42 protein-coding genes, 1 tRNA gene, 1 other RNA gene and 7 pseudogenes (1 of these 51 running past the window's edge) are annotated in these 57,671 nt (G+C 71.6%); 36 read left to right on the top strand and 15 right to left on the bottom strand.

Annotation, left to right across the window (positions count from 1 at the left end; genetic code table 11):
- Positions 1 to 299, bottom strand: a pseudogene (locus ENC19_RS27235) (hypothetical protein); the annotation flags it as partial.
- A 208-nt stretch (positions 300 to 507) separates the two neighbouring features.
- On the opposite strand from ENC19_RS27235, the gene mtrA reads away from it, so the two are divergent.
- The 5 genes and pseudogenes from mtrA to hpf all read left to right on the top strand — a co-directional run bounded on the left by mtrA (position 508) and on the right by hpf (position 6,376).
- Positions 508 to 1,197, top strand: a complete 690-nt coding sequence (gene mtrA / locus ENC19_RS27240; RefSeq protein ID WP_164449927.1) for an MtrAB system response regulator MtrA — start codon at positions 508 to 510, stop codon at positions 1,195 to 1,197.
- A 13-nt stretch (positions 1,198 to 1,210) separates the two neighbouring features.
- On the top strand, positions 1,211 to 2,980 hold the full coding sequence (gene mtrB, locus ENC19_RS27245; RefSeq protein ID WP_328824395.1) for an MtrAB system histidine kinase MtrB: 1,770 nt from the start codon (positions 1,211 to 1,213) through the stop codon (positions 2,978 to 2,980).
- Complete coding sequence (locus ENC19_RS27250; protein WP_164449928.1) at positions 2,977 to 4,776, top strand: LpqB family beta-propeller domain-containing protein; 1,800 nt, start codon at positions 2,977 to 2,979, stop codon at positions 4,774 to 4,776. Before mtrB ends, ENC19_RS27250 begins: the two co-directional genes overlap by 4 nt.
- 41 nt (positions 4,777 to 4,817) lie before the next feature.
- Positions 4,818 to 5,479 (top strand): annotated as a pseudogene (locus ENC19_RS27255) (ComF family protein).
- Positions 5,480 to 5,727: 248 nt separating this feature from the next.
- Positions 5,728 to 6,376: pseudogene (gene hpf / locus ENC19_RS27260) on the top strand (ribosome hibernation-promoting factor, HPF/YfiA family).
- 87 nt (positions 6,377 to 6,463) lie between these two features.
- On the opposite strand, the pseudogene ENC19_RS27265 reads toward hpf, so the two are convergent.
- Both ENC19_RS27265 and ENC19_RS27270 read right to left on the bottom strand, forming a co-directional pair.
- Positions 6,464 to 7,605: pseudogene (locus ENC19_RS27265) on the bottom strand (GNAT family N-acetyltransferase).
- A gap of 23 nt (positions 7,606 to 7,628) precedes the next feature.
- Positions 7,629 to 8,774, bottom strand: coding sequence for a GNAT family N-acetyltransferase (locus ENC19_RS27270; protein ID WP_164449929.1), 1,146 nt, complete (start codon positions 8,772 to 8,774; stop codon positions 7,629 to 7,631).
- Between the two features lie 169 nt (positions 8,775 to 8,943).
- Here ENC19_RS27270 and secA point away from each other — a divergent pair, with 169 nt between their 5' ends.
- Entirely contained in the window at positions 8,944 to 11,871 is a 2,928-nt protein-coding gene (gene secA / locus ENC19_RS27275; RefSeq protein WP_164449930.1) for a preprotein translocase subunit SecA, read from the top strand.
- A 142-nt stretch (positions 11,872 to 12,013) separates the two neighbouring features.
- Here secA and ENC19_RS31610 read toward each other — a convergent pair.
- Positions 12,014 to 12,456, bottom strand: a pseudogene (locus tag ENC19_RS31610) (Rv3235 family protein).
- Positions 12,457 to 12,794: 338 nt separating this feature from the next.
- Positions 12,795 to 13,028: a helix-turn-helix domain-containing protein gene (locus tag ENC19_RS27285; protein WP_099847443.1), complete on the bottom strand. Its 234-nt coding sequence runs from the start codon at positions 13,026 to 13,028 to the stop codon at positions 12,795 to 12,797.
- A 210-nt stretch (positions 13,029 to 13,238) separates the two neighbouring features.
- Between ENC19_RS27285 and ENC19_RS27290 the strand changes: the two genes are divergently transcribed.
- Positions 13,239 to 13,757 (top strand): DUF6912 family protein, encoded by a 519-nt coding sequence (locus ENC19_RS27290; RefSeq protein WP_164449931.1) that lies wholly within the window; start codon positions 13,239 to 13,241, stop codon positions 13,755 to 13,757.
- 26 nt (positions 13,758 to 13,783) lie between these two features.
- On the opposite strand, the gene ENC19_RS27295 is transcribed toward ENC19_RS27290, so the two are convergent.
- The gene (locus ENC19_RS27295) at positions 13,784 to 14,833 is read right to left on the bottom strand and encodes a hypothetical protein (RefSeq protein ID WP_164449932.1); all 1,050 of its coding nucleotides are present in this window, start codon (positions 14,831 to 14,833) and stop codon (positions 13,784 to 13,786) included.
- 286 nt (positions 14,834 to 15,119) lie between these two features.
- On the opposite strand from ENC19_RS27295, the gene pruA reads away from it, so the two are divergent.
- From pruA to ENC19_RS27335, 8 genes are all read left to right on the top strand, one after another.
- Positions 15,120 to 16,751 carry an L-glutamate gamma-semialdehyde dehydrogenase gene (gene pruA, locus ENC19_RS27300; protein ID WP_164449933.1) on the top strand — a complete coding sequence of 544 codons (1,632 nt, stop codon included), beginning with the start codon at positions 15,120 to 15,122 and terminating at the stop codon, positions 16,749 to 16,751.
- A gap of 211 nt (positions 16,752 to 16,962) precedes the next feature.
- Positions 16,963 to 17,478, top strand: a complete 516-nt coding sequence (locus ENC19_RS27305; RefSeq protein ID WP_164449934.1) for a PadR family transcriptional regulator — start codon at positions 16,963 to 16,965, stop codon at positions 17,476 to 17,478.
- A 204-nt stretch (positions 17,479 to 17,682) separates the two neighbouring features.
- Positions 17,683 to 18,804, top strand: coding sequence for a peptide chain release factor 2 (prfB, locus tag ENC19_RS27310; protein WP_164449935.1), 1,122 nt, complete (start codon positions 17,683 to 17,685; stop codon positions 18,802 to 18,804).
- 118 nt (positions 18,805 to 18,922) lie between these two features.
- Positions 18,923 to 19,603, top strand: a complete 681-nt coding sequence (ftsE, locus tag ENC19_RS27315; RefSeq protein WP_093406596.1) for a cell division ATP-binding protein FtsE — start codon at positions 18,923 to 18,925, stop codon at positions 19,601 to 19,603.
- 67 nt (positions 19,604 to 19,670) lie between these two features.
- The gene (gene ftsX / locus ENC19_RS27320) at positions 19,671 to 20,546 is read left to right on the top strand and encodes a permease-like cell division protein FtsX (RefSeq protein ID WP_164449936.1); all 876 of its coding nucleotides are present in this window, start codon (positions 19,671 to 19,673) and stop codon (positions 20,544 to 20,546) included.
- 131 nt (positions 20,547 to 20,677) lie between these two features.
- On the top strand, positions 20,678 to 21,157 hold the full coding sequence (gene smpB / locus ENC19_RS27325) for an SsrA-binding protein SmpB (protein WP_164449937.1): 480 nt from the start codon (positions 20,678 to 20,680) through the stop codon (positions 21,155 to 21,157).
- Positions 21,158 to 21,262: 105 nt separating this feature from the next.
- Positions 21,263 to 21,638: a transfer-messenger RNA gene (gene ssrA / locus ENC19_RS27330) on the top strand.
- 90 nt (positions 21,639 to 21,728) lie between these two features.
- Positions 21,729 to 22,676: a hypothetical protein gene (locus ENC19_RS27335; RefSeq protein WP_164450059.1), complete on the top strand. Its 948-nt coding sequence runs from the start codon at positions 21,729 to 21,731 to the stop codon at positions 22,674 to 22,676.
- Positions 22,677 to 22,748: 72 nt separating this feature from the next.
- Here ENC19_RS27335 and mdlC read toward each other — a convergent pair whose 3' ends face one another.
- The gene (gene mdlC, locus ENC19_RS27340) at positions 22,749 to 24,344 is read right to left on the bottom strand and encodes a benzoylformate decarboxylase (protein WP_164449938.1); all 1,596 of its coding nucleotides are present in this window, start codon (positions 24,342 to 24,344) and stop codon (positions 22,749 to 22,751) included.
- Between the two features lie 224 nt (positions 24,345 to 24,568).
- On the opposite strand from mdlC, the gene ENC19_RS27345 reads away from it, so the two are divergent.
- Together ENC19_RS27345 and ENC19_RS27350 are read left to right on the top strand one after the other, a co-directional pair.
- Positions 24,569 to 25,159 carry a YqgE/AlgH family protein gene (locus tag ENC19_RS27345; protein ID WP_164449939.1) on the top strand — a complete coding sequence of 197 codons (591 nt, stop codon included), beginning with the start codon at positions 24,569 to 24,571 and terminating at the stop codon, positions 25,157 to 25,159.
- A 90-nt stretch (positions 25,160 to 25,249) separates the two neighbouring features.
- A tRNA-Ala gene (locus tag ENC19_RS27350) sits at positions 25,250 to 25,322 on the top strand.
- 93 nt (positions 25,323 to 25,415) lie between these two features.
- On the opposite strand, the gene ENC19_RS27355 is transcribed toward ENC19_RS27350, so the two are convergent.
- The 5 genes from ENC19_RS27355 to mgrA form a co-directional block, all read right to left on the bottom strand.
- Positions 25,416 to 29,345, bottom strand: coding sequence for a ThuA domain-containing protein (locus ENC19_RS27355; protein WP_164449940.1), 3,930 nt, complete (start codon positions 29,343 to 29,345; stop codon positions 25,416 to 25,418).
- Between the two features lie 229 nt (positions 29,346 to 29,574).
- Positions 29,575 to 29,973, bottom strand: a complete 399-nt coding sequence (locus tag ENC19_RS27360) for a carboxypeptidase-like regulatory domain-containing protein (protein WP_164449941.1) — start codon at positions 29,971 to 29,973, stop codon at positions 29,575 to 29,577.
- A gap of 111 nt (positions 29,974 to 30,084) precedes the next feature.
- Entirely contained in the window at positions 30,085 to 31,140 is a 1,056-nt protein-coding gene (locus ENC19_RS27365; protein ID WP_164449942.1) for a trypsin-like serine peptidase, read from the bottom strand.
- 195 nt (positions 31,141 to 31,335) lie between these two features.
- Positions 31,336 to 32,337: a 2-hydroxyacid dehydrogenase gene (locus ENC19_RS27370; protein ID WP_164449943.1), complete on the bottom strand. Its 1,002-nt coding sequence runs from the start codon at positions 32,335 to 32,337 to the stop codon at positions 31,336 to 31,338.
- Between the two features lie 61 nt (positions 32,338 to 32,398).
- Positions 32,399 to 33,394, bottom strand: a complete 996-nt coding sequence (gene mgrA / locus ENC19_RS27375; RefSeq protein WP_164449944.1) for an L-glyceraldehyde 3-phosphate reductase — start codon at positions 33,392 to 33,394, stop codon at positions 32,399 to 32,401.
- 71 nt (positions 33,395 to 33,465) lie between these two features.
- Here mgrA and ENC19_RS27380 point away from each other — a divergent pair, with 71 nt between their 5' ends.
- The 4 genes from ENC19_RS27380 (at position 33,466) to ENC19_RS27395 (ending at position 37,529) form a co-directional block, all read left to right on the top strand.
- A complete protein-coding gene (locus ENC19_RS27380) occupies positions 33,466 to 34,434 on the top strand; it encodes an aldo/keto reductase (RefSeq protein WP_164449945.1) in 969 nt (322 codons plus the stop codon).
- A gap of 58 nt (positions 34,435 to 34,492) precedes the next feature.
- Complete coding sequence (locus ENC19_RS27385) at positions 34,493 to 35,740, top strand: sensor histidine kinase (RefSeq protein ID WP_164449946.1); 1,248 nt, start codon at positions 34,493 to 34,495, stop codon at positions 35,738 to 35,740.
- Positions 35,737 to 36,387, top strand: a complete 651-nt coding sequence (locus tag ENC19_RS27390; RefSeq protein WP_164449947.1) for a response regulator transcription factor — start codon at positions 35,737 to 35,739, stop codon at positions 36,385 to 36,387. The genes ENC19_RS27385 and ENC19_RS27390 overlap by 4 nt, the downstream gene beginning before the upstream one ends.
- 179 nt (positions 36,388 to 36,566) lie before the next feature.
- Positions 36,567 to 37,529: a hypothetical protein gene (locus ENC19_RS27395; protein ID WP_328824396.1), complete on the top strand. Its 963-nt coding sequence runs from the start codon at positions 36,567 to 36,569 to the stop codon at positions 37,527 to 37,529.
- Between the two features lie 51 nt (positions 37,530 to 37,580).
- Here ENC19_RS27395 and ENC19_RS27400 read toward each other — a convergent pair whose 3' ends face one another.
- Positions 37,581 to 38,036 carry a GNAT family N-acetyltransferase gene (locus tag ENC19_RS27400; protein WP_164449948.1) on the bottom strand — a complete coding sequence of 152 codons (456 nt, stop codon included), beginning with the start codon at positions 38,034 to 38,036 and terminating at the stop codon, positions 37,581 to 37,583.
- A gap of 74 nt (positions 38,037 to 38,110) precedes the next feature.
- Here ENC19_RS27400 and ENC19_RS27405 point away from each other — a divergent pair, with 74 nt between their 5' ends.
- The 4 genes from ENC19_RS27405 (at position 38,111) to ENC19_RS27420 (ending at position 42,661) form a co-directional block, all read left to right on the top strand.
- The gene (locus ENC19_RS27405; RefSeq protein WP_164449949.1) at positions 38,111 to 38,701 is read left to right on the top strand and encodes a TetR/AcrR family transcriptional regulator; all 591 of its coding nucleotides are present in this window, start codon (positions 38,111 to 38,113) and stop codon (positions 38,699 to 38,701) included.
- A gap of 81 nt (positions 38,702 to 38,782) precedes the next feature.
- Positions 38,783 to 40,228 (top strand): sigma 54-interacting transcriptional regulator, encoded by a 1,446-nt coding sequence (locus ENC19_RS27410; protein WP_164449950.1) that lies wholly within the window; start codon positions 38,783 to 38,785, stop codon positions 40,226 to 40,228.
- 2 nt (positions 40,229 to 40,230) lie between these two features.
- Positions 40,231 to 42,183: a vWA domain-containing protein gene (locus ENC19_RS27415; RefSeq protein ID WP_164449951.1), complete on the top strand. Its 1,953-nt coding sequence runs from the start codon at positions 40,231 to 40,233 to the stop codon at positions 42,181 to 42,183.
- Positions 42,184 to 42,193: 10 nt separating this feature from the next.
- Positions 42,194 to 42,661 (top strand): DinB family protein, encoded by a 468-nt coding sequence (locus tag ENC19_RS27420; protein ID WP_164449952.1) that lies wholly within the window; start codon positions 42,194 to 42,196, stop codon positions 42,659 to 42,661.
- A 127-nt stretch (positions 42,662 to 42,788) separates the two neighbouring features.
- Here ENC19_RS27420 and ENC19_RS27425 read toward each other — a convergent pair.
- Positions 42,789 to 43,385, bottom strand: a pseudogene (locus tag ENC19_RS27425) (RICIN domain-containing protein); the annotation flags it as partial.
- Positions 43,386 to 43,510: 125 nt separating this feature from the next.
- Between ENC19_RS27425 and ENC19_RS27430 the strand changes: the two are divergent.
- From ENC19_RS27430 to ENC19_RS27475, 10 genes and pseudogenes are all read left to right on the top strand, one after another.
- The gene (locus ENC19_RS27430) at positions 43,511 to 44,890 is read left to right on the top strand and encodes an FAD-binding oxidoreductase (protein WP_164449953.1); all 1,380 of its coding nucleotides are present in this window, start codon (positions 43,511 to 43,513) and stop codon (positions 44,888 to 44,890) included.
- Between the two features lie 22 nt (positions 44,891 to 44,912).
- On the top strand, positions 44,913 to 46,253 hold the full coding sequence (locus tag ENC19_RS27435; RefSeq protein ID WP_164449954.1) for a class I SAM-dependent methyltransferase: 1,341 nt from the start codon (positions 44,913 to 44,915) through the stop codon (positions 46,251 to 46,253).
- A 103-nt stretch (positions 46,254 to 46,356) separates the two neighbouring features.
- Positions 46,357 to 46,914, top strand: coding sequence for a winged helix-turn-helix domain-containing protein (locus ENC19_RS27440; RefSeq protein WP_164449955.1), 558 nt, complete (start codon positions 46,357 to 46,359; stop codon positions 46,912 to 46,914).
- The gene (locus ENC19_RS27445; RefSeq protein ID WP_164449956.1) at positions 46,907 to 47,764 is read left to right on the top strand and encodes an SRPBCC family protein; all 858 of its coding nucleotides are present in this window, start codon (positions 46,907 to 46,909) and stop codon (positions 47,762 to 47,764) included. Before ENC19_RS27440 ends, ENC19_RS27445 begins: the two co-directional genes overlap by 8 nt.
- 127 nt (positions 47,765 to 47,891) lie before the next feature.
- Entirely contained in the window at positions 47,892 to 49,034 is a 1,143-nt protein-coding gene (locus ENC19_RS27450) for a hypothetical protein (RefSeq protein ID WP_164449957.1), read from the top strand.
- A gap of 67 nt (positions 49,035 to 49,101) precedes the next feature.
- Positions 49,102 to 50,592: a hypothetical protein gene (locus tag ENC19_RS27455; RefSeq protein ID WP_164449958.1), complete on the top strand. Its 1,491-nt coding sequence runs from the start codon at positions 49,102 to 49,104 to the stop codon at positions 50,590 to 50,592.
- Between the two features lie 586 nt (positions 50,593 to 51,178).
- The gene (locus ENC19_RS27460; protein ID WP_281602072.1) at positions 51,179 to 53,503 is read left to right on the top strand and encodes a putative bifunctional diguanylate cyclase/phosphodiesterase; all 2,325 of its coding nucleotides are present in this window, start codon (positions 51,179 to 51,181) and stop codon (positions 53,501 to 53,503) included.
- Between the two features lie 37 nt (positions 53,504 to 53,540).
- The gene (locus tag ENC19_RS27465) at positions 53,541 to 54,299 is read left to right on the top strand and encodes a MerR family transcriptional regulator (protein ID WP_164449959.1); all 759 of its coding nucleotides are present in this window, start codon (positions 53,541 to 53,543) and stop codon (positions 54,297 to 54,299) included.
- A gap of 71 nt (positions 54,300 to 54,370) precedes the next feature.
- On the top strand, positions 54,371 to 54,655 hold the full coding sequence (locus tag ENC19_RS27470) for a putative quinol monooxygenase (protein ID WP_164449960.1): 285 nt from the start codon (positions 54,371 to 54,373) through the stop codon (positions 54,653 to 54,655).
- 403 nt (positions 54,656 to 55,058) lie between these two features.
- A pseudogene (locus tag ENC19_RS27475) lies at positions 55,059 to 56,219 on the top strand (hypothetical protein).
- Positions 56,220 to 56,401: 182 nt separating this feature from the next.
- Here ENC19_RS27475 and ENC19_RS27480 read toward each other — a convergent pair.
- Positions 56,402 to 56,761: a winged helix-turn-helix transcriptional regulator gene (locus ENC19_RS27480; RefSeq protein WP_444968375.1), complete on the bottom strand. Its 360-nt coding sequence runs from the start codon at positions 56,759 to 56,761 to the stop codon at positions 56,402 to 56,404.
- Positions 56,762 to 56,906: 145 nt separating this feature from the next.
- On the opposite strand from ENC19_RS27480, the gene ENC19_RS27485 reads away from it, so the two are divergent.
- A protein-coding gene (locus ENC19_RS27485; protein ID WP_164449962.1) for an NAD(P)-dependent oxidoreductase crosses the window boundary here: on the top strand, positions 56,907 to 57,671 show its 5' portion. 135 nt of this gene lie beyond the right edge of the window; 765 of the gene's 900 nt are visible here — the first part of the coding sequence; its start codon is at positions 56,907 to 56,909; its stop codon lies beyond the right edge, outside the window.

Here is a 57,671-nt window from a genome sequence, read left to right on the forward strand (position 1 = left end):
GCGCGGGCGGCCGGGTTGCCGAGCAGCAGAATGATCATCGCTTCGGTCGCCGCGCCCAGGGTGAGCAGGAACCAGAAGGTGTCGAGCTCGTTCGTGTCGGACACCCACCACAGCGGCGCGGTGGCACCCACGGCGGTCCGCAGGGGCAGCAGCACGAGCTGTTCGGCGGCGGCCAGCACGGCGGCGACGGGAAGCAGGACCGGCGCCTGGCCGCGGAGCAGCAGCACCGCGGAGTCGAGCAGCTCGCCGGTGGTCAGCGGGCGGCCGGGGAGTACGACGGTCGGGCCTGTGTCGGGCACGCGTACTCCTGGGAGGCGGTGATGGTGGCGCGCTGCGGCGCACCCGGGGATCATGTTGACACGCGCGGTCGCCCTGGGTGCAGACCCGCCCCCGGGGTGGCACGTGCGGGCGGTACAACCGAGCGGTGCTGGGCACGGGCCACCTGACGGCAGTAGCGTGCGGGTGACGCCGAGCCCACCGAACTGACGGGATGGAACCATTAACCCCATGAGAGCCCGGGTACTGGTGGTCGACGACGACCCCGCGCTCGCCGAGATGCTCGGCATCGTGCTGCGCAGCGAAGGCTTCATGCCCTCGTTCGTGGCGGACGGGGAACGGGCATTGGCCGCGTTCCGTGACAGTCGGCCCGATATCGTCCTGCTTGACCTGATGCTGCCCGGAATGAGCGGTATCGACGTGGCGCGGGCGATCCGGGGCGAGTCCGGAGTGCCGATCGTGATGTTGACCGCCAAAAGCGACACGGTCGACGTCGTCCTCGGTCTGGAGTCCGGTGCCGACGACTACGTGGTCAAGCCGTTCAAGCCGAAGGAGCTGGTGGCCCGCATGCGGGCGCGGCTGCGCCGGGGCGAGGACGCCGCGCCGGAGCTGCTTACCATCGGCCCGCCCGGCAACCAGATCGCCATCGACGTGCCGGCGCACACCGTCAGCCGCAACGGCGAGGAGGTGAAGCTGACGCCGCTGGAGTTCGACCTGCTGGTCGCGCTCGCCCGCAAACCGCGTCAGGTCTTCACCCGGGAGGTGCTGCTGGAGCAGGTCTGGGGCTACCGGCACGCGGCGGACACCCGGCTGGTCAACGTGCACGTGCAGCGACTACGTGCCAAGATCGAGCCGGATCCGGAGCGACCCGAAATCATCCTCACCGTTCGCGGCGTGGGCTACAAGGCGGGTACCGGATAGCCTTGGTCGCACTGTGGCCACCTCCCCGATCCCCGATCTCGATCCGACCTCCCGCCGGCAGGGCGCCGGGTGGGAGTTGTGGCGTGGGGTGAGGGGCCGACTGGCCCGATCACTGGCGCGGCTGCACCAGACCTGGCGCCGCTCGTTGCAGGTGCGGGTGGTGACCATAACGTTGGTGACGTCCAGCCTGCTGGTCGGGGGCTTCGCCTACCTGATCGCTGACAAGATCACAAGCATTCTGCTGGACAACGCCAAGACCGACGTCCAGTTGCGGCTGCTCAACGGCGCGGAGTACGCGGCCAAGCAGTTCAGCCTCTACAGCCAGCCCCAGGAGGCTCAGCTCCAGGAGACGATCGACGGCACGGTCAACTACCTGGCCGGTGGCGACCCCCAGCAGAACAGCGGCGTGGTGGTGGCCCTCACCGCGGACAACTGGCCCGGTGTGATCGAGCCGCGCACCTCACCGTCGGCGAACGTCCGGCCGCTGATCAGCCCCGAGCTGCGCGCCGCGGTGGCCGACGGCAACGTGGCCAACCAGATCCGTACCGGCCGGCTCACCGGTGACGCCGAGACGAAGTACCTCGTCTACGGCTCGCCGGTGCCGACCCGGTTCGGTCAGGTGGAGCTGTACTACTTCGTGCCGCTGACCCTGCAGGACACCACCGCCGCACAGGCGCGGGCCACCGTGGTGGCCACCGGAGTCGCCCTGGTGCTGCTGCTCGGCCTGCTCGCCGCGCTGGTGACCCGCCTGGTGGTGATCCCGGTACGGGTCGCCGCCCGGACCGCCCAGCGACTCTCGGCCGGCCTGCTCGACCAGCGGATGGCCGTCAACGGTGAGGACGACCTGGCGCTGCTCGCGGCCTCGTTCAACCAGATGGCCACCAACCTGCAACGGCAGATCCTGCGGCTGGAGGAGATGTCCCGACTGCAACGCCGGTTCACCTCCGACGTGTCGCACGAACTGCGGACCCCGCTGACCACGGTACGGATGGCCGCTGACCTGATCTTCGCCGAACGCGACGAGTTCGATCCGGCGGTGGCGCGCAGCGCCGAGCTGCTCCAGGCCGAGCTGGACCGCTTCGAGGAACTGCTGACCGACCTGCTGGAGATCAGCCGGTTCGACGCGGGTTTCGCGGTGCTCGACGCCGAGCCGACCGACCTGGTGCCGGTGGTCCACCGGGTGGCCGACCGGCTGACCGGGCTGGCCGAGCGGGTAGGGGTGGCCATCGAACTGGACGTCCCGGCCGCCCCGGTGATCGCCGAGATCGACCCGCGACGGGTCGAGCGGGTGCTGCGCAACCTGGTCGGCAACGCTGTCGAGCACGGCGAGGGCCGGCCGGTGCGGATCACGCTGGGCGTGGACGACACAGCCGTCGCACTGACCGTGCGTGACCACGGTGTCGGGCTCAAGCCGGGCGAGGAGAAGCTGGTCTTCAACCGGTTCTGGCGGGCCGACCCGTCGCGGGCGCGGCAGACCGGGGGGACCGGCCTGGGCCTGTCGATCAGCCTGGAGGACGCCCGACTGCACGGCGGTTGGCTGGAGGCGTGGGGCGCACCGGGACAGGGCGCCCAGTTCCGGCTCACCCTGCCGGCGCGTGCCGGTGACCGGCTGACCACCTCGCCGCTGCGGCTGGTACCGGCCGACGCCACGCTGCCGTTCGGCGGCGCGCCCGCAGGTGGACTGCTGGCCATCGGGCCGGGCCCGGCCGGCACGCTGGCCATCGGCCCGGCACCCGACGCGTCGCCGTCGGCCGGGCAGCGGCGCGCGGAGGTGGGCTCGTGAGGCGACGGTTGCTGACCGGGGCCCTCGGTGGCGTCCTGGTGCTGGGCGTTGCCGCCGGCTGCGGAATCCCGGACCGCAGCGCGGTACAGATCGAGCAGCGTGGGCCGGCCGCGGAGACGAACTGGTCGCTGGGCCGCGGCACCGAACCGCCGACGCGGGAGGCCAGCGGTAGCGACGCCGAGGCGTTCGTGCGCAACTTCCTGGCCGCGGCGGCCGGCGAGCCCGACCGGGCGTACGAGCGGGTCACGCGGTTCATCGCGACTTCCGAACGCGACGGGCTGCCGGACAAGCAGGGCAGCGAGGTGGCGCTGTCGGTGGTACGGCTCACCGACGATCCGGTGATCGAACCGGACGTGGACAGCATGAAGGTGACCATCAGCGTGCAGCAGGTCGGCCTGCTGCGGGCCAACGGGATGCTGGTGCCGCCGGTGGCCACCGAGTCGACGTACGAGTTCCGGCTGGTGAGCGCCGGTCCGACCGGAGAGGACGACGCCGGGTACTACGTCAGTGACCCGCCGAACGTGCTGCTGCTCAGCGACGACGCGCTGCGCCGGTACTACCAGGCGGAGGCGATCTACTTCTGGAACTCCGGCCGCACCCAGCTCGTGCCCGACCAGCGGTACCTCTCCTCGGCCGTGCCGCCGGAGCGGCGGGTGAGCGAGGTCATCCGGTGGTTGACCGCCGGCCCCTCGGACTGGCTGCGGATCGGTGTCGCCGGCCTGCCCGACCGTACCGAAATGATCAACAATGCCACCGGCTCGGACGGCCGGTGGGAGGTCAACCTCGACATGCCGGGCGCCGACGAGCAGCGACTGGAGCAGCTCGCCACCCAGTTGGCGTGGTCCCTGCGGGAGTTGCACGGAACCGTCGAGGTGAAGATCCTCAACCAGTCCCGCAAGGTCGTCGACCTCGCGGAGCAGCGCAGGCTGAATCCACTGGACCCGGTCGAGGTCAACGCCCGGCGGTACTGCGTCTACGAGGGGGCCATCCACTCGCTGACCGTGGCCGGCGAGGCCGCCGGCTCGGTGCCGCTGGCACCCGAGGTGAACCACGACATCGTCTCCGCCGGGCTGCGTCGCATCGACAACGACGTCCTGGTCGCCGCGGTGGTGGCCGGTGCGGACGGGCGGCAGCGACTGGCCGTCGGCCGCGGTGGTGGCGTGGTGGAGACCCTCACCACCGGCACCAGCAGGTACGCCGCCATGAGCCGCCCGGTCTGGATCCGCAGCGACGGTGCCCGGCCGGCCGGCCTGGTGGTGGCCGACGGCCGGCTCTACCGCTTCGACAACCAGGCGACGACACGGCAGGTCCAGCTCGGCCTGCCGGGCCGGGTCACCGCGGTGGCGGCCGCCCTGGACGGGCACCGGCTCGCGCTGATCGTCGACGGCACGCTGCACGTCGCCGCGATCAACTGGGAGGGTGGGGTGCCCACCGTGGGCCCGGCCCGGCGGTTGGTCAGCTCGCTGAGCGACGCCACCGCGGTGGACTGGTCGGCGGCGAACCTCCTGCTGGTGGCCGGCTCGGCCGGGCGTCCGGCGATCTACGACGTGAGCGTGGACGGCGCCCTGGAGACCCCGCTGCGGGAGGACACCGGCAGCCAGGTCGATCACCTCGCCGCGTACCCCGCAATCGCCGAGCGCTCCCCGCTGGCCGGCTCGTTCATGTACGAGGCGAACGGGGTCGCGTACCGCAGCAACCCGTTCGACCGGATCAACCGGGACCAGGTCCAGGACGTGACCCCGCCGCCGGCCGGTGTGCGTCCGGGCAACCCGACCGCACCCGTCTTCCTGTACTGAGTGCCGTGACCGGAGGGCTCTGGGCTGACCTGGCCGACCTGGTGCTGCCCACCGAGTGCGCCGGCTGCCGGCAACGCCGACCGGGGCTGCGACAGGGGGTCTGCCCGGACTGCGTCACCGCGCTGCGGGCGCTGCGCCCGGCTCCGGTGCGGCCGGTCCCGGCCCCGCCGGATCTGCCGCCCTGCCATGCCCTGGGCGAGTACGGCGGGCCGCTGCGGAGACGCTGCTGGCGTACAAGGATCACGGCCGGCACGGTCTGGCCCGGCCACTCGGTGCGCTGCTCGCCGAGGTCGTCGCCGCGGCGGTCGGTGCGGTGGGCCCGGTGCTGCTGGTGCCGGTGCCGGACACCCCGACGGCGGCCCGGGCCCGCTACGGAGATCACCTCAGCCGGTTGACCCGGCACTGCGCCCGCCGGTTGCGGGCCGCGGGCTGGCCGGTGCGGGTGCACCACGCGGTACGCGCCGGACCCCGACCGGACTCGGTCACGCTGGACAGCGCCGGGCGCGCGGCGGCGGCCACGTCGGCCTTCCGGGCCCGCTCGGGCCGCGGTCCGGCGGTTGCCGGGTCGGCAGTGGTTCTGCTGGACGACATCGTCACCACCGGAGCGACCCTCGCGGCGGTCAGTCGGGTGCTGACTGTGCGCGGGCTGTCGCCGTACGGCGCGGCGGTGCTGGCCGCGACACGGAAAAGGCACCAACAGTGACCGATCGTGTTTCCGTTTCACCCCTTCGTGTACGAGGTGTGGAAATTCTCGGGCCGGTCTTGGCGACCGGGGGTGACTGTCGGGCTAACAGGAGTTAGCGTTTGGCTGTCGGGGGTAGGAAGGCCATCCCACCCGCCCCCGGCGGTGAGAGGAGGCGTAGCCGCATTGACCGGTCGACGCCGAATGGGGCCGTCCCCCGGGCGCGACCGGATTTCCGGATCGAAGACCGTCCGAACGAGGGAGGTCACGTGGACATCGTGGTCAAGGGCCGTAACGTCGAAGTGCCGGACCATTACCGGGTGCACGTAGCAGACAAGCTTGCGAAGATCGAACGCTACGACCACAAGCTCATTCGTGTCGATGTCGAACTGTTCCACGAGCGCAATCCGCGCCAGGCCGATCACTGCCAGCGGGTGGAGATCACCTGCTATTCCCGTGGCCCGGTGATCCGGGCCGAGGCCTGCACCAGCGACTTCTACAGCGCGCTGGACTCGGCGATCGCCAAGCTCGACTCCCGGCTGCGGCGCGCGGCCGACCGGCGTCGGGTACACCGTGGCCGGCACGCGCCGCTCTCGGTCGCCGCCGCGACCGCCGGCCTGCCGGTGACCGACCTCCCGCGCTGTCCGCCCCGTGGAGACCAGCAGCGCCGCCGCGCAGACCAGCAGCGCCACCGCGGTGGCCGAGCGGCCCGAGGAGGAGTACGCCGACGACCAGCCGTGGCACATCGCCCGGGAGAAGGTGCACCCCGCCGAGCCGATGACCATCGACGACGCCCTGTTCCAGATGGAACTGGTGGGCCACGACTTCTATCTCTTCCAGGACAAGGAATCCGGCCGGCCGAGTGTGGTCTACCGGCGGCACGCCTACGACTACGGCATCATCTCGCTGGACATCTGACCGTCACGGCGGCCCGGGTCGGCATCACCGACCCGGGCGGCCGGCGCGGTGTCGGCCTGGGCCGCCCGCCCGCACCACCGGCCCTCGTCAGCCGATCGGATCCGTCGGTAGCAGGCCGTAGACCGTGGAGTCGACCCGGCTGCCGGCCGCGCCGGGCAGTCGGCCGCGCAGCAGCCCCTCCCGCCGGAAGCCAGCCTTGTCCAGTACCCGCTGGGAGGCGGCGTTCTCGGGCAGGGTGCCGGCCCACAACCGGGACAGGCCGACGTGGTCGAACCCCCACCGGGCGAGCAGCCGTACGGCGCGGGTGGCGTAGCCGCGTCCGCGCCACTGCGGCAGCAGGCTGTAGCCGATCATCGCCTGGCCGTTGGCGGGCTGGTCGTGGTTGAGCGTGCAGTTGCCGACGAAGTCACCGGACGCACCGTCGAGGATGGTCATCGCGGCGGCGGTCCCGACCAGCCACTGCCCCTCCGCGCCAGCGCACCGCCGTTCGATCTCCTCCCGGGCTGGCGCTCCCGGGGGAACCCGGCTGGCCGCCACCTCCGGATCGCTGTGCAGGCGGTAGGTCTGCTCGGTGTCGTCCGGCCCGAGCCGGCGCAGCACGACCACCCCGTCGGTGAGCCGGCCGTCGGGCAGGTCCGGCAGTGGACGCTCCGACGGGCCGGGCGGGTCGCCGGCGAGGCGCACCCACACGGTCAGGTCCCGCCGGTCGCCGCCCCGGGCGGGCGTCGCGGAGCGGCGTACCCCTCGGGTCGGAAACCGACGGCCAGCGCGACCCGCTGGCTGATGGCGTTCTCCGGGCGGGTGAGCAGCTCCAGGCGGGCGGTGCCGCCGGCGAAGGCGTGCTCGGACAGGGCACGGGTGGCGGCGGTGGTCACCCCTCGACCGCGCGCCCACGGTGCCACCCAGTAGCCGATCTCCGCCTGGCCCCGCTGCGGCACCGGGTTGCTCAGGCCCACGGTGCCGAGCAGCCGGTCGGTCGTCGGGTCGGCCACGGCGTAGGCGGCACCACCGCTGGCGAAGGCGGCCGGAGCACCCTGCGTGATCCACCACCGTGCGTCGGCCTCGGTGTACGGGTCGGGCAGCCCGTCGAGGAAGCGCTGGGTGAGCGGGTCGGCGCAGCCGGCCGCGACATCCTCGACGTCGTCGAGGCGGAACGGCCGTAGCCGCACCCCGTACGCCTCGATCCGCTGCTCGCTGTACTGATGATTCGCTCGCGGCTGCTCGCCCATGCCGGCCCTTCGCTGCGCTGCGCTCATGACAGGTCCTCCGCGAGCAGGGCACCGACCCAGGCGTCGACCCGGTTACCGCGGTGGTGGAGGGCTCCTCGGGCGGTGCCCTCCATCGCGAAACCGGCCTTCTCGGCGGCTCGCCGGGAGGCGACGTTGCCGACGTTGGCCCGCCATTCGATCCGGGCCAGTCCGAGGGTGGTGAAACCCCAGGCACACAGGGCCGCCAACGCCGCCGGCTGGTAACCCCGCCCCCGGGCCGGTGGCGCGGTCATGAAGCCGACGTCGGCCAGCAGCGGGTCGGTCGGTGACAGCCGCAGGTCGATCGAGCCGGCGTACCGGTCCGCGGCGTCGGTGAGGACGAAGTTGGCGCTGGTACCGGCGGCCCAGGTGCCCTGGACGAACCGCAGGAAATCCTCGGCGTCCGCGCGCGTGTACCCCTCCGGCACGGTCGTCCAGCGCAGCGTGTCCGGGTCCCGGCAGGTGGTGACGATCGCGTCGAGGTCGCGCTCCTCCATCGGGCGCAGGCTCAGCTCGTGCGTGCCGGCGGTGGCGAACAGGGTCGGTTGCGGCTGACCGAAGACGGCGGCACGACGCGCGTCCAGGGTGCCCGGACCGGCCGGGCCGACCTCGCCGGGCGCTGGTACGTCACCGGGCAGCAGAGTGCCGAACCACTCGTGGGCGCCGCCCACCGGGTCGGCGGCCCGCAGCCGCCCCTCGATCCGTACGCCGCAGCGCAGGGCGACCAGCCGGGAGGCGTGGTTGCCCACCCGTGCGCCCCAGAGCAGCCGGCGCAGCTTCAACTCGTCGAAGGACCACCGGGCGACGGCCCGCACGGCCCGCACGGCGACGCGCTGGCCACGCGCCCACGGTGCGGTCCAGTACCCGATCTCGCTGAGTTCGTGCCTGCGGTCGATGGTGTTCAGCCCGCAGGCACCGAGCACCTCGCCGCTGGCGGCGTCGCAGACCGCGAAGGCCGCCCCGGTGCCGAGTTCCCACTGACGGGCGCGGTCCGCGACGAAGCTCTGCGCATGTTCGTGCCGGTACGGGCGAGGTACGGTGGTCCAGCGTTGGATGTCCGGATCCTGGCAGGCGCGGTGCACGGCGTCGGCGTCGGACTCCCGCCACGGCCGGAGCAGCAGACCGTCCTCGGTGATCTCCACGGGCTCCACCGGGTCATCGTGCCGGATCGTTCGCGCACGGCGTAACCGGATAACCGGGACGCGAACGAGAGCGGAGAGTGTTATGTCGGTTTCACGGCGGCGGACCACCGCCACCAGTGACCATCCGCCCGATGGAACGCCTACGATGGTTCGAGACTGTCTAGGGGAGCGTTGATCCGTGTCGATTCTGGAAAAGGTCCTCCGTGCGGGCGAGGGGCGCATGGTGCGCCGCCTCAAGGCGATCGCCGCCGCCGTCAACTCGATCGAGGACGACTACGTCAACCTCACCGACGATGAGCTGCGCGACATGACCGAGCAGTTCAGGGAGCGTCTCGCCGACGGCGAGACCCTGGACGACCTGCTGCCCGAGGCGTTCGCGGTCTGCCGGGAGGCGGCGGCCCGGGTGCTCGGTCAGCGGCCGTACGACGTGCAGGTGATGGGTGGCGCGGCGTTGCATTTCGGCAACATCGCCGAGATGAAGACCGGTGAGGGCAAGACCCTGACCTCGGTGATGCCGGTCTATCTCAACGCGCTGTCCGGCAAGGGCGTGCACGTGGTCACGGTGAACGACTACCTGGCCCAGCGCGACGCCGCCTGGATGGGCCGGGTGCACGAGTTCCTCGGCCTGAGCGTCGGTGTGGTGCTGCCCAACCGTCCGGCCGCCGAGCACCGCGCGGCGTACGAGTGCGACATCACCTACGGCACGAACAACGAGTTCGGTTTCGACTACCTGCGCGACAACATGGCCTGGTCGAAGGAGGAGCTGGTCCAGCGCGGCCACAACTTCGCCGTGGTCGACGAGGTCGACTCGATCCTGATCGACGAGGCCCGTACCCCGCTGATCATCTCCGGCCCGGCCGAACACTCCGCCCGCTGGTACGGCGAGTTCGCCGCGGTGGTGGCCCGTCTCCAGGCGGGCAAGGACGGCGCGGGTGACTACGAGGTCGACTACTCCAAGCGCACCATCGCGGTCACCGAGCGGGGCGTGGCGAAGGTCGAGGACCGGCTCGGCATCGACAACCTCTACGAGTCGGTGAACACTCCGCTGGTCGGCTACCTGAACAACGCGATCAAGGCCAAGGAGCTGTACAAGCGCGACAAGGACTACATCGTCAGCGACGGCGAGGTCCTGATCGTCGACGAGTTCACCGGTCGCATCCTGCACGGTCGCCGCTACAACGAGGGCATGCACCAGGCGATCGAGGCCAAGGAGGGGGTGGAGATCAAGCAGGAGAACCAGACCCTGGCCACCATCACCCTGCAGAACTACTTCCGCCTCTACGACAAGCTCGCCGGCATGACCGGTACGGCACAGACCGAGGCGGGCGAGTTCAACAAGGTCTACAAGGTCGGCGTGGTGACCATCCCGACCCACCGGCCGATGATCCGCGAGGACCGCGCCGACGTCATCTACAAGACCGAGCAGGCCAAGTTCAACGCGGTGATCGAGGACATCGCCGAGCGGCACCAGGCAGGTCAGCCGGTGCTCGTCGGCACGGTCTCGGTGGAGAATTCCGAGATCCTGGCCCGGCTGCTGACCCGCCGGGGCATCCCGCACTCGGTGCTGAACGCGAAGTTCCACGCCCGGGAAGCGGAGATCGTCGCGCAGGCGGGTCGCAAGGGCGCGGTCACGGTGGCCACCAACATGGCCGGCCGGGGCACCGACATCCTGCTCGGCGGCAACCCCGAGTTCCTCGCGGCCAACGAGCTGCGCCAGCGTGGACTGGATCCGCTGGAGAACGCCGAGGAGTACGACAAGGCCCTCGAAGAGGTGCTGCCGAAGTGGAAGCAGGCCTGCGACGCGGAGGCCGAGGAGGTCGCCGCCGCCGGTGGGCTCTACGTGCTGGGCACGGAACGGCACGAGTCCCGGCGGATCGACAACCAGCTGCGTGGCCGGTCCGGCCGGCAGGGTGACCCGGGCGAGTCACGGTTCTACCTGTCCCTGCAGGACGAGCTGATGAAGCGGTTCCGCTCCGGTGCGGTGGAGGCGGTCATGGACCGCTTCAACATCCCGGAGGACGTGCCCATCGAGTCGAAGATGGTCACCCGCCAGATCAAGAGCGCCCAGGCCCAGATCGAGGGGCAGAACGCCGAGATCCGGAAGAACGTCCTCAAGTACGACGAGGTCATGAACAAGCAGCGCCAGGTGATCTACGCCGAGCGACTGCGCGTACTCAACGGTGAGGATCTCTCCGAACAGGTGCGCAACATGATCGACGACACCGTCGAGGCGTACGTGCGGGGGGCCACCTCGGACGGCTACGCCGAGGATTGGGATCTTGAGCAGTTGTGGTCCAGCCTCAAGCAGCTCTACCCGGTGGGCATCACCATCGAGGAGCTGGAGGAGGAGGCCGGTGGGTCGCGGGCCAGCATCGACGCCGACTTCCTGCTCGCCCGGCTGAAGGAGGACGCGAACGCCGCGTACGACCGGCGGGAGGAGCAGCTCGGCGCCGAGGGCACCCGACAGCTGGAGCGGATGGTGCTGCTCCAGGTCATCGACCGCAAGTGGCGTGAGCACCTCTACGAGATGGACTACCTCCAGGAGGGCATCACGCTGCGGGCGTACGCCCAGCGCGACCCGGTGGTCGAATACCAGCGTGAGGGCTTCGACATGTTCGCCACCATGATGGACGGCATCAAGGAGGAGACGGTCGGCTTCCTCTACAACCTCGAGGTGCAGGTCAACGAGCCGGAGCCGGAGGCCGAGGAGGTCCAGCTGCTGGACAAGCCGGTGGAGATCCGGGCCAAGGGCCTGGGTCGTGCGCCGCAGCAGCAGGGGCTTCAGTACTCCGCGCCGACCATCGACGGTGAGGCCGGCTCCGGTGGCATCGCGGTGCAGCGTGAGGAGCAGCGGGCTCCCGCGCTCGGCATCGGCCGCCCGGACCAGGCCGCCCCGGCGGCGCCGGGGCGGACGGCACCTGCCGCGCCGCAGCGTCCAGCCGGTGGCCTGCGTGGTCCGGCGGTCCCGGTCGGCAACTCCCGCCAGCCCGCACCGGGGCAGGCGACCGCCAGCAACGGACCGTCCCGCAACGCGCCGTGCCCCTGTGGCTCGGGTCGCAAGTACAAGCGCTGCCACGGTGCGCCCGGCGGCACCTCGGCCGGCTAGGGATCCGGCCCGACTCCGGAAGATCGCGCCCGATCCCGGATCGGGTGGCCACCGCCCCGCGCGGACACGGCCATCCGCTCGAGATCCGGGCGCGATCTCGTCCGGGCTCCCGTCCGTGGACGTCGGGTCGTGGGCGCGCCGGTCAGAGCACCCGCAGGTCGGTGCAGAACCAGTTGCCGCAGCGTTGCTCCAGGCGGAGCGCCATCGCCCAGCTACGACCGCCGGCACCGGTGAGCACGGCGGCGGCCTCGATTGCGGTGGGGCGAGGCTCGCAGACGCGCAACCGGCGCAGCCGCACCCCAGGCGCGGCGATCGCCGCCGGGTCGGAGCCCCGCGAGCGGTGGCCCGGGCGAGCTCGGGCAGCAGCACCGCGACCCGAGCCGGATCGAGTTGACGACGTAGCTGCACCGGCGGCCGGAACCCGTTGAACACCTCCAGGCAGGTGGCGACGAAGCGGTGGGCAACCCGGGTGGCCCCGGGCGTGGCCGTGGTCAGTGCCTCGGGAGGTAGCTGCCGGGCCGGCTCGCGGCCGGACCAGGCGGCACCCGGACCGGCGGGCCGCCCGGCCTCGCCCGACCACGGCATGCCCGGGTTGACCGGTCGGCTGCCGGGGCGCGCGGCCCCTGCGGCAGCTGCTGCCCCTCGGGGTTACGGCCGCGGGGCCACTGGCGGCCGGTGGCGAACAGGTCGAGTGCGAGCTGGCCGTCGGCCGGGCGGGGCCAACCGGCGGCGTCCTCGTCGACGGACGGCGGCTCGAAGGCGGGCGCCGGTCGCAGCCGCACGGGCGGGCGCGCCGGCCCGGGTCGCCGGAGGTCGGTCATCGCGGTGCCTCCAACCAGCAAAGCTTACGTTTGCCTTCGTTTGCCTTCGACAGCTTCGATTGTCGGGCACGGCAGAGCCCACGGTCAATGCCGTGGCAGCTCCTACCGCTCCTCGGGATCGCGTTCCGCCAACGGGTTCCCGCGCACCCACTCGGCGGTCTCGGCGTACTTGCGCTCGATGTACTCCTCCAGGCGGGCCCGTTCCACCCGCCACTGTCCCCGGCCGCCGATCTTGATCGCGGGCAGCTCGCCGCTGCGTACCATGTGGTAGACCTGCGAATCCGACACGTTCAGCTCGGTGGCCACGTCGGACAGCAGCAGGAACCTCGGTTCCACCGAAACTCCCCTGGTTGACGTCGTTCGCCTCAGTTTGCCACCGGCGGCCGACCGCCGACCAATCCGTCGCCCGCCCGGCGGGACACACCGGCCCGTCGCCGGAACTTCCACGGAGGCGACACGAGGTGTATGACGGTCAGGGCGAACGGGCAGGACCGTACGCCGAACCGGCGGTGTCGCCGCCGGACGGAGCAGAGCGGGGAGACCACGGTGACCGACAAGCTTGTCCGGGTCTATGTGCCGGCGACCGTGCCGATGCTGACCAGGCTGCCGGAGCACGGCCTCGCCGCGACGCAGGCGCACGCGGTGACCCCGACGCTGCGCGAGTGGTACGCCGAAGGCGACGAGGAGGAGTTGGAGTACGTCGCCTTCACCCGCGCCGCCCAGGACGCGCTGCAACTGATCCGGCACGACCCGGCCGCGCCGCGCCGACGGGTGGTGGTCTCGGCGGACCTGCCCGCGACGGCGATCGGTCGGGGCGACGGTGAACTCGGCTCCAGCGTGGTGGAGTTGCTCGCCCCGGTGCCGGTCGCGGCCGTCGCGGCCGTGCACGTGGACGGGGTGGACGCCGCGGACGACGTGGCCGCCGCCGTCGAGGTGGTGCTGGAGGCGTTGGCCGGTGACCCGGACGCCCAGTTCACCGTCGACGGTGCCGAGGACCACGAGCTGGAGTGGTACGACCCCAGCGAACTGGAGTCGCTGCTGCGCGCCACCACCACGGAAGGCTGACCGCAGTCCGGGTCACCGGTCGTCGGCTACGCCTCGTCGTCGGCCGGAGCGCCGAGCGTGCGGCCGAAACTGACCACGGCGGTCAGCGCGCCGACGAACAGCACCCAGATGGCGTTGTCCACCCGCGACGTACCGAGTGAGGTCTGCGCGACCGCGTCCGCCTCGCTGAGCGCGGCGGCCAGGTCGATGAGCGAACGCCCACCGATCCGGATGATCACCTCGGTGAGCAGCAGCAGGAGCCCGGGCCCGGCACCCGCCACCAGGTACGCCGGCCAGCGCGGTCCAGCCGCCCCACCGTCCCGTACGGCTCGTCGCCGGGCCCAGGTGAGGTAGCCGAAGGCCAACCCCCCGGCGACGAGCCCGGCCAGCAGGGACTCGGTCCGGGAGACCCAACTGGCCGCGTCGACAAGCGACTGCTGGCTGTCGCCGGCACCGAAGAGGTTGAACAGCGGGTCCCGGGCCACGCTGAAGGCCACCACGAAGACCAGGGTGCCCAGCGCGGCGGCGGCCACGGCACCCACCACGGCACCGTCGCGGGCCCCGGCGAGCGCGCCACCGATGACGGCCGCGGCGGCCGTGGTGCCGGCGATCGTGCGGGTGGTGACGTCACCCGCGTAGGTGAGATCGATCGCGAGTGCGGCGAGCAGCCCGACCAGCAGCCCGGCGCCGATCGCCACCGCGAAGCGCAGGGTCACCCGCTCGGTCCGGCGGGCCACCGGCTCGCCGGCGGCCAGCCCGACGGCGGCCCCGGCCACCAGTGCGGCCGAGATCACGCCGGGCAGCGCGAAGGCGGACAGGCTCACCGCGGTCACCCCGGCCGTCGCCGAACTGATCGCCTCCCGGGTCGACCAGAGCATCGCGGCCAGCCAGCCGGTCGCCAGCAACGCCAGCACCGTCGTTGCCGGTGCGGGTGCCGGGCGGCTGGTGTCGACGTCGTCGCCCGCGCGTGGGTCGGCGGCGTCGGAGTGCTCGCCGAGGTCCGGGTCGGTGGCCGCGGTCCGGTCGCTCGGTTCCGGATCGACGGCGTCGGACTGGTCGGGCTGAGCGGCGGTCGGCCCACCGGGCTCGTTGCTCAATCGTCTTCCCTTCGCCGCCGGGCCCGACCGGGCCGCAACCGTCACCGGCAACCCAGCGTACGCGGCCGGGACGCGGGTGCGCCCCAAGCCCGCACGGCCTGCATTTCTTCGGTCAGGTTTCGCAAGGGGGAACGAATCGGTTCCGGTGAACGTGAAACACCTCGTGATCAATGGTCCACGCGCGCCCGGGGTGTCATCGACCGATGCTGGCCGTGGGAGGATTGGCACGGGTCCCGCCAGCGCGGGGCTGGTTTCGCCATCGCCGCCGAGATCGCCAGGAGCCCTGATGGACGCCGTGTTCGCCGTACCCGAGCCACGTAACGAGCCGGTGCGTAGCTACGAGCCGGGCAGCACCGACCGAGAACGTCTCCAGCGGCGGCTCACCGAGCTGGCCGCCGAGCGCATCGACCTGCCGATGACCATCGCGGGCGAACAGCGGATGGCCGGCGGCGAGCCGATCCAGGTGGTGCAGCCGCACCGGCACGCGCACGTACTCGGGGTCACCGGTCACGCCACCCACGACGACGCGCGAGCGGCGGTCAAGGCCGCCAAGGACGCCGCACCTGGCTGGCGCACGTTGCCCTTCGAGGAGCGCGTCGCGATCTTCCTACGCGCCGCCGAACTGCTCTCCGGGCCGTGGCGGGACACCCTCAACGCGGCCACCATGCTCGGCCAGTCGAAGACCGCCGTCCAGGCCGAGATCGACTCGGCCTGTGAGTTCATCGACTTCCTGCGGTTCAACGTGCACTTCGCCCGCAACCTGCTGGCCGAGCAGCCGATGTCGTCGCCGGGTGTGTGGAACCGCTTCGACCACCGGCCGCTTGAGGGATTCGTCTACGCGGTCACCCCGTTCAATTTCACCGCCATCGCCGGGAACCTGCCCTCGGCGCCGGCCCTGCTCGGCAACACGGTGGTGTGGAAGCCGGGCCCGACCCAGCAGTTCGCCGCACACTTCACCATGCGCCTGTTCGAGGCGGCCGGCCTGCCGCCCGGTGTGATCAACATGGTGACCGGCCGGGGCGAGGAGGTCTCCGACGTGGTGCTGGCCGATCCCGACCTCGCCGGCATCCACTTCACCGGGTCCACCAAGGTCTTCCAGCACCTGTGGCGCACCGTCGGGGAGAACATCGCCGGCTACCGGGGATACCCGAGGCTGGTCGGCGAGACCGGGGGCAAGGACTTCGTGGTCGCGCACTCCAGTGCCGACGTCGACGCCTTGCACACGGCGCTGATCCGGGGTGCCTTCGAGTACCAGGGGCAGAAGTGCTCGGCCGCCTCCCGCGCGTACGTCCCGCGCTCGCTCTGGGAGGGCGGCGGCCTGCGCGACCGGCTGGCCGCGACCGCCGACGGGCTGGCCTACGGCGACGTCACCGACTTCCGCAACTTCGGCGGTGCGGTCATCGACGACAAGGCGTACTCCCGGCACACCGCCGCACTGGACCTGATCTCCTCCGACGCCAGCTGCCGGATCATCGCCGGCGGCACCGCCGACGACTCCGTCGGCTGGTTCGTCCGCCCGACGATCTTCGAATGCGAAGACGCGGCACACGAGACCTTCACCACCGAGTACTTCGGTCCGATCCTCGGCGTGCACGTCTTCGACGACGCCCGCTTCGACGAGGTGGTCACGCAGGCCGAGGCCATCGCCCCGTACGCGCTCACCGGGTCGATCTTCGCCACCGACCGGCGGGTGGTCGACGCGGTGGCCGAGAAGATGCGGTACGCGGCCGGCAACTTCTACATCAACGACAAGCCGACCGGTGCCGTGGTCGGGCAGCAGCCGTTCGGCGGTGCCCGGGCCAGCGGCACCAACGACAAGGCCGGATCCTGGCACAACCTGGTCCGCTGGACGTCCCCCCGGACGATCAAGGAAACCTTCGTCCCACCGACCGACCACACCTACCCCCACATGGGCTGACGATGTAACGAAGGGCCCTCAACCGACGCCTCGTGTGTGGGAGAGGGCCCTTCCGTACGCGCCTCCGGTCGCCGGTCGAGGACGACCGGAGGCGGCAGGTGGCCGGCTTCGGTGGACCGTCGCGCGCCGACAGTGCACATAGGAAACCCCAATCGGTGGCGAAAAGGGGAAATCCTGGACGCTGGCCCGGCAAAGTGGCAGCGTAAGGGGCATGGCGGAATCCGGAGTGAACCCCACGGCGGCGGCCCTGCTCGGGCTGCTCCATGAGGGCCCCATGACAGGTGGCCAGTTGATGGCCGCCGCCGAGCGCCGGCTGGCGCCGTACTGGTCGATGACCCGAAGCCAGGTCTACCGCGAGCTGCCGGTGCTGGCCGAGCGGGGTTTCGTCCGATTGGGTAAACCCGGCCCGCGGATGAGTCAGCCGTACGCGATCACCGCAGCCGGAAAACGGACATTTTCCCGATGGCTCGCCGAGGATCCGGGGCGGGACACCATCCGCAACCCGATCGCCCTGCGCATCGCCTTCGGGAACCTGCACTCCCCGAACCAGCTCAAGAACCTCCAGGCCGCAGCCAACGAGTACCACACCGACGCGCTGGCCCGAGTCCGCGAGCAGGTCAAGAACGCCAAGAAGGAAGGCGACACGTACGACGCCAGCGCGCTGGAGTTCGCCGTGGCGTACCACCGTGCCGCCCTGTCCTGGCTCAAGAGCGCCGCTGCCGGCTGAGGCGGATGCCGGGCTCGCCTCCTCGTCCGCGGGTTTGTTTGGCGCGGAGTGCGGGGCTCGCAAGCTCACTCCTCGTCCGCGCAGGGCTTGTTTGGCCCGGACTGCGGGGCTCGCAAGCTCACTCCTCGTCCGCGCAGGGCTTGTTTGGCCCGGACTGCGGGGCTCGCAAGCTCACTCCTCGTCCGCGCAGTACCCTTGTCTGTCGTGACCGCTGCCGACTTCGCCGAACAGCTCAAGGAACTCGACGCCACCCTGCGCAACATCGAGGCGGTGCTCGACCTCGACCGTCTCCGCGCGGACAAGGCCCGCCTGGAGCAGGAGGCGTCCGCCCCGGATCTCTGGGACGACCAGGCCCGTGCCCAGCAGGTGACCTCGCAGCTGTCGTACGTCAACGGCGAGATCGACAAGCTCGGCAGCCTGCGGTCGCGGCTGGACGACGCGCACGTCCTGCTGGAACTCGCCGAGGCGGAGTCCGACTCGGGGGTGCTCACCGAGGTCGAGTCCGAGATCACCGGGCTGACCAAGGCCATCCAGGAGATGGAGGTCCGCACGCTGCTGTCCGGTGAGTACGACTCCCGGGAGGCGCTGGTGGCCATCCGGGCCGGTGCCGGCGGCGTGGACGCGGCCGACTTCGCCGAGATGCTGCTGCGGATGTACCTGCGCTGGGCCGAGCGGCACGGCTACCCGACCGAGGTCTACGAGACCTCCTACGCCGAGGAGGCCGGCCTGAAGTCGGCCACCTTCACGGTCAAGGTCCCGTACGCCTACGGCACGCTCAGCGTGGAGTCCGGCACCCACCGGCTGGTGCGGATCAGCCCGTTCGACAACCAGGGGCGGCGGCAGACCAGCTTCGCCGGGGTCGAGGTGCTGCCGGTGGTCGAGCAGACCGACCACATCGACATCCCCGAGAACGAGATGCGGGTCGACGTCTACCGCTCCTCGGGCCCGGGCGGGCAGAGCGTCAACACCACCGACTCGGCCGTACGGATCACCCACATCCCGACCGGCATCGTGGTGACCTGTCAGAACGAGAAGTCGCAGTTGCAGAACAAGGCCTCCGCGCTGCGGGTGCTCCAGGCCCGGCTGCTTGAGCGCAAGCGCCAGGAGGAGCAGGCCAAGCTCCAGGGGCTCAAGACCGACGCCGCCGGGTCGTGGGGCGACCAGATGCGTTCGTACGTGCTGCATCCCTATCAGATGGTGAAGGATCTGCGTACCGAGCAGGAGACCGGCAACCCGGGATCGGTCTTCGACGGTGATCTCGACTCCTTCATCGAGGCGGGGATCCGGTGGCGCAAGCAGCAGCAACTGGCCGGCGACCGTGCGTGATCGATCGTGGGCGGAGCGCGCCGTCGATCTCCACCTGACGTGCTGATTTGATGACTTGCCCCGCAACGGCGGGGCGTGGGACTTGGCACGACAGTTACACGGCGTAGACTCACCACCCGTGATTCAGCTTGAGCAAGTGACGAAGACGTACCCGAAGGCGTCGCGGCCTTCGCTCGACAACGTGTCCGTGTCGATCGACAAGGGCGAGTTCGTCTTCTTCATCGGCCCATCCGGCTCCGGCAAGTCCACCATCGTCAAGATGCTGCTGCACGAGGTGGTTCCCAACAAGGGACGCGTCGTCGTCAACGGCAAGGACGTCACGTCGATGCGGTCCTGGAAGCGCCCGCACTTCCGCCGTTCGATCGGCTGCGTCTTCCAGGACTTCCGGCTGCTGCCCAACCGCACCGCGTACGAGAACGTGGCCTTCGCGCTGGAGGTGATCGGCAAGACCAAGGCGGTGGCCCGCCGGGTCGTGCCGGAGGTGCTGGAACTGGTCGGCCTGGGCGGCAAGGAGCACCGCTACCCGCACGAGCTCTCCGGTGGTGAGCAGCAGCGCGTGGCGGTGGCCCGGGCGTTCGTGAACCGGCCGCTGATCCTGCTGGCGGACGAGCCGACCGGAAACCTGGACCCGGACACCTCCATCGAGATCATGCGCCTGCTGGACCGGATCAACCGCACCGGCACCACCGTCGTGATGGTCACGCACGACTCCAACATCGTGAACCAGATGCGCCGTCGCGTCATCGAGATCGAGAGCGGCCGTATCGTTCGCGACCAGGCCCGCGGCGTCTACGGGTGACGGCCCTACCCACCGCACCCCGATCTGACGACGAACACCTCACGCCGGAGAGCCGGAGGAAATCCCGATGCGGATGAAATACGTCATGTCCGAGGTACTGGTCGGACTGTGGCGCAACGTGACCATGACCGTCGCGATGATCATCACGATGGCGGTCTCGTTGACCATGCTCGGTGCCAGCGGCCTGATCTACACCAAGGTCGCCGACATGAAGCAGCTGTACTTCGAGAACATCGAGGTCTCGATCTTCCTGGACGCCGAGGTGACGGAAGAGCAGCGCAGCGCGATCGCCACGCAGCTGGAGTCCGACCCGCTGGTCTCACAGGTCACGTACGTCAACAAGGACGAGGCCTTCCAGCGCTTCCAGGAGATGTTCCGGGACTCGCCGGACCTGCTCAGCGCGGTCAAGGCCGACCAGCTTCCGGAGTCGTACCGGCTCAAGCTGGTCAACCCGGAGGAGTACAAGACCATCTCCGACCAGTACACGGCGGTCGAGGGCGTCGACCAGGTCGTCGACCAGAGTCAGGTGCTCGACAAGATCTTCAACCTCTTCACCGCCGGGCAGAACATCGCGCTCGTCGCCGCGATCGCGATGGCGGTCGCCGCGCTGCTGCTGGTCGCCAACACCATTCAGGTCGCCGCGTACAGCAAGCGGCGTGAGGTCGCGGTCATGAAGCTGGTCGGCGCGTCGAACTGGTTCATCCAGGCGCCGTTCGTGCTGGAGGCGGTGGTCGCCGGCCTGATCGGCTCGATCCTGGGCCTCGGCGCCCTGATCGCCCTCAAGATATTCCTCTTCGACGGTGCGCTCAGCGCCCTACAAGGGCTCTTCGCACCGGTGAGCTGGGGCGAGGTGTTCCTGACCTTCCCGGTGATGGCTGGCGTCGGTGGCCTGATCAGCGCGGTCACCGCCTGGGTCACCCTGCGCTTCTACCTGCGGGTCTAGTTGTCGCCCGAGGGCCCTTCCACGCCGGAATAAACGGCGCGGGAGGGCCCTTGTCGTTCGGGTAGCATGATCTTCGCTCGGCGGCCGGCCAGGTCGGTCACGGGCGGCAACGAAAGGGAGGTGGCGCGGCGATGCCACGGGAGAAGGGGCGTAAGGTCGTCGCCTCCAACAAGAAGGCGCGGCACGACTACGCCATCCTCGACACGTACGAGGCGGGCATGGCGCTGACCGGCACCGAAGTGAAGTCGTTGCGGGCCGGACGGGCCTCGCTTGTCGACGCGTTCGCGCAGGAACGGGACGGCGAGCTCTATCTGCACAGCATGCACATCCCCGAGTACACGCAGGGCACCTGGACCAACCACGAGCCCCGGCGCACCCGCAAACTGCTGCTCAAGCGGCTGGAGATCGACCGGCTGATCGGCAAGCTCCGGGAGAGCGGGCTGACCCTGGTGCCGCTTCAGGTCTACTTCTCCGACGGCTGGGCCAAGGTGGAGATCGGCTTGGCGAAGGGTAAGAAGGCGTACGACAAGCGCCAGGACCTCGCCAAGCGGGACGCCGACCGGGAGATCCAGCGCGCGGTGGGTCGGCGCGGCAAGGGGATGGCCGACTGATTTGTCCGGTTTATTCCGCCCGGTGCGCCGCTCCGGGCTCGGGATGAATCCGGTTGCGGCAGGCGTTACGCTTGTCGGAGCCGCCGGAGATCGGCGGCCTGTCGAGGGGGTGACTGGTTTCGACTTCGTACGTTGCGGCAGGGGAAGCGAGCCGAGGAAGCCGACGTCGTCTCGAGAATCGTTCGTCGGAAACCAATAAGCGCCAAGAACAATCGCGCTGACTTCGCTCTCGCCGCCTGAGGCGAGTAGCAAGTCTGTCGGCCTGGGAGCGCCTTCGACCCAGTTAGCCGGCATCAGCTAGAAGGCTGGCCAACCGGACCCGGTCGCGGGGTCCGTGCGGCGAGATCAATCAGCGACTGGGCCCGTCACACCGACTCGCTCGCGTGATCGGAGGGGCCGAGTAGAGGCACAGCGAGCTGCGCTCGGAGAAGCCCTGACAAGGCGGCGAAGGACCCGGGTTCGATTCCCGGCACCTCCACCACCTGACTGCGCGCCCCGGTCACCCTGACCGGGGCGCGCAGTCGTTGTTCCAGCCAGGGAACCAGCCACCGTGCTGGGCCGTCGGAACGGTATGCGCCGAGTCCTCGCCCTGTTGGGCCTGCCACTGCTGATGATGGCCGGTTGCGCCCGTCCAGGCACCGAACCGACCGGCCCGGGAATCCCGAGCGACCGGCACGAGGCGTTCGAGCAGCGTGCGACGGCGGTCGCGCAGGCGTGGCGCCCGGGTGCGGCGTGGGCCACCGGCTACGTGCCGCTCCAGGAGCCCACGGTGCTCGTCGGCGAGCCCGCGTTCACCGAGGAGACCAAGCTCGCCTTCCACGCCGGCTGGTACCGGCAGCAGGTGCCGTTGCCGCCGGGGCGGCCAGCCGACGGCGCCGTCCGCTTCCCGGACGGGGAACTCCACGTACCACTGGTCAGCGCCGCCGAGGCGTATCGGCAGATCGACCAGGGCGATCCGCCGCCCTGTCCCGGGCGGCCGAAGGACCCCGGCACACCGCCGCCGGCCAACCCGCCGGACGGGCCGGACGCCCCGGTGAGCAGCGGCCCGCAGGCCGCCTGCATCCCGCTCACCGTCACCGGCGTCGAGCTGGGTGCCGCGCCGGTGCACACCAGCCGGGGTGAGGCGCGGGTGCCGGCCTGGCTGTTCACCGTTGAGGAGATCGACGCCGTGGTGGCCCGGCTCGCGGTGGCACCCGACGCCGTGGGCGCCCTGCCCGAGCCGGTCGTGCCGTCCGCGCCCGCGCCGCAGGACCTGGTCAGCGCGCAGGACGTCGAGTCCGCCGACGGTACGACGTTGACCTTCCGGCTCGGTGTCGGTAGCTGCGACACCGGGATCACCCCACTGGTGCAGGAGCACGATCATGTGGTCGTGGTCGGCGGCACGGTGGTGCGGAGCACCGGCGTCTGCGACGACATGCTCAGGCTGGAGCCGGTCACGGTGACGCTGCGGGAGCCGTTGGCGGATCGACCGGTCCTCGACGTGGTGAACGCGACGCCACTGCGCTTCACCGTCGGCTGACCGCGCCGGCCGACGCCGTCCGGTCCCGGGGCGACATCGGCCGGCGCCCGCCTGTCTCGTCTGTCACCCGGTTCAGAGGATCGGCGGCACGTCGGTGCGGATCGGCACCGGCAGCACCGTCGGCCCGTCGGCCCGCAACGCTGTGGCCAGTGCCTCGCCGAGATGGTCCGGATCGTCGACGACGGTGGTGGCACACCCGTAGCCGCGGGCTATCGCCGTGACATCGATGCCGGGCAGGTCCAGCCCGGGTACGCCCGGCGTCTGCTTGAGTTCCGCGAACGCCTTGAGGATCGCGTACTGCTGGTTGACCGGCACGACGACGACCAACGGCAACCGCAACTGGCTGGCGGTCCAGAGCGCCTGGACCGAGTAGTGGAACGAACCGTCGCCGATCACCGCGATCACCGGCCGGTGGCGGCCGGTGTCCCGCTGCGCCAGCGCGATGCCGACGGCCGCCGGCAGGCCGTAGCCGAGACCACCGCTGGCCATCGTGAAGTACGACCCGGGAGTGTCGAACCGCAGGCGGCGACGCAGCGCCGACAGGTTCGACGGGGACTCCTGCACCAGCACCCCATCGGTGGGCCAGTGCCGGGCCAACGCGGCGAAGAGTCCGTCGGCGCTGAGCGGAGACGAGTCCTCCACCGGCGCCGGCACGGGCCGGGCGGGCGGTGGTGGCCGGTCGGCCGGTGGCATCAGGTCGGCCAGCGCGGCGAGGGTGAGGCCGGCGTCGCCGAGGAGGCTGTCGCCGACCGGGGCCCGGGCCGCCTCCTCCGGATCGTCGGTGACATGCAGCAGCCGGGCACCGTCCGGCAGCGTCTCACCGGGCACGTGCGGATAGTACCGGAACACCGGGGCACCGACCACCAGCACGGTGTCGTACCCCCGGAGCTGCTCGGCCAACGGACCGATCGCGAAGGGCAGCACGCCCCGGAAGTGCGGATGATTCTCCGGGAAGGCGGTCCGCTCGGGTGCGGGCGCCGACCAGACCGGGGCGATCAGCCGCTCCGCGAGGGCGACCCCGGCCTCCCAGGCACCGGCCCGGTCCACGGCGGCCCCGAACACCAGGGCCGGTGACCGACTCGTCGCCAGTGCCGAGGCGAACTGACGTAGCCGCTCGGGATCGGGAGCGAACCGGGTGGCCACCGTGCGGGTCTGCGGCGGCGGGTCGGCGGGCTGGGCCCAGTCGTCGAGCGGCAGCGAGAGGAAGACGGGCCCGGTCGGTGGTTGGATCGCGGTCGCGTACGCCCGCATGAGCGCCGCGGGGACGTCCTGGGCCCGGACCGGCTCGTGGGCCCACTTGACGTAGGGCTGGGGCAGTTCGGTGGGATGGCGGGCGGTCAGGCGGGGTTCGAGCAGCAGCATCTCCCGGGTCTGCTGTCCGGCGGTGACGATCAACGGGGTCCGGTTGTGCCAGGCGGTGACGATGTTGCCCATGGCGTTGCCGGTGCCCGGTGCCGTGTGCAGGTTGACGTGTGCCGGTGCCCCGGTGACCTGCGCGTAGCCGTCGGCCATGCCCACCGCCGACGCCTCGTGCAGCGCGAGCACGTAGTGGAAGTCGTCCGGGAAAGCGTGCAGGAACGGCTCCTCGGTGGAGCCGGGGTTACCGAAGACGGTGGTCATGCCCAGGGCCCGGAGCAGGTCGTAGGTGGTGTCGCGGACCGTTGCCATCGCTTCTGAATGTATCGGGGTGACTCGGGAGCAAAGGGCATTTCGCCATGGCCCGGCCCAGCCGACCGTCTGTCGATCACCCGACCGTCAGACCTTCGCCTGGATCGGGGGCGCAAGCTATGGTGCCAGGCATGGCGATGACAGCGCGGATGTCACCGGTTGGGCTAACCGTCGACGAGTGTCACCGGTTGCGCCTCCCCGTGCAGGACTGACGGGTAGGCGTGATGCAGGGAGAGGGGCAGGCGATCGGCGGGCAGGCGACGGAGTCGATGACCGGGAAGCTGCTGGTGGCGACACCGGCGCTGAAGGACCCGAACTTCGACCGTACCGTCGTGTTGCTTGTCGCGCACGAGCCCGGCGGCGCGCTCGGGGTGGTGCTGAACCGGGCCACCGAGGTGCCGGTGGCGGACGTGCTGCGCGACTGGGGCGACCTGGCTCGCCACCCGGCGGTGCTGTTCGAGGGCGGCCCCGTGCAGCCCGACTCCGCGATCTGCCTGGCCCGGCTGCGGTCGCCGGTGCGCCGCCTCAAAGGCTTCCACCAGGTCTCCGGCGCGGTGGGCACGCTCGACCTGTCGGTGGACCCGCAACGGCTACGGGAGAACGTGCAGAGCATCCGGGTCTTCGCCGGCTACGCGGGCTGGGGCACCGGCCAACTGGAGCAGGAGATCGAGGACGGGTCCTGGTTCGTGCTCGACGCGCTGCCCGGTGACGCGTTCGTCGACCGACCTGATGATCTCTGGCCGATGGTGCTGCGCCGCCAGGGCGGCATGATGGCCGCGGTCGCGCACTTCCCGCCCGACGTTGCGCTGAACTGACCGGCGTCGGCGGGCACCCCCGCGAGATGACCATGCCGACGGGCGTGTGTATAGTTCTCCCAGTGCCCGGGGGACCGGGTGCGACGACAAGGGGCCGTGGCGCAGCTGGTAGCGCACCACACTGGCAGTGTGGGGGTCAGGGGTTCGAGTCCCCTCGGCTCCACCGACCGCACCACTGTGCGAACCGGTGGTTGTTCGACGTGAATGCCCCCGTCCGGGTTGGACGGGGGCATCGCCACGTCGGTGGTGGTGCGATTCAGCTGGCGTACGCCTCCAGTTCCCAGAGCGAGTGACCCCACGCGGTGCCCCGGGCGGTGCCGTAGATCCGCAGGTAGCGGCCATTGGCACCGAGTGCGGTGTGCTCGTCCACCCCGCCATCGGCCCCGGTCACCGTCTTCACGTCGACCCAGGTGGTGCCATCGTTGGAGGTCTGGATGCGGTACGAACTGCTGTACGCCGCCTCCCAGCTCAGCTTGACCCGGCCGATGGCGGTCGGACTGCCGAGATCGACCCGGATCCACTGCGGGTCGGCGAACGCCGACGACCAGCGGGTGGTGAGGCTGCCGTCCACCGCCTGGGCGCCGGACATGCCGGCTCCCTCGCTGCTGGACGTCAGCGTCGGCTTGTTCAACAGCAGGTTGGTGCCCGGCGGCGGCCCGCTGGTGCCGCCGTACACCTCGAACTCGAACAGGGAGTAGCCCCAGCCGGTGCCCCGGGTGGTGCCGGTGAGCCGGACGTACCGGCCGGAGCCGGTCAGGCCGGTGAGGTCGTCCACGCCACCGTCGCCGCCGGTCACGGTGCGGATGGTGGTGAAGTTGACCCCGTCCGGCGAGGTCTGGATCTGGTACCCGCTGCCGTACGCCGCCTCCCAGGTCAGCTTGACCCGGTTGATGTTGTACGTGGCACCGAGGTCCACGTCGATCCACTGCGGGTCGCTGAACGCGCTGGCCCACCTGGTGCCGAGAGCGCCGTCGAACGCGTTGGCGGCGACGAAGGCGTCCTGCACGCTGGAGGCGCGGGCCGGCTTGCTCCGGGCCAGGTTGGTGCCCGGGTCCGGGCCGGGTCCGGGGCCGCCGCCGGGGCCGGTCGAGAGGGTGAACTCGTCGATGTCGAAGTACGGTCCGGTGCCCTTGAAGACCAGGAACAGGGTGCGGGTACCGGTCGGGGCGGTGATCCCGCCGGTGACCGTGGCGAAGGTGGCGTACCCGCCGGTCGGTACCACCGTCGCCTGGCCGACAAGCGGTCCGGTGGGGGAGTCGACCCGCAGTTCGAGGGTGCCACCGCCGCCCGCCGGGGCACCGACCCGGGCGCTGAACGACTGGATGCCGGTGAGGTTGTACGGGTGGAACGAGATCCAGTCGTTGTTGTCGACGTACCCGATCGCCGCGCCGCCGTTCGCGCTGCCCGGCGTGACGACCTGGATGCCGGACGAGTCGCCGAAGTGCTCGGCCTGACGCACCCGGGGCTGGAGCACGGCCTGGGTGTGCGTGGTGAGCGGTGGCTGACCGGCGCCACCGAGGTCGGTGTACTCGGCGTCGATGATGCCGAAGATGTTCGCCGCGGTGTCGTGCTCGCCGTCAACCGAGGTCTGGATGACCCCGGAGCAGCCCTGCACGCTGCTGATCTGGTGGCCGTGTGAGTCGTGACCGAGGACGTAGTTCACCTTCACCCGGGCGCAGTCGATCGGGCCGTCCTGCGTGTCGGTGACCGTGACGCTGAACGGTACGGCATCGCCGAAGGTGAAGGTGGAGCCGTTCAGCGGCGTGTTCACGGTGACCACCGGGGCGCTGTTGCCGACCGTGATGACGGTGCTCGCGGTACCGACCTTGCCGGTGCTGTCCCGGACGGTCAGGGTCGGTCTGAAGGTGCCGTTCGCGGTGTAGGTGAACGTCGGGGTCGTCGCGGTCGAGTCGGTGGTGCCGTTGTTGTCGAAGTCCCAGGCGTAGGTGAACGGGTCGCCGTCCGGGTCGAGCGTGCCGGCCGACGAGAACCGCACGGTCAGCGGTGCGACGCCGCTGGTCGGGGTGGCCGAGACCACCGCGCGTGGGGCTCTGCCCTCGCGGGCGTACTCGATCCGGTAGAGGGCCGAGTTGGCGTCGCCGTTGAACCAGCCCGTGCCGTAGTCGAGCACGTAGAGCGCGCCGTCCGGGCCGAACTCCATGTCCATGACCTGGGTGCCGGTCCACGGGAACGGGTTGATCTTCAGCGGCTGGCCGGCCGGGTCGAGCTTGATGTTCTTGATCCAGCGGCGGCCGAATTCGCCGGCGAAGTACGTCCCGTCGTAGTACTCCGGAAAGGCCACGTCCGAGGTGCTGTCCGGGTCGAACCGGTACACCGGGCCGCCCATCGGGGACAGACCGCCACCGGTGAACTCCGGCGGGGACCCGGAACCGCCGTACGGCAGCCAGGCCGGGATGGCCGGCGGCAGCTGAGTGAGACCGGTGTTGTTGGGCGAGTTGTTCACCGGCCCGTTGGCGCAGTCGAACTTCGGGCCGGACGGACCGGACGGGAAGGTGTAGTCGTTGAACGCGTCGTTGCGGGCGGTGCAGTACGGCCAGCCGTAGAAGCCGGGCCGGTCGATCCGGGCGAACTCCACGTTGCCCGCCGGGCCCCGGTTGGGGTCGGCGGTGCCCGCGTCCGGACCGTAGTCGCCCAGGTAGACGACGCCGGTCTCCTTGTCCACGCTCATCCGGAACGGGTTGCGGAAGCCCATCGCGTAGATCTCCGGGCGGGTCCGCGCGGTGCCCGGCGCGAACATGTTCCCGGCCGGGATGGTGTACCCGCCAGCTGCGCTCGGCCTGATCCGCAGCACCTTGCCGCGCAGGTCGTTGGTGTTGCCCGCGGTGCGCTGGGCGTCGAAGGCCGGGTTGCGGCCGGCCCGCTCGTCGATCGGGGTGAAGCCGCTCGACTCGAACGGGTTGGTGTCGTCACCGGTGGACAGGTACAGGTTGCCGGCCGCGTCGAAGTCCATGTCGCCGCCGACGTGGCAGCACATGCCACGACTGGTCGGCACGTCCAGGATCAGTGTCTCGCTGGCCAGGTTGATGGTGTTGTCCGCGTTGGCGGTGAACCGGGACAGCCGGTTGACGCCGTTCCACCGGGCGAAGTCCGCCGGCGTACCGGTGGTCGGCGCCCCGCCGCCGGGGGTGTCCAGCGGTGGCGCGTAGAACACGTACACCCAGCGGTTGGTGGCGAAGTTCGGGTCGGCCTTGATGCCCTGCAGGCCTTCCTCGTCGCCGGTGTAGACCGGCACCGTGGCGGCGACCTTCGTGTTGCCGGCCGCGTCGGTGTGCCGGATGACGCCGTTGCGGGAGGTGTGGAACACGCCCCGGTCCGGCAGCACGGTGAGGCTCATCGGCTCGCCCGTCTCGGCCGCGCCCTTCGCCAGCTCGACCTGCTGGAAGTTGCTGGTCACGGTAGCGCCGCAGTCGGCCTCGGCCGCGCCGGCCGCGCTCATGATGCCGCCGAGCAGGTGGGCACGGAAGTTGGGCTCGGCGTACGACTCGTCGGTGTGCCCGAGGCCGGTGTACCAGGCCCGGCCGCCGGAGTAGTTGTGGCACCAGGAGATCGGGTGGTCGTACCCGTTGCCACCGCCGCTGTAGGTGCTCTCGTCCAGGGTGGCCAGCACGTGCACGCTGCCCCGGGGGTTGGTGCGGTAGTTGTACCACTCGTCCAACCGGTTCCAGCGCTGCGGCAGCGCTGCGGTGGACGGGTGCACCTGGTCGGCGACCTTGATGGTCGCGGTCTGGTTGGCCGGGTGCGAGGCGAAGTACGCCCCGACGAGCCCGCCGTACCAGGGCCACTCGTACTCGGTGTCGGCGGCGGCGTGCACTCCCACGTATCCGCCACCGCCCTGGATGTACCGCTCGAACGCGGCCTGCTGGCTGGCGTTGAGTACGTCACCGGTGGTGGACAGCCAGATCACCGCGGCGAAGCGGTCCAGGTTGGCGTCGGTGAACTGGGCTCCGTCCTCGGTGGTCTCGACGGTGAACCCGTTCGCCGCGCCGAGCTGTTGGATGGCGGCGATGCCGGGGACGATGGATCCGTGCCGGAATCCGGCGGTCTTGCTGAAGACCAGCACGGTGAACGGTGCGGCACTGGCCGCAGGGGGCGCGACGACGATGCCGCCCGCCACGAGGATCGCGCTCACTACGGCGCCGAGCCACGATCGCAGAGATCTGCGCACGGTGGGTCCTTTCGAGGACGGCGTGCGCCGATCACGCCTGGTGGGGGTGAAGGTGGTGTGCCGAGCATGCTCGTGGCCCGCTCAACGCGCCGTCGCCGGTGCGAGCTTGAGGCATGTACATACATCGTTGCGGTTGTGTCACGGGCGCGTCAAGCACTCCAGCGCTATTCGTGAGAGCGTTATCTCGGCAGGTCAGGGATGACTGGCGAATCCCGCCTGAGGGCTCGCATCAGGGGAGGGTGAAGTCCAGCCGGGTGACCTGGTCGGCGGTAACGGTCGCGGTCTGCGGGGCGCTGTTCCGTTCGCCGGTGCTCACGACAATTTCGTACCGGCCCGGCGGGAGCCGCCACTCGTAGCGGCCGGCGTCTCCGGTCAGGACGCCGATCTCGGGAATCGCCGGCGCGGGCTCGTCGAGGGCGGTGACCTGCACGGGCGCTTGGCGTACAGGTTCGCCAGCCGGGGTGGTGACGGTGCCGGTCACGGTTCCGGCCGGGCTGGTGCTGCCCGGCGGCGGTGGCGGCCCGTCGTCGGAGACCGGGTCGTCGCCGCCGAAGACCAGCAGACTCGCCCCGATCAGCAACGGCGCGGCGATCAGGAGAGCGAGCACCCCGAGACGCGTCCTGCTCATGACTGCCCCCTCACGTGTGATGACGGACAGTAGCTGGGACGTGTTCGGAATGCCGTCGGTTCCGTGCGGGTGGGCGGCAGGACGCACACCCACCCGCACGGGTGACTCGGGTCAGCTGTCACGCCAGGTGATCAGGTTGTTGAAGACGCTCTCGGTGATCCGGGTGCCGTGGTTGTTCGTGGAGTGGGGCGAGGAACCGTGCAGGCCGTACGCGTGGATCGCCATCACGCACTGCCCGACGCACCAGGAACTACCGGCGGCCCGGGTCTGGTAGACCGGGCTGCCGCTCTGGCAACCGAAGGTGTCGTTCTGGTAGAACACCTGCCGGGTGTGGGTGGCCGTGACGGTCTGCCCGGCGTGCCGCCACTGCTGGCCGAAGGTCTTGTCGCACGGGTAACCGCTGACGGTGGTCGCGGTGCCGGTGAGCGAGGCGCTCTGCCACCACATGCCGAACCAGCCGGTGCTGTTGCCGGCGGCGCAGCTCAGCCGGATGGCTCCGTAGTCGTACGTCTCGTCGCCGTTCTGGGTCCAGCCGTTGACCGACAGCAGTTGGGTGGCGGTGCAGGTGCCGTACGGCGTGGACGTCCCGTTGCGGCCCGGGATGATCTGGAAGTCTCCGCGCGGGTAGAAGTTGTTGCCACCGCCGCCGTTCTGGCCGCCACCCGGGTGCACGCAGTGCCCGGCGGTGGCGATGATGCTCGGACCGTAGAGCCAGCCGGTGCAGCCCCAGGTGGTGCCGTTGGTGGTGCGGACGATCTGGACGATGGCGCTGGACGGGAAGACGGTGGTCGGGTCGACCCGGACCCGGTTGTCGGTGCCGATGACGCTCTGGATGCCGATCGAGTCGCCGTCGGACGCGACCGGGCGAGCGCCGACGTCGAAGCGGCTGCCGCCCGGCCCGGCCTTGCCGGTGCCGACCGATGCGGAGGTGCCGGAACCCCGTACGCCGTCGAGGCCACGCTGCGCCGCGGGCAGCGCGGCGGCGGCGGGTACGGCGCCCGAGTCGGCGACCGCGCCGTGCGCCTCGGTGCGCGCGGCGGTGGTCGGAGCCTCGGCGGTCGGCGCGGCGGTGGCCGGCGCGGCGGCGAGCGCCGCCGCCAGGACGGTGGTGATCCCGATCGCGAGGATGATCCCCGGTCGGGTTCTGCTGGTCGGTACGGACGTCACGAGAGCCCTCCTCATCGAAGCTGGACGCTTCCGATGGGCAAGCTATATCGACCAGTTTGATCCACTCTCGTGTGTGTCTGTCCATCGACAGCTCAACGGTTAGTTTCGGACAGATCACTCAACGTGTCGGCGCGTCGCCACGCCGATCACGGCATCTCGGCGACCGGAAGTGCGAGGTTCGCGCGTGGGATGGGGTCAGCAGACCCGGGCCGGGGCGGGGACGGCGTCGGGGCCGTCGTTCTGCACGGTGGTCAGGTTGGTGAGGGTGGTCTCGGCGATGTTGTGCAGGCCGTCCTCGGTGAAGAACGCCTGATGGCCGGTGATCAGCACGTTGGGGAAGGTGGTGAGTCGGGCGAAGTCGTCGTCGCCGAGGACCCGTTCGGAGCGGTCCTCGAAGAACAGCTCGCTCTCCTCCTCGTACACGTCGAGGCCGAGGTAGCCGATCCGGCCGCTCTTGAGCCCGTCGATCACGGCCCGGGTGTCCACCAGCGCCCCCCGGCCGGTGTTGATGAGCATGACGCCCTCGCGGAGCAGGGCGATCCGGTCGGCGTCGATCAGGTGCCGGGTGTCCGGGGTGAGCGGGCAGTGCAGGGTGACGATGTGCGATTCGGTGAGCAACCGCTCCAGCGGGACGTACTCCACCCCGGCGGCGACGGCCGCCTCGTTCGGGTACGGGTCGCTGGCCAGCACCCGGCAACCGAAACCCGCCATGATCTGGGCGACGCAGACGCCGATCCGCCCGGTGCCGACGATGCCGACCGTACGGCCGTGCAGGTCGAAGCCGAGCAGGCCGGCGAGGGCGAAGTTGTGTTCGCGTACCCGGTTGTAGGCGCGGTGGATCTTACGATTCAGCGAGAGGATCAGGCCGGCGGTGTGCTCGGCCACCGCGTGCGGTGAGTACTCCGGCACCCGCACCACGGTCAGCCCCAGTTTGCGGGCGGCGACCACGTCGACGTTGTTGAAGCCGGCCGAGCGCAACGCCACCACCCGGACGCCGACGTCGGCGAGCTGGCCGAGCGCCTCGGCACAGAGGTCGTCGTTGACGAAGGCACAGACCGCGTCCGACCCCTCGGCCAGCCGGGCGGTCTGCGCGGTGAGCCGAGGTTCCAGGAAGGTCAACTCGTGACCGGCTGCGGCGTTCGCCTCGCTGAGGAACGTCCGGTCGTACGGCTTGGTGCTGAACACCGTCACTCGCATGGCCCACCTCCACCCTTCACGCTAGAGCCGGACACCGACCGGGGGCAGGGTCCTCGGCCCGTCAGCTCAACTGGGCGTCGATGTCGGCCAGCTCCTCGGCGGTCAGGTCGAGATTGTCCACGGCCGCGATGTTCGCCTCCAACTGGGAAACGCTGCTGGCGCCGATGATGAGACTGGTCATCCGGGGGTCGCGCAGCGCCCAGGCGAGCGCGAGCTGGGCGAGGGACTGGCCCCGGCGCTCGGCGATGGCGGCCAGTCCACGGATGGTGGCCAGCCGCTGCTCACTCACGTCGCTCTCGTTGAGGAAGACGCTGGTGCGCACCCGGGAGTCGGTCGGGATGCCGTCGAGGTAGCGGTCGGTGAGCAGTCCCTGGGCCAGCGGACTGTAGGCGATGCAGCCGGCGCCGACCCGCTCCAGCGTGTCGAGCAGCCCGTCCTGCTCGGTCCACCGGTTGAACATCGAGTACGCCGGCTGATTGATCAGCAACGGCGTGCCCAGGTCGCGCAGGATCGCCGCGGCCCGCTCGGTCTGCTCGGAGGTGTAGTTGGAGATGCCGACGTAGAGGGCCTTGCCGGAGCGGACGGCGGCGTCGAGAGCGCCCATCGTCTCCTCCAGCGGCGTGTCCGGGTCGTACCGGTGGCTGTAGAAGATGTCGACGTAGTCCAGGCCGAGCCGGCGCAGCGACTGGTCGAGCGAGGCGATCAGGTTCTTGCGGGAACCCCACTCGCCGTACGGGCCCGGCCACATCAGGTAGCCGGCCTTGCTGGAGATGACCAGCTCGTCGCGGTACGGCCCGAGGTCGCCGGCGAGCAGCCGGCCGAAGTTCTCCTCGGCGGAGCCGGGCGGTGGACCGTAGTTGTTGGCCAGGTCGAAGTGGGTGACGCCGAGATCGAAGGCGCGTCGGACGATGTCCCGCTGGCGCTCGAACGGGCGGTCCGGCCCGAAGTTGTGCCACAGGCCGAGCGAGATCGCGGGCAACCGAAGCCCACTGGCTCCGCTGCGCCGGTAGGTCATCTGGTCGTAGCGCGCATCCGCGGCGAGGTAAGTCACGATCATGACCATATCCCGAGGTACGGTCGCTGGCCTGAGCTGCGGCCGTGGTGCGCCGCGACGGGTAGCGTCGAGGTATGCGTTACGTGCGGCTCGACACTGCGAAGCCTCTGTCCAGGATCGGTCTCGGTACGTGGCAGTTCGGTTCGCGGGAGTGGGGATACGGCCCCGACTACGAACGGCTGGCGGCGACCATCGTCCGGCGCGCCGTCGAGCTGGGCGTGACCCTCTTCGACACCGCCGAGATCTACGGATTCGGTCGCAGTGAACGGCTCCTCGGCGCGGCACTGGCCGCCGACCGGGACAAGGTGGCCATCGCCACCAAGATCCTGCCGGTGCTGCCGGTCGCGTCGGTGGTGCAGCAGCGGGCGGTGGCGTCGGCGGCCCGGCTCGGTGTCACCGCCATCGATCTCTACCAGGTTCACCAGCCCAATCCGGTGGTCAGCGACCACCGGACCATGCGCGGGATGCGCGTGTTGCAGGACGTCGGCCTGGTCGCCGAGGTCGGGGTGAGCAACTACAGCCTGCGCCGCTGGCAGGTGGCGGAGGCGGCACTGGGCCGGCGGGTGCTCAGCAACCAGGTCCGCTACAGCATGCTGGACCGCAAGCCGGAGGAGGATCTGCTCCGGTACGCCGAACAGGCCGGTCGGCTGGTCATCGCGTACAGCCCGCTGGCGCAGGGCTTCCTGTCCGGGCGGTACGACGCGAACCATCCGCCGGTCGGCGCGATCCGTCGGGCCAACCCGTACTTCCTGCCGGAGAACCTGGCACGCGGCGGCGCGTTGATCGAGACGCTGCGGCAGGTGGCCGCCGCGCACGACGCGACGCCGAGCCAGATCGCCCTGGCGTACGTGCTGCGTCACCCGAACGTGGTGGCCATCCCCGGTGCGTCGAGTGTGGAGCAGTTGGAACGCAACGCCGCCGCCGCGGAGATCGACCTGACCGACGACGAGTACGCGGCGCTCGTCAACGCGGCCCGGGCGTTCCGCCCGGTCACCGGGCTCGCGGCCGTACCGAAGCTGATCAGGTCCCGCATGCGCGGCTGAGCGCTGTCGTACCCCAGGTCGCGGTGACCGGCCGGCGGGGCATCGGCATCATGGGGCGATGGAATGTCCCGCGCCGCTGCGTCCGTTGGTCGCCGGCTCCACCTGGCGGCGCGGCGTGTTCCTGCTGCTCGGTGGGGTTCTCGCGCTGCCGTACGCGTTGCTCGGGGTGGCTTTCGCGCAGATGTTCACCACCCCCGGGCCGCCCCGGCTGCTGGTCCTGGTGCTGCTGGTGCCGGCGGCCACCATCGCCGTCGTACCGATCTTCCTCGGCGGTAGCCGGGCACTGGAGATCGCCGCGGTCCGTGGGCTGCTCGGGGTCGACGTGCCCGAGCCCATGCCCGGTCACCGGCTCGACCGGGAGACCCGGCTGCGCGCCGCGCTCTGGATCGGACTGCACCTGACCAGCGGCGCGCTGGTGGTGGCCGCGCTGTTCAGCGCGGTGCCGATGGCCCTGGCCTTCATCGCCGCCCAGGCGGGCGTGGACGTCGGGATCACCGGTGCCGAGCGGTTCGGGCCGTTCGACGGCCGGGACGGCGGCTGGTTGACCCTCGTCGGGGTGCTCGTGCTGGTCGCGCTCGGCTACGCCGTGGCCGGGCTCGGTGCGCTGGCCGCGTCGATGGCCCCGGCGCTGCTGGGACCGGCGTCGGCCGAGCGGATCGCGGCGCTGGAGGCCCGGGCCGCGCGGCTGGCCGAACGCAACCGGCTGGCTCGGGAACTGCACGACTCGGTCGGCCACGCGCTCACCGTCGCCACCCTCCAGGCCGGTGCCGCTCGCGAGGTGCTCGACGGCGACCCGGAGTTCGTCCGCCGGGCGCTGGCCGCCATCGAGGAGACCGGTCGGCGGGCGATGGACGATCTCGACCACGTGCTCGGGCTGCTCCGGGAGACCGGCGAACCATCGGTCGCCGCTCCCCAGCGGACCCTGTCCGACCTGGACGAACTGATCGCCGACACCCGGTCGGCCGGCACGTCGGTGCGCAGCCGCAGTCGCGGCTCGCTGGACACCCTGCCGGCGGTGGTCTCGCGGGAGGGCTATCGGATCGTGCAGGAGGGGTTGACCAACGCCGCCCGGCACGGCCACGGGCCGGTGACCGTACGGGTGGACGTGTCGCCGGACGGTCTGGAGATCGAGTTGATCAACGCGGTGGCCCGGTCGGCGTCCGGCGGTGCGGCGGCGCCGGGCGGTGGGCGGGGGCTGATCGGGATGCGGGAGCGGGTGCTGTTGCTGGGCGGCCGGGTCACCGCCGGAGTGGACGGAGAAGTGTGGCGGGTTCGGGTGCGACTGCCGATCGGGGCGGACGGATGAGCGTGGACGTGCTGATCGTCGACGACGACGAACTGGTCCGGATCGGGCTGCGGACCATCCTCGACGCCCAGCCGGACCTGCGGGTCGTCGCCGAGGCCGCGGACGGGTCGGAGGTGCCCCCGCTGGTCGCCCGGCACCGCCCGCAGGTGGTGCTGATGGACGTGCGAATGCCCGGGATCGACGGCATCCAGGCCACCCGACACCTGCTGGCCACCTCCGCCGAGCCGCCCCGGGTACTGGTCATCACCACCTTCGCCAACGACGAGTACGTCTACGACGCGCTGCGCGCCGGCGCCAGCGGGTTCCTGCTCAAGCGGGCCCGGCCGGCCGAGGTGGTGGCGGCGGTACGGGTGGTGGCGCGCGGCGAGTCGCTGCTCTTCCCGGCCGCGATCCGCCGGCTGGTCGGGGCGTACGGGCGGCGGAACGCCGACGGGCTGCGGGCGGCCCGGCTCACCGAACGGGAGGCGGAGGTGCTGCGGCTGATGGCTGTCGGACTGTCCAACCCGGAGATCGCCACCCGACTCGTGGTGGGTGTGGAGACGGTGAAGACGCACGTCGGCAACGTGCTGACGAAGCTCGGGGTGCGTGACCGCACCCAGGCGGTGATAGCCGCGTACGAGTCGGGGTTCGTCACGCCGGCCGGTTGAGGTGTCCCCCGGGAGGGGGAGACGATTCCCCTCCACCCGGGAGGGCAGGGCGGGCGCCCCGGCCGAGGCTGGGGTCATGACGAACGTAGCCCTCCGAACACCGCGAGACGACCGGTCCTGCCGGCCTGCTCGCCCCACTCGTCGCCGGTTGGCTCGGACTGTGGGGCCTGCTCGCCCTGGTGGCGGCCGGCACCGGCACCGGCTACCCGTTCGGCGCCGACGACCCGCAGCGGGACTCGACCCTGCTCCGGCTGCTCCCCGCGGAGGCCGGGCCGCCGTTCTTCGCCGGGATGTTGCTCACCGCCGCCGCACTGGTCCTGGTCAGCCGCAGGACCACGCCGAGCGGCCCGCTGCGGGTGCTGCTGCTCGGCTACGGCTGGGCCGTCGCGTTCCTGCTGGCCGTGGTGGTGCCCGGCGTGCAGGTACTGGCCCTGCTCGGGTACGCGCCGATGCTGCTGATCGGCTGGCCGTTCGGCTGGCCGCCGGTGGACTACGCCGACGTGTTCACCTGGCCGCTGGCCGCTCGCGTCGCCGCGATGTGCGGTGGTGTGCTGTTGAGTGGGGTGCTGCTGGGGTGGCAGCGGCGTACCGCCGGTCGCTGTGTGGCGTGTGGCCGCGACGGCACCGACCGGGGGTGGGCCACCCCGGCGGCCGCCGCCCGCTGGGGCCGGTGGGCCGTCTGGGTGGCGGCGGTGATCCCCGTCGGGTACGCGTTGACCCGGTTCGCCTGGCTGGCCGGCATCCCGCTCGGCCTCTCCGCTGACGACCTCGCCGAGTTGCGCGACAGCGGCGCCGTCTGGGCGGGGGCCGGGCTGGGTGCCTTCGCCACCGTCGGCTCGGTGCTGACCCTGGGTCTGGTGCAGCGTTGGGGTGAGCGGTTCCCGCGCTGGATGGTGGGGCTGGCCGGGCGGCGGGTGCCGGTGCGGCTGGCCGTGGTCCCGGCGACGGCGGTCGCGGTCCTGGCCACCGCGGCCGGTCTGAACGCGCTGAGCCTGCCCGAGTTCTGGGAGCCCGGCCGAGGGCTCAGCGCGGCGGGTCTCCCGCTGATGTTCTTCCCGCTCTGGGGGCTCGCGCTCGGCGCCGCGACGTACGCGTACCACCTGCGTCGTCGGGGCGGCTGCGGTCGCTGCCACCAGGGGTGACCGCCGGGCCTGGTCCGTCGTCCGGCACGGGGCGGGCGGCGGACCGGGCTGTCACGGCAGGTCGCGGGCGTAGCAGACGGAGAGTGGCTCGCCCCGGTACGGCCCGAAGTTGTCGATGCGCCGGTAGCCCTCCCGTTCGTAGAAGCGCATCGCGTCGGGCTGGGCGGTGCCGGTCTCCAGCAGCAGGGTGCGTACCCCGGCGTCGCGGGCGGCCTGTTCGAGGGCGCGCAGGACGGCGGTCGCGACGCCGGTGCCCCGGGCCGGCGGGCTGACGTACATCCGTTTGATCTCGGCGGAACCGGCGGCGAGGAAGCGCAGGCCGCCGCAGCCGACGGCGGTGCCGTCCGGGTCGCGGGCGATCAGGAAGACGCTCACCGTCTCGGCCGTGGGTTCCTCGCCTGGCTCGTGGTCGTCGCAGCCGTAGCGGGCGTCGAGTTCGGCCCGTTGGGCGGCGCGGAGCCGGGTGGCGTCGGTCGAGTCCCAGGGTTCGCGATCGATGGTGAGCACCTGCCAGCCTTTCCGTAACGGTCGTTACCGTAACGTACGCTACGGTACGAGTCGTCGACCGGGAAGGGGTACGGATGGCCAGACGGCGTGATCTCGCCGACCAGCGGCGACGCCTGTCGGCGGCCACCTGGTCGGTGCTGGCCGAACGCGGCCTGCCCGGGCTGACCCTGCGCGCCGTCGCCGAGCGGGCCGGCTGCACCACCGGAATGGTGCTGCACACCTTCGCCGACAAGCAGGCCCTGCTCGTGCACGCCCGTGAGCTGCTGCACCGGCGTACCGGCCTGCGTGCCGACGCCGCCCAGGCCACGGCCGCCGACCCCGTGGCGGCGCTGCGAGCCGTGCTGCTCCAGGCGGCCTCGCCCACCGAGGAGAAGCGGGAGGAGGCCCGGGTCTGGGTCGGCTTCCTCGCCGCCGCGCTTGCCGATCCGGTCCTGGCCGACCTGCACCGCGACTACAACCGGCGCTTCGTCGCCCGGGTCCGGGAACTGGTCCACGCCGCCCGGCCCGACCTGGAGCCGGCCGAGGCGGCCGACACCGCCACCAGCCTGGTGGCCCTCGTCGAAGGGCTCAACGCCCTCGCCTGTGTCGACCCGGAGACCTACGGCGAGCGGACCCAACAGATCGCCCTCGACGCCGCGCTGGCCCGCCTCAGGGTCGAGCCCTGAACGTGCGGCAGCGTCACGCGCGACCCACAATTCATGATCGAGCTGGGCTGACGGGTATAGGTGCGCGCTAGCGTGGGCGGGGTGAGTGAGTCTTCGTCTGTTCCGCCGCTCCTCCCGGGCGACCTGCCCGCCACGCTCGGCGCGCTGCGCGCCGCCGGGCACCGCCACCGCACCGTCAAACAGGAACTCCGCGACAACCTGCGGGCCCGGATGCGTGACGGCGCGCCGCGGTTCGCCGGCATCGTCGGGTACGACGACACCGTGCTGCCGGAGGTGGAGCGGGCGTTGCTCGCCGGGCACGACATGGTGCTGCTCGGCGAGCGGGGCCAGGGCAAGACCCGGCTGATCCGGTCGCTGGTGACGCTGCTGGACGAGTGGACGCCGGTGATCGCCGGCTCGGTGCTCAACGAGCACCCGCTGCACCCGGTCACCCCGGCGTCTCGGGCGCTGGTCGCCGAGGCCGGCGACGACCTGCCGGTCGGCTGGCTGCACCGCTCGATGCGGTACGGGGAGAAGCTGGCCACCCCGGACACCAGCGTGGGTGACCTGATCGGCGACGTGGACCCGGTCCGGCTGGCCCAGGGGCGTACGCTCGGCGACCCCGAGACGATCCACTTCGGGCTGGTGCCGCGCACCAACCGGGGCATCTTCGCGGTCAACGAGCTGCCCGACCTGGCCGAGCGGATCCAGGTGGCGCTGCTCAACGTGCTGGAGGAGCGGGACATCCAGGTACGCGGCTACCAGCTGCGGCTGCCGCTGGACCTGCTGCTGGTGGCCAGCGCCAACCCGGAGGACTACACCAACCGGGGTCGGATCATCACCCCGCTCAAGGACCGCTTCGGCGCGGAGATCCGCACCCACTACCCGACCGACCTGGAGCTGGAACTGTCCCTGATCTGGCAGGAGGCCGACCTGGTCGCCGAGGTGCCGGAACACGTGCTGGAGGTGCTGGCCCGGTTCGCCCGGGCGGTACGCGAGTCGCCGTCGGTGGACCCGCGTTCCGGCGTCTCCGCCCGGTTCGCCATCGCCGCCGCGGAGACCGTCGCCGCCGCCGCGCTGCGCCGGGCGTGCCTGCTCGGCGCCGACTCGGAACTGCCGTCGGCGGAGGCGGTGGCGCGGGTGGGTGACGCGGTGTCGGTGACGTCGACGCTGCGCGGCAAGGTCGAGTTCGAGAGCGGCGAGGAGGGCCGGGAGATCGAACTGCTCGGCCACCTGCTGCGGACCGCCACCGCCGAGACGTTCCGGGCCCGACTGGCCGGGCTGGACCTGTCCGGCTTCACCGCGCTGGTCGAGGACGGGCAGGCGGTCGAGACCGGCGAGCTGGTGTCGGCGGCCGAGCTGCTGCGTCAGGTGGGCACGGTGCCGGGGCTGGCCAAAGTGCTCGACCGGCTCGGCATCGGCGACGCGCCGAGCACCGGGCAGGCCGCCGCGGCCGTCGAGTTCGTGCTCGAAGGGCTGCATCTGAGCCGCCGGCTGGGCAAGGACGTCACCGACGCCGGGCGGACCCGCTACGGCGGCCGGGACTAGCGATGGCCGGCAACCGGTTCCGGTACGGGCAGTGGCGCGGCGGCCCCGATCCGCTCGCGCCGCCGTACGACGTGCAGGGCGCGGTCGACCAGGTCGGCGCGGAGGTGCTGGCCGGCGGCAGCCTCCGCGACGCGCTGCGGGACCTGCTGCGCCGGGGCCCGCAGGGGCGTGGTGGGCTGGACGGGCTGACCGCCCGCGCCCGCCGGCTGCGCCGCGAGGCGCTGCGCCGTGGCGAACTCGACGGTGCGGTGACCCGGGCGCGGGCGCTGCTCGACCAGGCACTTGCCGCCGAGCGGGACGAGCTGGCCCGGCGCGACGACGAGGCGGCCCGGTTCGCCGAGACGATGCTGGGGAACCTGCCCCGTTCGACCGCACAGGCGGTGCGGGACCTGTCCGACTACCGGTGGGCCAGCGACGAGGCTCGGCACACCTACCAGCGGATCCTCGACGGGCTGCGCGACGATGTGCTCGGCCAGCGCTTCGCCGGGCTGCGCGACTCGGCGCGGCTGGCGGGCGACCCGGCGGTGCAGGAGCAGGTCGCCGAGATGGTGCGGGACCTCAACGCCCTGCTGGCCCGACACGCCCGTGCCGAGGACACCACCGACGCGTTCGCCGAGTTCATGCGCCGGCACGGCGACTTCTTCCCGGAACGTCCCCGCGACGTCGACGAGCTGATCGACATCCTGGCGCGACGGTCGGCGGCCGGGCAGCGGCTGATGAACTCGCTGTCGCAGCGGCAGCGGGAGGAACTCGCCGGGCTGATGCGCGAGTCCCTCGGCGACCGGCTCGCCGGCGAGCTGGCCGCGCTTGAGGGGAATCTGCGCGCGCTGCGGCCCGACCTGCGCTGGGGTCGGGGCGAGCGGATGCAGGGCAGTCAGCCGCTGGGCTACGGCGAGGCGACCGGGGCGCTCGACGAGATCGCCGAGCTGGACGACCTGCTCGACCAGTTGGGTCAGGCGCACCCCGGGGCGACCCTTGACGACATCGACGTCGACGCGGTGGCCCGGACGCTGGGCCGCGACGCGGCCGACGACGTACGCCGGCTGCGGGAGCTGGAGCGGGAGCTGCGCAGGCAGGGTTGGGTGACCCGCGACGCCGACGGTCTGACCCTGAGCCCGAAGGCGCTGCGTCGCCTCGGCGGCACCGCGCTGCGGCAGGTCTTCGCCGAGCTGACCGCCGGCCCGCGCGGCCAGCACGATCTGCGCTCGGCCGGGGCGGCCGGCGAGGTGACCGGGGCGTCGCGGCCCTGGGAGTACGGCGACGAGCAGCCGCTGGACGTGGTGCGGACGTTGACCAGGGCGGTCCGCCGGGCCGGCCCCGGGGTGCCGGTGCAACTGGCCGTCGAGGACTTCGAGGTCGTCGAGACCGAGCGGCGGGCGTCGGCTGCGGTGGCGCTCTGCGTCGACCTGTCGTACTCGATGATCTCCCAGGGGCGGTGGGGGCCGATGAAGCAGACCGGGCTGGCCCTGGCGCACCTGATGGCCACCCGGTTTCCGCAGGACGCGTTGCAGATCATCGGGTTCGGCCGGCGGGCGGAGACGCTCACCCAGCAGGAACTGGCCGCCGTCGAGCCGGACATGATGCAGGGGACCAATCTGCAGCACGCGTTGCGGCTGGCCGGTCGGCATCTGCGGCGTCATCCGGACGCGGAGCCGGTGGTGCTGGTGGTCACCGACGGGGAACCGACCGCCTACCTGGACCCGGAGGACGGTGAGGCGCTGTTCGCCTGGCCGTCGTCGCCGGAGACGATCGAGGCGACGGTGCGTGAGGTGGACCGGCTCGGCCGCTACGGAGCCACCCTGAACCTGTTCATGCTGGGCGACGATCCCGGGCTGCGCCGCTTCGTCGACGCGGTGGCCCGCCGCAGCGGCGGCCGGGTGTTCACCCCCGACACCGACGACCTCGGCGAGTACGTGGTCAGCGACTACCTGCGGGCCCGCCGGGGCCGCCGCTAGGCTCGGCCGGGTGGAGGTCGACGGGCTGCGACGGGCGTACGACGCGGTGCTGGCCGAGGTCGACGCGGGCGGGTTCGGGCCGCCCCCGCCGGAGCGGTACAGCGCCGAGCAGGTCGTGGCGCACCTGATCGCCAGCGACGGGTTGATGCGCGAGGCCACCGAGGCGGTGCTGGCCGGCTCGCCGTACGCCTTCTACGATCTGGACGAGGTCCACCGGCCGGAACTGGACGAACTGGTTGCCGAGTGCGGTGGCCTCGACGGGCTCGCCGCCCGGCTGCGGGCCACCAGCGAGGGGCTGGTCGCGCTGGTGGCCCGGCTAGGCGCGGCGGCGGACACCCCGGTCGAGACGCACCTGCGTGAGGGGTTCGAACTCGTCGTCGACGAGCCGCTGCCCTGGGGCCGCACGATCGACCTGCACGCCCGCGTGCACCTGCCCCGGCACCTGAACGAACTACGGGCGCTGCGCGGCCGGTCCTGACCACGCCGCCTGGTGGTTGGGGGCGGCTACTGGAGCGTCCAGCGTTGAGCCGGGTTGCCGTCGCAGGGGCCTGGACGATGTCGGTGCCGGCTGCGGCGCCGCCGTCGCGGGCCTGGGCGCACTTGCCGCTGTGCACGGCCACCAGGACGGTCGCCCCGCCGTCGACCGGTTGCAGCCGCCACTGCTGGTTGCCCTCGCCGTGGCAGCCGAACTGCTGCAACCGGGCGCCGTCGTCGCCGCTGCCGCCCTCGACGTCGAGGCACTGGTTGTGGGCGGCGTTGGTCAGCGTCACCGTGTCCGGGCCGAAGGCGTTGACCACCCACTGCTGCTCCGGCCCGCCGCTGCACTCGGTCAGCTTGGCGGCGGCCTTCTCACCGTCACCGTCGAGGCCGAGGCAGAGACCGGAACCGACGCCACGGAGCACCCTCGGCCCGACGATCGCGTCCGGATCCTGGCCGGGGCTCGGTGTGGGGGACGGTTCGGACGTCGTCGGGCTGGGTTCCGGTTCGCTCCCGGTCGGGCTGGGCCGCGCCGTGATCGGACCGGGGGCGGCCGCCGTCGGTGCCGGCGCCGGCTCGCCGCCGCCGAGCACGCCGGTGGCGAACAGCACCCCCACCAGTACGCCGACCAGCCCCACCCCGAGTGCCGTGACGAGCAGTGGATCGCGGGGTGGTCCGGTGCGGCGGGTGCCGTAGACGCTGCCCGACCCGTCGGTGTGCGACATGCCGGCATCCTGTCCCACGGCCCGGGCCACCGGCCAGCCACCCCCGCCACCCGACCCGGAATCGAGCGAGAAACGCCTCCGATGGACATCCCGCCAGGCGGGCGCGTGGCGCGTAAAGTGATCCCATGCACGCCGTGCGTGATCATGACCTGGCGGTGGCCCAGCTGCGACGGTCGTACGCGGCGGTGCCACCCGGCCAGCCGGTGCGGTTGGCCAAGCGCACCTCCAACCTGTTCCGTCCGCGCAGCGCCCCCGCCTCCGGCCTGGACGTCAGCGGGCTCGGCGGGGTGCTGGGCGTCGACCCGGTCGCCCGCACCGCTGACGTGCAGGGCATGTGCACCTACGAACGGCTGGTCGCCGCGACCCTGCCGCACGGCCTGATGCCGCTTGTGGTGCCGCAGCTGCGCACCATCACCCTCGGCGGGGCGGTGACCGGGCTGGGCATCGAGTCGACCTCGTTCCGCAACGGGCTGCCGCACGAGTCGGTGACCGAACTGGACGTGCTCACCGGCGCCGGTGAGGTGGTCACCGCCCGGCCCGACGGCCCGCACGCCGACCTGTACGCGGCCTTCCCCAACTCGCTCGGCAGTCTCGGGTACGCGACCCGGCTGCGGATCGAGCTGCAACCGGTCCGCCGGCACATGGCCCTGCGCAACCTGCGGTTCACCAACCTGACCGCGCTGACCGAGGCGATCGGCGAGATCACCGCGACCCGCCGCTGGGCCGGCGAGAGCGTCGACGCGATGGACGGGGTGATGTTCGACCCCGGTGAGGCGTACCTGGTGCTGGGCAGCTTCACCGACGACGTGCCGGGCGTCTCCGACTACACCGGCCAGGAGATCTACTACCGCTCGCTGCGCCAGCGCCCGCACGACGCGCTGACCGTCCACGACTACCTGTGGCGCTGGGACACCGACTGGTTCTGGTGTTCGGCGGCCTTCGGCGCGCAGCATCCGGTGGTGCGGCGGTTGTGGCCGGCGCGGTGGCGACGCAGCGACGTCTATCACCGCATCGTCCGGCTGGAGCACCGGCACCGGGTCGCGGCCCGGATCGACAGGTGGCGCGGCCAGCCGGCCCGGGAGCGGGTCGTGCAGGACGTGGAGATCCCACTGGAGCGCACCGCCGAGTTCCTGCACTGGTTTGCCGCGAACGTCGGGATGACGCCGGTGTGGTTGTGCCCGCTGCGGCTGCGCGAGCCGGCCGGCCCGGGATCGGCCCGGTCCTGGCCGCTGTATCCGCTCCGGCCGGGGCAGGACTACGTCAACATCGGGTTCTGGGGGAGCGTGCCGATCGCGGCGGGCGCCGCCGACGGCGACGTCAACCGGGAGATCGAGCGCGCGGTGTCGGAGGCGGGCGGGCACAAGTCGCTCTACTCCGACGCGTACTACGACCGGGATTCGTTCGACCGGCTCTACGGCGGCGGGACCTGGCGCGCCGTGCGGGACCGGTACGACCCGGAGCATCGGCTGACCGGACTGTACGAAAAGGCAGTAGCACGAGCATGAGCGAGCGAAGCGGAGTGCCGGCATGAGTCTCACCGACCGAAGCCAGGGAGCGGCAGGCGCTCCCGCCACGCCGCCCCCGGGGGGCCGACGGCGTGGGCTGACCGTGGCGGACATCGTCCGGGCGGTCACCTCGGGCCCCCTGCCGGTACGCGTCACCGCGTACGACGGCAGCGCACTCGGCCCGGCCGACGCCGGGATCACCCTGTCGATCCGCTCCGAGCGAGGGTTGTCATACCTGCTCACCGCACCGGGTGACCTGGGCATGGCGCGTGCCTACGTCAGCGGCGACCTCGCCATCGAGGGAGTCCACCCGGGCGACCCGTACGACGCGTTGCGGGTGCTCGCCGGGGTGCGGATGCGGCCACCGGCGCTGGCCGACGGGGTGACTCTGGTGCGCGAGCTGGGCTGGGAGCGGCTGCTGCCACCGCCCGCTCCGCCGCAGGAGGCCAGGCCCCGCTGGAAGCGGGTCGTGGACGGCCTGCGGCACTCGCGGATCCGCGACAGCAGCGCCATCTCGCACCACTACGACGTGTCGAACGCCTTCTACGAGAAGGTGCTCGGCCCGTCGATGACCTACACCTGCGCGGTGTACCGCAGCCCCGACGACACCCTGGAGCAGGCGCAGGCGAACAAGTACGACCTGGTCGCCGGCAAGCTCGCGCTGCGGCCGGGCATGCGGTTGCTGGATGTGGGCTGCGGCTGGGGCGGCATGGTCCGGCACGCGGCCCGCGAGTACGGCGTCAAGGCGCTCGGCGTCACGCTGTCGCGGGCGCAGGCGCAGTGGGCGCAGGCGGCGATCGAGCGGGAGGGGTTGACCGGCTTGGCGCAGGTGCGGCACCTGGACTACCGCGACGCACCGCGCGAACAGTTCGACGCGGTCTCCTCGATCGGCCTGACCGAGCACATCGGAGTCCGCAACTATCCGGCCTACTTCGGGTTCCTGCGGGACCGGCTGCGCCCGGGGGCCCGGCTGCTCAACCACTGCATCACCCGGGCTGACAACCGGGCACCGCACCGGTCCGGCGCGTTCATCGACCGGTACGTCTTCCCGGACGGCGAGCTGGCCGGCCCGGGGCGGGTGATCAGTGAGATCCACGATGCCGGGCTGGAGGTGCACCACGAGGAGAACCTGCGCCAGCACTACGCGCTGACCCTGGCCGCCTGGTGCCGCAACCTGGTGGAGCACTGGGACTTCTGTGTCGCCGAGGTGGGCGCTGGCACGGCCCGGGTGTGGGGGCTCTACATGGCCGGCTCACGGCTGGCGTTCGAGCGCAACGGCATCCAGTTGCACCAGGTGGTGGCGACGCGCAACGGCCCGGACGCGCTTAACGGCTATCCGCTGCGCCCGGACTGGCTGCCCTGACCGCCGCGCCGCGCTACTGAGCGAGGCCGCGCCGGAAGCTGCCGGCGCGGCCTTTCTCGGCACCATTGACAAGGAAGTTTTTTACGTACAAACTGATTTTGCCATGAGAGATGTCCTGTACCTGGAGCAGATCGAGCAGGCCGAGGTGCTGCTGAAACCGCAGCGCGTCGAGATCCTGCGGCAGCTGGCCGAGCCACGTACCTGCACCGAGGTGGCCGCCCGGCTGGAGCAGACGCCACAGCGCGTCTACTACCACGTCAAGCAACTCGTCGCGGCCGGGCTGGTCGAGCAGGTCGACAAGCGCAAGGTCCGCGGCATCACCGAGGGCATCTACCAGGCCGCCGCCCGGTCCTACTGGCTCTCGCCGCGTCTGGTCGGCCGGATCGGGCTGCGCCGTGCCCGCGACGAGCTGAGCCTGGGCTACCTGCTGGACCTGATGGAGGAGGTCCAGGCCGACGTCGCCGCCCTGGACCGCACCGCCCCGGAGCTGCCGTCCATCGGCGTCTCCGGCGAGATCCGGGTGCCGGCCGAACGCCGGCAGGAATTCCTGCACGACCTGCAGTCCGCGCTGCAGGAGTTGTTCACGCGCTACGGCGGCGCCGAGGGAGACGCCTTCAAGCTCGCCGTGGCCTGCTACCCGAAGGGGACCGACCGTGACTGAACCGATGACCTTCGCCGTCCGCCTCGGCGCACCGATCGCGCGGGTGCGCCGAGCCCTGACCGACCCCGCCGAACTGCGCGTCTGGCTGGCCGAGCACGCCGAGGTCGAGCTCCCCGAGCGGTACGAGTTCTGGGGCCGCTACACGCCCGAGGGCGACGCTCCACATCAGCGGGTGCTGCACGCCGACGACGACCGGCTGCGCTTGGCCTGGCTGCTCGACGGGGTGGAGACCACCACCGAGATCACGCTGAGCGCGGAGGGATCGGACGCCACCGTGCTGCGGCTGTCGCAGACCCACTTCGACTTCAACGACGTGGTCAACGGCACCAGCATCCGGGGCGTCCTGCAGACCTTCTGGGCGCTCTCGGTAGCCAACCTGGAGTGCCACCTGGCCGGCCAGCCGCTGCTGCCAAAGGTGGACTTCACCAGCACCGACTTCCGTGGCGAGCTGGTCATCGCCGCGCCCGCCGACAAGGTGTGGGAGTCCCTGACCGACTCCGAGCAGGCCAGCGCCTGGTTCGGCTACCCGATCGGGATCGAGCCCTGGGTCGGCGGTCGGTACGCCATGGGCGGCTTCGACAGCGGCTTCGCCGCGAAGGTGGTCGACCTGGAGCCCGGCCGGAAGATGTCCGTCGACTGGGGAGCCCCCGGCGTCACCAGCTGGGAGCTGACCGAGTCCGAGGGGAAGACCAGGCTGACCTTCGTGCAGAGCGGCTTCGACGAGCAGAACCCGCCGTACGCCGCCTGGGCCGGGTCGGTATCCGGGCTGGCCGAGCTGCGCCGCTTCCACGAGGTGCCCGGCTGGCAGCCGATCTGGCTGCCCGAGGAGACCTCGGCTACGGCCGGCTGAGCCGTACCGGCGCGGGCGGCCACCGGACACCCCCGGTGACCGCCCGCACCCGGCGACGCATCAACCGGCGCGCGACGGGGTGGTGGCGGCGGGCCGGAGTTCGCGGACGCGGCTATCGTGGCCTGTCGTGACGGGTACCGAGCAGCGACTGGCCGCGATCCGGGGTGACGCACCGCCGAAACGGCACAACGCCCGGACGATCGCGGCGTTGACCGGCAACCCCGGCTGCACCCGGCGGGCCGTCCTCGACGGCGCCGGGGTGGACAAACCGGCGCTGGCCGAGCGGATCGGCTTTCCCGCCCGGTTCGGGCAGTCCCGGTTCGCCATCACCCGGGGCAACACCTTCGAGGCTCAGGTGAAGGCCGACGGCGGTGCCGAACTACTGCGACTGGTCGCGGAGCGGCTGGGCGTACCGGTGCCGGCGGCAGCCCACTGGACGGATCTCGGCGGCGGCGACGACCTGGCCGACCGGGCCCGCCGCTCGGCGACCCTGCTCACCGAGGCGCTGCCGCCCACCGGATCTCACTCCGACGAGCCGGCCGGTGCCGGAGAACCGTCGCCCGTCGGCGAGCCGGCGGCGCTGTTCGACCATCCGATGCTCGGCCTGGCGGTCGCCGGGCAGCGGGTGCATCTGGAACCGGACCTGGTGGCCGCCCGGCTGGGCGGCCGGTTCCACGTGGTCGAGATCAAGTCGTTTCCGGTGATCGACGGCCAGGCCGACCCGGCGAAGCTGGCCGCCGCGGCGGTGCAGTCCGCCGTCTACGTGCTGGCGCTGCGGGAGCTGCTCACCGCCCGGGGTCACGACCCGCACCTGGTGTCGCACGAGGTGGTGCTGGTCTGCCCCCGGGACTTCAGCAACGCGCCGGTCGCGCATCTGCTCGACGTCCGCCGGCAACTGCTGGTGGTCCGCCGGCAACTGGACCGGATGGACCGGCTCGACACGCTGCTGGTCGACGTACCGGCCGACTTCACCGCCGATCCGGCCGCTGATCCGGCGATCCTGGCCGCTTCGCTGACCCGGGTGCCGGCCCGGTACGCCCCCGACTGCCTGGCCAGTTGCGAGCTGGCGTACTTCTGCCGGCACGAGGCGCGGGGGCAGACCGGCGCGCTCGGTCGCCCGGTCCGCGAGGCGCTGGGCGGGATCGCCGACGTCGACGAGGTGCTGGCACTCGCCGGTGGGGAAACCGTCACCGACCCCGAGCGGGCGGAGGCCGCAGCGCTGCTGCGGACCGCGGCCCGCCTGCGCGCCGACGCCCTCGCCACCGCATGAGTAGCGGGCGCGTCAGGCAGTCTGTGGCGGCAGCTCCGGCCGGCACCCGGCGCGGCGGAGTGCCGACATGAGCACGTTGCGGGCGCTGGCGGCGGCGCAGGCGGTGGCCGCCGGGCTGGCCCAACCGGTGGCCACCGTCCGGCATCTGCACCTGTCGAGGCGACCGCTGGTGCTGGTGCCGTTGGCGATGGCGGGGGAGGCCAACGCTCCGCTCGCCGCGATGGTCGGCTCGGCTCCCGGCGAGGGACGGCTGCTGATCGTGCCGCAGCCGCGCAACCGGGACCAACGGTTCGCGTTCGCCGCCGAGCTGGCCGCGATCGTGCTCCCCTATATCGACGGGCACCGCACGGCGAACGAGGCGGTCGCCGTGGACCGGGGCCGGGACGTCCGGTACCGCTACCTCGACGCACCGCAGCTGCTGGTACCTAACCCGGCAGGGGTGACGTTCCTGCGGCTGCTCGGTCGGTCCACCCGGTTCCGTCGCGCCGACGGCGAGTATCCGGTACCGCCGCAGGTGCCGCTGCTGGGCCGCTGGCTGACCTTCTTCGCCGAACGGGCCGAGCATCCCGGCTCGTCGACGCTGGTGGCGATGACGCAGGCGTTGACGCTGCACTGGGCGACCGGGCAGAGCGCGGTGGAGGATCTGCACCTGCCGGCGCTGCTGGGCTGGATCGCCCCGCCGGCCGGGCTGTCCGGAGCCGAGGCGGCCGCCCGCGCCGAGGACCCGTCGAGCTGCCCGCCGGCCGGCCCGGCCACCGACCCCGAGTTCGACAACCGGCTGCTGGCGCCGGCCATCGAGGCGTACGCCGCCGCCGACGACGAGGCGACGCGCGTTGAGGCGTACGCCGAGCTGGAGCGGCTGCTGCGCGACCAGCTCACGCCCACCTGGGAGCTGATGTGGCGTGGCCTGGGGTTGCTGCGTGCCCTGCCGCCCGGCGCCCGGGTGGCCGGGCGGTGGGACGGCGACCGGGACGCCTTCACCGCCCACGCCGACCATCTCGACTCCGACGGTGCGCCGCAGCCGCGCCGGGACGGTGCGGTGGCCGCCGCCGCCCGGCTGCACCGCCTGGAGCGGGCCGCCGCGACCTACGCGGTGCAGCGTGCCTACGACGATCCGCTGGTGATGGCGGAGTACCGGCTGACCGGGGAGGCGTTCGTCGGTGAGGTGCTGCTGGCCGATCCGACCCGGGTGGACGACAGTGGCCGCCGGCCGGTGCTGCGCCCGCGCATCCAGCTGCTGACCACCGACCCGGTACTGGCGCCGGTCGGCGTGACGCTGACCAGCCCGTCCCGTCCCGGGCAGAAGGCGCGGCTGGTGTTCGTCACCCCGACTGCCGACGGCAAGACCGAGGTGGTGCTGGAGCTGTCCGGCGGGATGGGGCGCGGCCTGACGGCCAGCCCGGGCAGCGTGCCGGAGGTGGGGGAGCGACTCTGCTACACCACGCTCAGCGACGCCTACGTGCCGGGCGCGGCGTTCCCCACCGCGGATGAGACCCCGTGGACCCATGGCGGTCCACCCGCGTCCGCAGCGGCGGCGCCCGACGAACAATGGGCGTGAACGCAAGCGCCCGCCCCACGGAACACCCGCCCTGACGAACCCACCCAGCGCCGAGCCGGACCGTCGACCGCCGGGAGTAACCATCCGCGGCCAGCGACACCATCCCCTTCGGACGCTTTGCTCTGCTTACCTATACGCACAGGTTGCGCTGAGTGATTGCGGCGAACGCCGCGCCATTCCGACAAGGCCTGCTCAACGTGGGGTTGCGTATAGGTAAGCAGAGCAAAGGTGGAAGGCGGCATTGTCGGTGGCGGGCCCGGTGGTGACGTTCAGTGACTTGTCGTCATGGCTACGAGGAGTAATGACCGCGTTGCGGTGGGTCTTGGTCGGCGGGCTGCAGTGGGAGGCCCGGCCAGCATGGCGCCGTCCCCGGCGGTGCGAGCCCGACCGGCGCGACAGGGGCACCACGGGGCGACCGCGAGCGGGTCGCTGCCCGCGTCGCCGCATTCGGGAACCGTCGGGTGGGGTAGTTGCGTACCGGTGGATCTGGCGGGGTGGCGGCGGGCGTGGCTAGGCTTTCGGGGTTTGCCGGGGCCGGACCTCACCGTCGAGGGTGTACGCACGAGAGAGAGCCGGAGCGATCGCTGTGTCGCGGAAGGACGTCGAGCGGGCCGCCGCGCGCTCGCCTGGAACGGACCGGGTGGGCCGGGTGGGGCTGGTCGGTGCCGGCGTCGTCGTCGCGGTCGAGGCGCTGTGGCTGATGCTCGGGCTGCCCGCCGGCGCGTTGGTGAGCGATCTGGGTGCGCTCACCGTGGCGGGCTGGGCCGCGATCGCCTGCGTCGCGGCGTCCCGCCGGCATCCGACGGTACGCCGGTTCTGGCTGCTGCTGGCCGCCACGATGGCGTTGTCGCTGGCCGGACGGGCACTGTGGACATCGCAGCGGCTGCTCGGTGAGAGCCTGCCGCACACCCTGCCCATCGGGTTGATCTTCGCGGCCAGCCTGGTCACCGGCACCGCCGCGTTGTTCTGCTCGGTCACCGCGCCGCGTACCAGGGTGGGTCGGGCCCGGACCCTGCTCGACGGGGTGATCGTCGGGCTGGCGCTGATTCCGATCGGCTGGCTGTTGATCTTCCGCAACGTCAGCCTGGCCGACCTGGACGAACCACTGCGTACGGCCGGCCTGCTGTACCCGATGTTCGACCTGGTGCAGCTGACCATCCTGATCGCGGTGGTCGGTCCGAGCCGGCCGGTGTGGCGGCCGCTGGCGCTGCTCGGCGCGAGCCTCACGGTCCGGGCGGTGGCCGACACGGTCTACGTGTCGTGGGTGGCCGCCGGCACCTACCAGCCCGGCACTCCGATCGACGTGCTCTGGCCGTTGAGCTACCTGCTGATCGTGGCCGCGACCCGGATGCCCCCGCCCCGGGACCACGGCGCCGACGAGGAGGCCGGGGACGCCCCGTTGCCGCCGTGGTGGCGGGTGGTGCTGCCCTACCTGCCGGTGGGCGGGGCGATCGTGGCGACCATGCTGGCCCGCGACGCCAGCGGCCACACCCCGTTGCCGATCTTCCTGGCGATGATGGCGTTGTTGGCCACGCTCGCACTGCGGCAGGGGCTGGCGGCCAACGAGAACCTGCGCCTGGTGAGGCAGCTACGCAAGCTCGCCTACGTCGACCAGCTCACCGGGCTGCCGAACCGGCTGGCCTTCACCCGGCGGCTGCGTGGTGCGCTGCGTGGCACCAACCGGGTCGCCGTGCTGTTGCTCGACCTGGACGGGTTCAAGCAGGTGAACGACCGGTTCGGGCACACCACCGGCGACACGCTGCTGTCCGGTCTGTCCCGCCGGATGCGCCGGGCGGTCGGCGACGACGGCCTGATCGCCCGGATCGGTGGGGACGAGTTCGCGGTGCTGGTAACCGACGGACGGCCGCTGGCGCCGGAGCGGCTGGCCGAGCGGCTGCTCAGGGCACTGCAACCGTCTCCGGGAGAGGAACTGGTCGGGGTGCACCCGTCGGCGAGCATCGGCATCGCCGAGTACGGGCCGCAGCACATCTCCCACACGGATCTGCTGCGCGACGCCGACATCGCCATGTACGCGGCGAAGGCGGCCGGCAAGTCCGCGTACCGGCGGTGCACACAGGGGCTGCGGGAGTCGGCGGTGAGCCGGGCCGAGCTCATCGCCGACCTGCGGCGGGCGGTCGACGAGGAGCAACTGCACCTGGAGTTCCAACCGATCGTGGATCTGGCCACCGGGGCGGTACGCAGCGCGGAGGCGCTGGTGCGGTGGCGTCACCCCCGGCTGGGCGTGCTCAGCCCGGCCCGCTTCCTGCCGCTGGCCGAGGAGACCGGGCTGATCCTGCCGATCGACAGGTGGGTCATCCACCAGGCGTGCCGGGCGGCGGCCACCTGGCAGGAACACGTGCCGTCCGCGACGGTGGCGGTGAACATCGCCGCGTCGCACCTGCGCCGGCCCGACCTGATCGCCACGGTCACCGAGGCCACCGCGGGTGCCGGGCTGGCACCCCGGGCGCTGACCCTGGAGCTGACCGAGTCGGCGCTGATCGAGGGCAGCGACGCGGTGCTGGACCGGCTGGGCCAGCTGCGCGAGCTGGGCATCCGGATCGCCATCGACGACTTCGGCACCGGGTACTCGTCGCTGAGTTACCTGCACCGGATCCCGGCGACCGAGTTGAAGATCGACCGTTCGTTCGTGTCCCGGATCCCCGAGGACACCCGGGCGTACGCGACGGTGGAGATGGTGACCCGGCTGGCCGGCGCGTTCGACCTGGGCGTGGTGGCCGAGGGGGTGGAGACCGAGCGGCAGCACGAGGCGGTGGCCGCGATCGGCTGCGCGCAGGGGCAGGGCTACCGCTACGGTCGACCGGCCAGCCTGGCCGAGCTGCGTACGGTCCTGGTGAACTGCGACCCGCCAGGTGTGTCCGGCGTCGCAGAATCGGGCTTGACCCTCACCTAACGGCAGGCGGGACCGTGGTTCCCGGAAAGGGGGAACCATGGCCCACACGGTAGGTCAGGTGGCGAAGCTCGCCGGCGTGACGGTCCGGACGCTGCACCACTACGACGAGATCGGACTGCTGACGCCGAGCGGGCGGAGCGGCTCGGGATACCGCCGCTACTCGGAGGCGGATCTGGAGCGGTTGCAGCTGATCCGGTACTACCGCGAGCTGGGGTTCCCGTTGGACGAGATCGCCGTGATCCTCGACGACCCGGCGAGCGGCCCGGGAGCGCACCTGCGTCGCCAGCACGAGCTGCTGACGGTGCGGATCAAGCGCCTGCAGGAGATGGTCGCGGCGATCGAATTCGCGATGGAGGCGGGCAAGATGAACATCCGACTGACCCCGCAGGAGCGGTTCGAGGTCTTCGGCGACTTCGACCCGGACGCGCACGCCGAGGAGGCGGAGCGGCGGTGGGGCGGCACCGAGGCGTACCGGGAGTCGAACCGGCGGACGTCGAGCTACCGCAAGGAGGACTGGCAGCGGCTCAAGGCCGAGACCGAGGACTGGGGGCGGCGGATCGTGGCGCTGATGGCCTCGGGCGCACCGGCCGAGGGGCCGGCGGCCATGGAGTTGGCCGAGGAGCATCGGCAGCAGATCAGCCGGTGGTTCTACGAGTGCACGTACGAGATCCACACCGGGCTGGCCGACCTGTATCTGGCCGACGAACGCTTCACCGCGCACTATGAGGCGATGGCACCCGGGCTGACGGAGTACCTGGCCGAGGCGATCCACGCCAACGCGATCACCCGTGCCTGATCGGGCGTGCGGACGAGGGCGGATCGGGAGAGTATGACTGGCGTCCGCTCTCCCGATCTTCGGAGGTTGCCTTGCTGATCGTCGCCGGCACGCTACAGGTCGAACCCGCCGGGCGGGACGACTACCTGGCCACCTGCGCCGAGATCGTCCGCCAGGCCCGCGAGGCACCCGGTTGCCTCGACTTCGCCATCAGTGCGGACCTGATCGAGCCGGGGCGGATCAACGTCTATGAGCGGTGGGAGTCCGAGGAGCAGCTGCTGGACTTCCGTGGCTCCGGCCCGGAACCGGAGCAGCAGGTCGCGATCGTCGAGGCCGAGGTGCAGAAGTTCCTGATCAGTACCGTCGAGTCACCGTGATCGCCCGCCGACGTGGGCGCGGGACCGGACGGGTCGGGGAGAACCCGCCCGGCCCCGCGGTCAGCGGCCTGGGGTGCGCGGCGTCGCGGCCGGACCGCTCCCGGTAGGCGCACCGGGGACGGTCACGGTCGTTCCGCCACCGGGCCGCTTGGTGGTGGGCGCGTGTTGCAGCCCTCGTCTACTCCCCACAACTGATCGGCGTACCGGTGGCCGGTTACGTCACAGCCGCCGGAACGGAAGGCGAACGGGGCAGAGCGGAACCGCCGTCTCGTCCGTATTGCTCCACCGATCGGGTAATTCGACCACTTCTGGCCGTGTCCATGCCGGTGCTCGCAACCGTTAACACTGTGACACCCCATCTGGTGGCCTGCGGTTGGTGGCATGCGCGGCGAAGGAGTTCGGCGTGGCGAGGACTGATTCGACGGGTTCGACATGGCGGTACCGGTGGGCGCGCCGGCAGAACGAGCGCCGGCTGCGGCTGTTCCGCAGCGCCGAGGGAGGCTGGCGGCGACGCGACGACGAACTGCGCCGCCTGCGTACGCTCGCCGAGCAGTGTCAGGGCTCGGCCACGGCCGGCGACGGACTGCCGCTCGAACTGGCCCCCGACGAGGTCGTACTCCGAGTGGTGCCGGCCGCCCAACTGGTGGAGATGCGGCACAACGCCGTGCTGCCCGCCCCCGACCTGACCGTGGGTACGCCTACCGGTCGGCTGCGTCGGCGCCTGCCCGACGGGGTACGGGTCACCGACGCCGGCATGGCGGTGATCACCAACCGGCGGCTGGTGCTGCTCGGCGGGCGGGGCCGGCGCGACTGGGCGTACGGCCGGATGACCGGTCTGGCCCACGACCCGCATGCCTCGGTCACCCTGATCCAGGTGCTGGACCGGCGGCGGACCTCCGGCGTGCTGCTGCGCCCGGACGTGGCGGCCGAGTTCCGGTTCGTGTTGACCCTGGCCTTCGCCGACGCCATCGAGCAGCGGCAGGCGGTCATCGACCAGCTCGACGAGCTGATCGACGAGCATGCCCGGCTGCGCCCGTCCCGCCCGGGCATCGCCACCCCTGGCCAGGCCCGACTGTTGACCCTGATCCCGGGCGGCCGGCGGACCGCAGTGGTCGCCGCCGCGCTGGCCGTGATGGTGCCGGTGGCCCTGGCCAACTCCGGCCCGTCCGACCCGACAAGCACCGAAACCGCGGTGGCCGCCCCGGAGCGCCGGCCGCGACGGGAACCTCGACGACCCGCGCGCCACCGGCACCTCGAAGACCCCGCGTCCCACTGGCTCCGCGCCGGCACCGCGCGCCACCGGCTCGGCCAAGCCGGGCTCGGCCAGCCCGAAGCCCGAGCGGCGCTGCGGCGCCCCGAGAACCCGATGGGGTACGACTTCTGCGGCGGGGAACGGGTCCGCGAACCCGCCCGCGAGGTGTGCGACCACTTCGACTGCGTGCCCGGCTTCTGGGAGGGCCGCGGCTACCTGGTGCAGTGCGGGAACGGCAAGGTCAGCCTGGCCGGCGGCAGCCCCCGGGCCTGCGGCCTGCACGGCGGCGTCCGCCGCACCGTCACGACCTGACCCACCCACCCAGCCCCCTCCGCACAACGCTGGGAGAGGCCGCACTACCCCCGAAGGTGCTGGGTGGTGCCGGGTGCGAGGCCGCACTATCCCCGAAGTTGCTCACTGGCTGCGGGGTGAGGGTGCAGTTTCCCCGAAGGTGCCGGGTGATGTGCGGACCCGGCGGCGGGCGACGGGCGCGGTCAGGGGGAGACGGTGGGGGCCTCGGCGGCGAGACGCTCGGCGCGACGTTGGCCCCACTCGCCCAGCGGGCCGAGCGCCTCGTTGAGTGACCGGCCGTGCTCGGTGAGGGAATACTCCACTTTGGGCGGGACCTCGCGGTAGACCTCGCGGTGGACCAGACCGTCCTGCTCCATCTCACGTAGGTGCTGGATGAGCATCTTCTCGCTGACCCCGGGCAGACCCCGTTTCAGCTCACCGAACCGCCGGGTGCCGTAGTTGTCCAGCTCCCACAGGATCAGCGACTTCCATTTTCCGGACACCACGTCCATCGCCGCGTCGATCCCGCAGATGTACGGGCCGCGCCTCTCACTCGATGTCACGGGTTCGCCTCCCGGTAGCCGACCTTCAATACTTACCTTGAGGTAAGTATTGAACAAAATAGTGGGTACTTGTCATGCGGATTGTGGTCGCCAACCATGGCGATGCCGGCCAGCACCGGGCAGGGCGGCACTGGGGGAGTGTCCAATGAGCGGAAACAGCGATCTCCGGCCGGTCACCGTCATCGGTCTCGGACCGATGGGGCAGGCGATGGCCACCGCCCTGATGCGCGCCGGACATCCGGTCACGCTGTGGAACCGCACTCCGAGCCGGGCAGACGCCCTGGTCGCCGGGGGTGCCAACCTCGCGCCGACGCCCGCCGCCGCCGTGGCCGCCAGCCAACTGACCATCCTCAGCCTCACCGACTACCCGGCGATGTACGACATCCTCGGCCCGGTGGCCAGCCAGCCCGGGGCACTGGCCGGGCACACCCTGGTGAACCTCAGCTCCGACACCCCCGACACCTCGCGACAGGCGGCCGAGTGGGCCACCGGACACGGCGCGCGGTTCGTGACCGGCGGGGTGATGGTGCCCGCCCCCGCGATCGGCACCAACGAGGCTTACGTCTTCTACAGCGGAGCCCGCGAGGCGTTCCAGCACAGCGAACCGGTGTTGCGCATCATCGGAGAGCCGAGGTACCTGGGTACCGATCCAGGGCTGGCGCAACTCTTCTACCAGGCGCACCTCGATGTCTTCCTGACCTGCCTGTCCAGCCTGCTGCACGCCACCGCACTCGTCACGACGGCGGGCGTGCCTCCGGCGGAGTTCCTGCCTGGCGCGCTGACCACCCTCACCGACATCCCGGCGATGATCGGCGACGGGCTGGAGCTGGCGCGGGCACTGGAAGCCGGCGAGCACCCGGGCGACCTGAGCACGACACGGATGATGGGCGCCACGGCCGAGCACATCCTG

It is taken from the genome of Verrucosispora sioxanthis (assembly GCF_010560025.1).
GTDB classification, from domain to species: Bacteria; Actinomycetota; Actinomycetes; order Mycobacteriales; family Micromonosporaceae; genus Micromonospora; species Micromonospora palythoicola.

Coding starts and splice junctions, on each gene's coding strand:
- mtrA (WP_164449927.1), top strand. CDS start 508: ATGAGAGCCCGGGTACTGGTGGTCGACGACGACCCCGCGCTCGCCGAG.
- pruA (WP_164449933.1), top strand. CDS start 15,120: ATGGACGCCGTGTTCGCCGTACCCGAGCCACGTAACGAGCCGGTGCGT.
- ENC19_RS27305 (WP_164449934.1), top strand. CDS start 16,963: ATGGCGGAATCCGGAGTGAACCCCACGGCGGCGGCCCTGCTCGGGCTG.
- ftsX (WP_164449936.1), top strand. CDS start 19,671: ATGCGGATGAAATACGTCATGTCCGAGGTACTGGTCGGACTGTGGCGC.
- smpB (WP_164449937.1), top strand. CDS start 20,678: ATGCCACGGGAGAAGGGGCGTAAGGTCGTCGCCTCCAACAAGAAGGCG.
- ENC19_RS27335 (WP_164450059.1), top strand. CDS start 21,729: ATGCGCCGAGTCCTCGCCCTGTTGGGCCTGCCACTGCTGATGATGGCC.
- mdlC (WP_164449938.1), bottom strand. CDS start 24,344: ATGGCAACGGTCCGCGACACCACCTACGACCTGCTCCGGGCCCTGGGC.
- ENC19_RS27345 (WP_164449939.1), top strand. CDS start 24,569: ATGCAGGGAGAGGGGCAGGCGATCGGCGGGCAGGCGACGGAGTCGATG.
- ENC19_RS27360 (WP_164449941.1), bottom strand. CDS start 29,973: ATGAGCAGGACGCGTCTCGGGGTGCTCGCTCTCCTGATCGCCGCGCCG.
- ENC19_RS27370 (WP_164449943.1), bottom strand. CDS start 32,337: ATGCGAGTGACGGTGTTCAGCACCAAGCCGTACGACCGGACGTTCCTC.
- mgrA (WP_164449944.1), bottom strand. CDS start 33,394: ATGATCGTGACTTACCTCGCCGCGGATGCGCGCTACGACCAGATGACC.
- ENC19_RS27380 (WP_164449945.1), top strand. CDS start 33,466: ATGCGTTACGTGCGGCTCGACACTGCGAAGCCTCTGTCCAGGATCGGT.
- ENC19_RS27385 (WP_164449946.1), top strand. CDS start 34,493: ATGGAATGTCCCGCGCCGCTGCGTCCGTTGGTCGCCGGCTCCACCTGG.
- ENC19_RS27390 (WP_164449947.1), top strand. CDS start 35,737: ATGAGCGTGGACGTGCTGATCGTCGACGACGACGAACTGGTCCGGATC.
- ENC19_RS27405 (WP_164449949.1), top strand. CDS start 38,111: ATGGCCAGACGGCGTGATCTCGCCGACCAGCGGCGACGCCTGTCGGCG.
- ENC19_RS27415 (WP_164449951.1), top strand. CDS start 40,231: ATGGCCGGCAACCGGTTCCGGTACGGGCAGTGGCGCGGCGGCCCCGAT.
- ENC19_RS27430 (WP_164449953.1), top strand. CDS start 43,511: ATGCACGCCGTGCGTGATCATGACCTGGCGGTGGCCCAGCTGCGACGG.
- ENC19_RS27435 (WP_164449954.1), top strand. CDS start 44,913: ATGAGTCTCACCGACCGAAGCCAGGGAGCGGCAGGCGCTCCCGCCACG.
- ENC19_RS27440 (WP_164449955.1), top strand. CDS start 46,357: ATGAGAGATGTCCTGTACCTGGAGCAGATCGAGCAGGCCGAGGTGCTG.
- ENC19_RS27455 (WP_164449958.1), top strand. CDS start 49,102: ATGAGCACGTTGCGGGCGCTGGCGGCGGCGCAGGCGGTGGCCGCCGGG.
- ENC19_RS27465 (WP_164449959.1), top strand. CDS start 53,541: ATGGCCCACACGGTAGGTCAGGTGGCGAAGCTCGCCGGCGTGACGGTC.